The sequence below is a fragment of the Alicyclobacillus hesperidum subsp. aegles genome, assembly GCF_027923525.1.
GTDB lineage: Bacteria > Bacillota > Bacilli > Alicyclobacillales > Alicyclobacillaceae > Alicyclobacillus > Alicyclobacillus aegles.
The window spans coordinates 288358-342812 of record NZ_BSBJ01000049.1 but is presented as its reverse complement, the minus strand read 5'-3'; the positions used below and the strand labels follow the sequence as shown (position 1 = coordinate 342812).

Genomic DNA, 54455 nt, shown 5'->3' with positions numbered 1-54455 from the left:
TCCGCCGCTGACATCCGAAGATGTCCGCACGACTTGCATGTATTAGGCACGCCGCCAGCGTTCGTCCTGAGCCAGGATCAAACTCTCAATGAAATCTCACTATCCCGCATACGCGAGACAGATGAACTGGCGTGATGTGTGTTTAGTTTTCAAGGAGCGACGCTGCCGTTCGAGGCAGCCCAATCAATATATCACATCTCACACTTCATCGTCAACCGGTAAGTTTTGCATCACTCACTCACTGGCGAGCTCAGCATCTTCACCGACTGGCCACCGGGCGTTGCCGTAGGGCGCCGTCCCAAGCGGCATCGACTACTATACTACGCAGGACGTTGGTTGTCCACTAGAAGATGTTGGTGACCCAACTCATCTTTGAGGAACCCCACAACGCGTAGTTTGGCAAGATGAGCGCCGCCATCACAGCGGCGAAAAGCATAGTAACACCCTTCGCCGCCTGTGTCAAGCTAAAAGGACGTCATGCATGACATGAACGAGAAATTCAGAGTTGAGAAGAACTTGTTCTCGTCTTCCACCTTAACGAATATCTATACTCGATACATAAAAGAGAACCGTCCCAAACGCATTTTTACCCCTTATGAGACAGCCCTTTGTACCTGTTCCTTACCGGTCGATCCACTCAAGAAACTCCAAGCGATTGCCGAATGGATCATCTACATAGAAACGGTTTGCGCCCTCGAGCGGCTCATCTTCCTTAACTTGAACTCCGTGTTTGACGAGCCGTTCGCGGAGGGCCTCAAGGTTTTTGACGTGGAAGGCCGGATGCGCCTTTTTTGCCGGAACAAAGTCGTCTTGAATACCAATGTGCAACTGATGAATGCCAGCTTGGAACCAAACGCCTCCGCGCGTCGCAAGGTTGGCTGGTTTGGGGATCTCCGCCATACCCAAAATGTCGCCAAAAAACTTGCGGGCTTCATTTTCTGATCCCTTTGGTGCAGCCAGTTGCACATGATCAATGCCCGAGAACGAATAGGACATGTATGAAACACCTTGCTTTCCATTGATTTGTCCCGACCCGACTTTCATCAGCCTTTGCAGATTCACGAGGCCTTGTGCTACAAAAGTCTTCGAACATGAAAAAGGATTTGAGCCCAGGTCGTCTCATAAACAGTTATGTAATGTCGAAGGTGCTTACCGTGGGCTATCTACGGTCTCACCTTATTATAGCGTTTACGAAAGCATTCACTTTGACGATGGTATTCCGATTGCACAGGGTTGAAGGTATCTCCGATTTCATAAGGTGATTCACAAGCCTGGAATTCCTTATGCCTATCCGGAATAACAAATAAATCTCTCGATTTCGAATTTAGCATTGTTTTGTTTCCGAAGTGAAGCGGCTTAATGTCGCCATCGGTTCATCGGTCAGTGGCTCATGCAACGAGGATACCTCGCAACAACGCAACGCATAGGGTCATGACGTCACCTTGTCCGACCGAGCCACTGTTCCCGCCTGAACCTCCCTGTAGATGACGACGCGGTTTAGGAAAACGTCCGCTTGCCGGAACAAACCTACAACGACTCGCCCTTGCGCCCAACCGCTTCACTGACCACGATACCCCCAAGAATCATTACTACTCCAAACCAGCGTAACGGGCCGACGACATCCCCATTAATTAACCAGGCCCCGAAAACAGCAACTGGCAGTTCCATCGTACCTAAGACGCCAGCCATGCGTCCACCTATGTGCGGAATAGCGATAAGGCTCAATAAAGTCGGTAGGATTTGACTCAACAGCGCAATCCAAAACCCCCAGTACAGCGTCGGCAAAGGATGCAATCGAAAGCTGTGCCATAACAGGCTTGGTGGGAACGGGATAGAAACAGCGATCCATGCGGCGGTAATGACCAGGGCTGCACGAAGCTGGGGCGAGACATCCGGATCGTTATACCCACTGATATATAAACTTATGGCATAGGCCAAAGCAGAAACCAGTCCGAGTCCTACGGCCCACAGTGGCATGGCGCGCCAAGCACCTGGTGATGCTCCGACTGCCAAGTAGGTACCAAGTAAGATCAGTACGAGGCCAATCCACTTCCAACGTCCAGGTAAGCGGCGCTTGACGAGAATATCGATGAACATCGTCATCCAAACAAACTGAAACATAAAAACGACGCCAAGCGAGGCTGGGAGAACGGTCAGCGCCCGATAGTAGGCGTACGAAAACAACGCATTCATGAGTCCGATCGCGACGATAAGCAGCCACTGGACGCGGTTAATGCGCTTACCCTTGTGGCGAAACAGCGCGAATATCCACAGCACAACCGCTGCAACGGCATATTGCCCGTCGGTCGTCGCGGCGGCACTCAGTCCCGCACCATAGGCAAGACGCAGAATGGGCGATACGAGGCCATACGCCGAGGCGGCCAACAACATGAAAACAGCATACACGCGAACCATACCTCCCTGCGAAAAAACCGGGGCATCCCCCGGTTTCTCGCCTGAACGTATGATAGCGTAACGTGGTTAGCGCTGCCAATTATGTGCGATGTCGCGGCGATACTGCGCTCCAGCAAAGTGAATGCCCGCGATCGCGCTATAGACGCGATCAATTGCCGCAGGTACGTCGCGATCGACGGCGCTCACCGTCAGTACACGGCCCCCAGCCGTCTCAACGCCGCCAGACTGCCCGCGCCGCGTGCCCGCATGAAAGGCGGTCACTTCTTTCGGCAACTCTCCTGGCAACGAAATTGGCGTACCCACGTCAGACTTTGCTGGATATTCCGCGCCGGCCAGCACGACGCAAACCGACGCCGCATCGCGCCAAGCGACAAGCTCAGGTCGCAGCTCGTCGTGCGCAACTGCCCACATGATGTCAAACAGATCACTTGCTAACAAAGGCAGGACCACTTCTGTCTCAGGATCGCCAAAACGGGCGTTGAATTCGACGACCTTTGGTCCCTCATCTGTCAACATTAGTCCTGCATAGAGGACACCGCGGTAGGTGATGCCTTGCGCAGCCAATTGTCGCACTGCGGGTGCAACGATGGACTTTGTAACACGCTCGATCACGTCGCTCGTCACGGCTGGTACCGGCGCGAATGCTCCCATGCCGCCTGTGTTCGGCCCCTCGTCGCCATCGCGCAACCGTTTAAAATCGCGTGCCGGAACCATCGGGACCACCGTGTGCGCATCGACCAAGTACATGCACGATACTTCCTCACCCTGCATGTATTCCTCGATCACGACGCGATGCCCAGACGTTCCAAACCGGTTGCCCTCAAGCATGTCGCGCACTGCCGCCTCGGCATCTGCCAACGTCTGTGCGACGACGACGCCTTTGCCAGCGGCAAGCCCATCCGCCTTGACGACAACGGGAACAGGTTGCGTGCGCAAGTAACTCAGCGCTTGTTCGACGTCCGTAAATGTCGCAAACCGCGCTGTCGGCACGCCTGCCTCCTGCATCAACCGCTTTGAGAACGCCTTCGATGCTTCTAACTGTGCGGCGGCTTGCAGCGGCCCGAACGCCGGAATACCCGCGGCGGCGAGTTTGTCCACCAAGCCGTCGGCAAGTGGCTGCTCTGGCCCTACAACGACGAGATCGATCTGTTCGTCACGAGCAAACTGGACTATCGCATCCAAGTCTCCGAGAGTAGTGGCGACACACGCCGCCAGGCCCTCCATGCCTGGATTGCCTGGTAGCGCAAAAAGCTCAGGGCGCCGCGGACTTTGTGCAAGCTTCCAGACAATCGCGTGTTCACGTGCGCCCTGCCCCACGACCGCGATCCGCGGCGGCCGCTGTTGTGACCACATCTTCGTTCCTCCCTCTGTCATCAGTGCAAGAAGTGCCGTTCGCCGGTGAACACCATGGCGATACCGTATTCGTTTGCGGCATCAATGCTCTCTGCGTCGCGGATCGATCCGCCGGGTTGGACGATGGCCGTAACGCCCGCCTTTGCCGCCGCGTCTACCGTGTCGCGCATCGGGAAAAATGCATCAGACGCCAACACGCTGCCGTTGGCTCGCACGCCGGCCTGCGCAATGGCGATCTCCGCCGCCCCTACGCGATTCATCTGACCTGCCCCGACCCCGAGCGTCATGTTGGTCGTGGCGAGTACGATGGCATTGGACTTGACGAATTGCACGGTCTTCCAAGCAAAGCGCAGGGCTTCATATTCCTCGGCGCTTGGTTGACGAGCGGTCACGACTTGCCAATTGGCCGTTTGTACGGGTGCCCCCTGATCGACCGCCTGTATGAGGAAACCGCCCGAAACTCGCTTCCAAGTGAGCGCATCCGGTGTCCACAGGGGTTGCTGCATGTCGACGATGAGAAGGCGCAGGTTTTTTTTCTTTGCAAGAACGGATCGCGCCTCGTCCAAGAACGCGGGAGCGATCACGATTTCGAGAAACAGGTTGGCGAGCTTTTCCGCGAGGGCTCCGTCGACGGGCCGATTCAAAGCCACGATCCCGCCGAAAATCGAAACAGGATCGGCCTCATACGCGCGCCCAAACGCTTCCGCGATGGTTTCGCCGCGTCCGATGCCGCATGGATTCATGTGTTTGACAGCCACCGCAACAGGCTGCTCGAAGTCGTCAAACGCCCGCAAAATGTTAAGTGCCGCGTCGGCATCCTGAATGTTGTTGTACGACAGTTCCTTCCCCTGAAGCTGCTCGGCGCGCGCGATGGTCGCCGCCGTCGCCCCTGGCTCCATATAAAAGTGCGCCACCTGATGCGGATTTTCACCATAGCGCAAAGCCATCTTGGAGACGCCGGTGATGTGCACCATGCCGGGCCACTCGCGCGCGCCATTGACTTGCGCTGGCACCTCGTGCGCCGCCGCTTTCGTCTTCCCCGCCAGGTAATCGGCGACCAACGCGTCGTAACGAGCGGTGACCGCAAACACCTTGGCAGCTAATTCGCGCCGCAGGCCGGGCGTCACTTCATTTTGCTGCAAAGCGGTCAGGACCCGATCATAGTCGGCAGGATCGATAACCGGTAGCACAAACTCGTGATTCTTCGCCGCACTGCGCAACATAGCCGGACCGCCGATATCGATCATCTCGATCGCCAACTCATCCGTCACATCCGGGCGCGCGATGGTTTGCTGAAATGGATAAAGATTGACGACGACGAGATCGATGAGCTCAATCCCGTGAACCTGTACCGCCCGCATGTGCTCCTGGTTGTCGCGACGTGCAAGAAGCCCTCCATGCACTTTGGGATGCAAAGTCTTCACGCGCCCATCGAGCATCTCGGGGAAACCCGTATGTTCATCAATCGGCTTGACGGCAATGCCATGTTCGGCAAGTAGCTTGGCCGTTCCACCTGTCGAGATGATCTGATAGCCCAGTCGGACAAGCCCTTCACAGAATGGAACGATACCTTCCTTGTCGTAAACGCTGACCAGCGCGAGCTTTGTCACGTTTTCCATCTCCCTAGCCGTGTGTAGTCACTTTTCTCTATACGATGTCACCCGCTTGCCGCGCGAGTTCCCTGGTTTACGCCCACAAAACGCCTGCGTCGCCCTGCTCGATCACGCCGATGCGGAACACTGTCTCCCCTGCCGCCGTCAGGCAATCTGCTGCCGCAGCCGCCGCATCGGCTGGCACGACGAGCACATAGCCAATGCCAAGGTTCCAAATGCGAGCGGCTTCCTGAAACGGCACGTCGCCTGCCTGCATAAGCCACGAAAACTCGGCGGGCAACGGCCACGCCGCGCGATCGATCCGCGCCTGTACGCCACCTGGCAGCACGCGTGGCACATTTTCGACGATGCCCCCGCCCGTAATATGCGCCATGGCGTGCACAGGCACGCCTGCCGCGAGCAGCGAGCGGACACTTTGCACGTAGATCCGCGTCGGTTTAAGCAGGACGTCTGCGACGGTTTCGGCCATTCCGGGAAACGTGTCGGAAAGCTTAAGCCCCGCTCGCTCAACCAGCTTGCGCACGAGAGAATAGCCGTTTGAATGAATGCCATTGGACGCAAGCCCCAGCACGACGTCGCCAACATGCACCTTTTCACCGGTGATCATATCCGGGCGGTTGACCACCCCGACCGCGAAGCCAGCCACATCGTAGTCGCCATCCGCATACATGCCTGGCATTTCAGCCGTCTCTCCGCCTACAAGAGCCATACCAGCCGCCTGGCAGCCATCGGCGATGCCTGCAACAATGCGTTCAGCGACATCGACCTCAAGCTTTCCGACCGCAAGATAATCCAGAAAATACAGCGGCTCCGCGCCAACAGTCAGAATGTCGTTGACGCACATCGCCACGCAGTCGATCCCAATCGTGTCGTGCCGATCCGCCGCGATTGCCACCTTCAATTTTGTGCCGACGCCGTCCGTACCGGAGACGAGGATGGGTTCCGGATAGCGCGCGAGATCGAGCGCAAACCCGCTCGCAAACCCACCAATTTGACCGATAACCTCGGATCGCGTGGTGCGTTTGGCTAAACCTTTGTAACGTCGAGCAGCTTCGTTGCCTGCCGCGATGTCGACGCCCGCTTGTTTGTATGCGTCCACCAATTCAACCCCCTATGCGAATCGGCTCGATCTCTTCATTTAACCCCTGATCCACCAGTTCCGTCGGATACCGACGCGTGAAGCAGGCGTTACAGAACGGAACCGGATCGCCCGGTGCAAAGTTGAATCCAGCCATCAATTCGTCGACCGTCAGAAATTCCAAACTGTCCGCTTCGATCAGATTGCGAATTTCCTCGATGGAATGCTGCGCCGCAATCAGTTCGTCTTCTTTGGCGGTATCGATGCCATAGTGGCACGGGCTGACGTACGGCGGACTCGAAATGCGCACATGCACCTGAGTCGCCCCGGCCCCGCGCAACAAGCGGACGATCCGCCGCGAAGTCGTCCCGCGTACAATGGAGTCGTCAATCAGAACGACGCGCTTGCCTTCCACAATGGAGCGAACCGCATTCAATTTCAGACGCACCCCCGTGTCGCGCAAGGCTTGGGAAGGCTGAATGAATGTTCTTGCGATATACTTATTTTTAATCAGTCCCATTTCAAGCGGCAGTCGGCTCGCTTCCGCATAACCCGCGGCCGCCGACACGCTCGAATCCGGCACGCCAATGACAATGTCGCCGTCCGCTGGATGCCGCTCCGCTAAGAGCTTGCCGAGACGCTTGCGGACGCTGTGTACGTTCCATCCGTCGACATCGCTGTCAGGGCGCGCAAAATACACATGTTCAAAGGTGCACATACGACGTTGACGACGTTCTGCAAACCGCGTCGAGGTTAAGCCTTCCCGCGTGATGCGGACGAGTTCCCCCGGCTCAATATCGCGTAGCAACGTCGCGCCCACCGTCTCGAGTGCACACGATTCCGAAGCGACGATGTACGCGTCACCGAGTTTACCAAGCACCATCGGTCGTAGCCCAAGCGGATCGCGCAGGGCAATCAACTCGTCGTCGCTCAAGATGAGAAACGCAAAGCCCCCTTCGATCCGATTGGCCGCCAAGCTGACCGCCTCCGTCAAATCGTCGACGCCCGCCTTCGCGATCAAATGCGCGATGACCTCAGTGTCAGCCGTCGTTTGAAACAAGCTTCCTTCTTGCTCAAGCTGAATCCGCAACCAGCGTGCATTGACCAGATTGCCGTTGTGCGCAATGGCGAAGTTGCGCGCATGTGTCGACAAAGCGATGGGCTGCGCGTTCTGAATCGTGTTCGATCCCGCCGTGGAATAGCGCACATGTCCGATGGCAGCGTGTCCCTTGAGTTGTTCCAACTCGCCCGACTTAAATACGTCCGTTAAGAGCCCAAGCCCCTTGTGGCTGAACATGTGCGATCCGTCGGTCGATGTGATACCAGCCGCCTCTTGGCCGCGGTGCTGCAAGGCCACCAAACCGTAATAGGTCAGTGCGACTGCCTGTTCGTGTCCGTAGATACCAAATACGCCACATTCCTCATGCGGTCTATCGTCCACATCGCTATAGGCCGCTTGCATGTTATGCCACTCGTCCACGCCTTGTCTCCCCTTCCAGCTCTCTCTGTTACGCGCTCGCGCCTGCCGCAGCCGACTGCAACGCCATCGGAATGGCACGCTCGAAGGCGTCCCGCAATGCGGTGAGCGAGATCGTAAAGGCGGTGTCGCCGGCCTGCCGGACGACGACATCATCTGTGGCACCAAGCGAGCCGAGCTTGCGCGCAGGTACCGCATGTGTATCGGCCAACCGCGCCAGTTCTGCTGCACAATCCTTCTCCACGGCGACCAGCGCGCGCCCTTGGGCCTCTGAGAACAGCCAACCCAACAGTTCCATCTCAACCGGCGCGTGAATCTCGCCACCGACATCGCATTGAATCATCATTTCGGCAACGGCAGCCGCAATGCCACCTTCGGTCACGTCATGTGCTGCCACCGCAACCTGCGCGCCAGCAATCGCCTGCAACAACTCGTGCAACCGGCGTTCCTCAGCGAGATCGATATACGGCGCATCTCCCACTGGCTGGCCGCATACCAATTCCCCGTACAGCGTGCCGTCAAGACGGTCGTCTTCGCGGCCAAGCAACCACAGTTCGAGGCCCGCCGCTACTTCGCGCGCTGGCGCACTCGGCAACCGCTTTGCGATGCCGTCGATCACGCCGACCGCGCCGACAACCGGCGTCGGCTGGATGTCGAGGCCGCGCGATTCGTTGTACAGCGAAACATTGCCACTGACCACAGGCGTGTCGAGCACCTTGCAGGCATCGGCCATGCCGTCGATCGCGTCACTCAACTGCCGCATGACTTCGGGCTTTTCGGGATTTCCGAAGTTTAAACAATTCGTAATCGCAAGCGGTTTGGCGCCAGTCGTCGCCAGGTTGCGCACAGCCTCCGCAACGGCAATTTGGCCGCCCCGCCGCGGATTGAGCGCAACATAGCGCGAATTGCCGTCCGTCGCCATCGCGATGGCCTTGTCCATCCCTGGCACCTTGACGAGAGCCGCGTCGCTACCGGGGCCCATGACAGTCTGCGCACGCACCATCGTGTCATATTGCCTGTACACCCAGCGCTTGTCCGCGACGCTCGGGTGGGCAAGTATCGCCAGCCACGCCTCGTGTGCAGACAAGGACGTCGGAATCGACGCGCTCTCCACCGTGATGTCAGGCCCAATTGGCCGCTCATAAACCGGCGCCTCGTCGACGAGCGCAACGACCGGCATATCCCCGACCACTTCGCCGTGCCAAATCAGCCGCAACCGTCCATCGTCTGTCACGCGACCAACATCAGCCACCTCCAGCCCGTAGCGCTGAAAGATATCGAACGCCACCTGTTCGCGTCCACGTTCCAGAACCACGAGCATGCGCTCCTGCGATTCCGACAACATCATTTCGTACGGCGTCATGCCCTCTTCGCGCACAGGCACGCGATCCAACACCAATTCAAGGCCGCCACCTGCGCGGCTAGCCATTTCCGCCGAAGACGACGTCAGTCCTGCTGCACCCATATCCTGAATCCCAACGACAGCACCCGACGCAATGAGTTCGAGACACGCTTCCATCAGCAGTTTCCCAAGGAACGGATCTCCCACCTGAACGGCGGAGCGCTCCTTCTCCTCTGGATCTTCAGCCGATGCAAATGTCGCTCCGTGAATGCCGTCCCGACCCGTGCGGGCACCGACAACAAAAACGGGATTGCCAACGCCTGTAGCCGTACCGCGAACAATGCCGTCCGCGGGCAAAATCCCGACACACATCGCATTGACCAGTGGATTGCCGCGATAGGTCGGACTAAACTGAACCTCTCCGCCAACCGTTGGAATGCCGACACAATTGCCATAACCGCCGATCCCTGCGACCACTTCACTGAACAAGTAGCGCGTGCGCGCATCGTCGAGTGGGCCGAAGCGCAAGCTGTCGAGAAACGCCACAGGGCGCGCACCCATCGTGAAGATATCGCGCAGGATACCACCGACACCGGTGGCCGCTCCCTGGTACGGTTCGACCGCCGAGGGGTGATTATGGCTTTCCATCTTGAATGCCACTGCCATGCCGTCGCCGATATCGACCACACCCGCGTTCTCGCCGGGGCCCTGCAGCACCTGCGGTCCGCTTGTGGGGAACCGCCGCAGGTGAACCTTGGAACTTTTATAGCTGCAATGCTCCGACCAAAGCACGCCGAAGATTCCGGCCTCCACGTAATTTGGCAAGCGTCCGAGTTTTTCCACGACCAAGTCGTATTCCGCATCGGTCAGACCGAGCGAGCGGTATACGCGTTCGTCACGGATCTGTTCAGGCGTTGGCTCGCGCATGTGCTAAGCCCTCCTCGACATATTGGTGCATCGATTGAAACAACCGCCGACCGTCCACAGAACCCATCCAATCGAAAATCGCGCGTTCGGGGTGCGGCATGAGTCCTAGTACGTTGCCGCCTTCACCAAGAATCCCGGCGATATCAGCCACCGATCCATTGGGACTGTCCGCATAGCGAAACGCGATCCGCCCTTCGTTGCGAAGGCCAGCGACCGTTTCCGGATCTGCATGAAACCTGCCTTCTCCGTGTGCGATGGGAATTTGGATGCGTTCCCCAAGTTGGTACGCACGCGTGAAAGGACTTGTATTGTTGTCGACGATGAGTTCCACCATCTCGCAGCGAAACTGCAAATGGTTGTTGCGCAAAAGTGCTCCAGGCAACAGATGTGATTCGGTCAAAACCTGAAATCCATTACAAATCCCGAGCACGAGCTTGCCCTCTGCCACTTCTCGCCGCACCGCCTCCACCGCTGGTGAAAAGCGCGCGATGGCCCCGCTGCGTAAATAATCGCCGTATGAGAAACCTCCCGGCAAAATGATCGCGTCATAAGCAGACAAATCCGTTGCATCGTGCCAAACGAGATCGACCGCATCCCCAGTCGCCTCGCGCACGGCCTGTGCCGCATCTTCGTCGCAATTCGATCCGGGAAAGACTACGACCGCCCACTTCATACGCCCGTCTCCTTCAGCTCATACGCGTACGTCTCCATAACTGGATTCGACAGTACGCGCTCGCACATTTGCTCCACCGACTTGCGCGCCTCTTCTTCGCTTTCGCCCGTTACCGTCAAATGCATATACTTGCCGATGCGCACGTTTTGCGCGCCGTCAAAACCGAGCGTGTGCAGCGCCTGCTCAACCGCGTGGCCCTGCGGATCGAACACAGACGGCTTAAGCCATACTCGAACTTCCACGTCAAACGTCTTCACGCTGATAGGCCTCCTTTAATGCGCCGCCACACTTCCTGGTACGCGTCCTCGACACCGCCAAGATCTTGGCGGAATCTGTCCTTGTCCAATTTTTGATGCGTCTCTTTGTCCCACAAGCGGCATGTGTCCGGCGAGATTTCGTCAGCCAGGACGATCTCGCCTGACGGCAAGCGCCCAAACTCGATTTTGAAATCGACCAGTTCCAGTCCGCACGCCGCAAAACGTTCCCGCAGCAAGCGGTTGATTTCGAGCGCCCGCGTGCGCAGCTCACCCAGGTCTCGTTCGGAAGCCAAATTAAGTACCAGAGCCTGGTCATCCGTGAGCAAAGGATCGCCCAATTCGTCGTTCTTGTAATAGAATTCGACAAGCGGCCGTGGCAATACGGTCCCTTCCGCGATCCCGAGCCGCTTCGCAAAACTGCCGGCGACAATGTTGCGAACGACTACCTCAAGCGGAAGAATGTCGACTTTGCGAACAATGGTTTCTCGCTCCGACACCTGTTCGACGAAATGCGTCGGTACGCCATGTTCGGCGAGATATTGAAACAACAGATTGCTCATCTGATTATTGATGGCTCCCTTGCCCTCTATCTGCCCACGCTTTTGGCCATTAAACGCGGTCGCATCGTCTTTGTAATAAACTTTGACCAACCCTGGTTGATCCGTTGCGAACACTTTTTTTGCTTTGCCCTCATACAGCATCTCTGCCGCCATTGCGAGCACCCTTTCGCATTCAAATAGCTTGGCTGGTGAAATCACCAGCCAAAGCGATGGAAAATCGTATCGACGTGTTTGATGTGCCAAGCGGGATCGAAACAAGCCTCGATGTCATCCTGAGAGAGGACAGCGCGAATCGGTTCTGAAGCAAGTACCAAATCCTTAAACGACCGACTTTCTTCCCAAGCCTGCATCGCGAGCGGCTGCACCGTATCGTAGGCCGCTTCGCGCGACATGCCTTTGTCAATCAACGTCGTCAAAACGCGTTGTGAGAACACAAGACCGTGCGTGCGCTCCATGTTGCGGCGCATGTTTTCGGGATAGACGTGCAAATCGCTCAGGATACGGTTCATGCGATTCAGTAGGTAATCAATGAGAATCGTCGCGTCAGGCAGAACGACGCGCTCAACGGAAGAGTGGCTGATGTCGCGCTCATGCCAGAGCGGCACGTCTTCCAGCGCAGGAATCACATAGCCGCGCAACACGCGGGCGAGACCGGAGATTTGCTCGCAAGAAACTGGGTTGCGTTTGTGCGGCATGGCCGATGAGCCTTTCTGCCCTTTATAAAACGGCTCTTCGACCTCGCGTACCTCTGACTTTTGCAAGCCGCGAATTTCCGTCGCAATCTTGTCCAACGTTGTACCGATGAGTGCAATCGTAAAAAGAAACTCCGCGTGCCGATCCCGCTGCAGGGTCTGCGTGCTGATGGGCGCTGGTTTGAGCCCTAGGCGAGCGCAAACTTTCTCCTCAACCTGCGGATCGACATTCGCATACGTGCCGACGGCCCCCGAGATCTTGCCGTAGCGCAGACGCTCGCACGCAGCGTCAAAACGCTCCAGATCGCGTTCGATCTCGGCATACCAAAGTGCGCATTTCAGCCCAAATGTCGTTGGCTCCGCATGAACACCGTGCGTGCGACCCATCATGACCGTCGTGCGGTGGCGTTTGGCCAATGCCTCCAACGTGCTCAACAGGGCCTCGAGATCCTCGCGAATGATGGCCATCGGCTTGCGTAGCTGCGCAGATAGTGCGGTGTCCACGACATCAGTCGAGGTCAATCCATAATGGACCCACTTGCGTTCCTCGCCGAGCGACTCCGAGACAGCGCGTGTAAAAGCCACGACGTCGTGCCGCGTCTCACGTTCGATTTCGAGCACGCGATCGACATCAAACCGCGCATGCTCACGAATTTTGCGTGCGTCTTCAGCTGGAATGACACCGAGTTCGGACCACGCCTCCACGGCGAGGATCTCCACCTCCAGCCACCACTTCATGCGCGCTTCCAACGTCCACAGTTCCGCCATTTCAGGGCGACTGTACCGATCGATCACGCCATCTTCCCCCTCGTCTTTGCTGTCTCTATCGTAACACGAATCCGCCTGCGTCCGAACGTTAAATTTGAAAACAAATCGAACGTTCGGATCGCAACTTCATTTACTCCCATTCAATGGTCGCTGGCGGCTTCGACGTGATATCGTAGACGACGCGATTCACACCAGGCACTTCATTGACGATGCGCGTCGAAATTCGAGCCAAGACTTCCCACGGTACGCGTGCGAAGTCAGCCGTCATGCCCTCTTGCGAAACCACGGCACGGATGGCCAACGTGTGAGCATATGTGCGCTCATCACCCATCACACCGACCGTGCGGTTGCTCGTCAGAACAGTGAAGTACTGCCAGATCTCACGAGCAAGCCCTGCATTCGCCACCTCGTCACGCAAAATCGCGTCCGATTCACGCACAATGGCAAGCTTGTCCTCCGTCACTTCGCCAATCACGCGGATCGCCAAACCCGGGCCTGGGAACGGTTGGCGCCACACCAGTTCGGAGGGCAATCCAAGTTGTTCGCCGAGACGTCTGACTTCATCTTTAAATAACTCTTTGAGCGGCTCGACGATTTGAAACCGCACATCTTCTGGCAGACCGCCGACATTGTGATGAGACTTGATGGTTGCCGCCGTATGCGTACCACTCTCGACAATGTCGGTATACAGTGTGCCCTGCACAAGAAAATCGAAAGGCCCTAAGCGCTCCGACTCTGCCTCAAACACACGGATAAACTCCTCGCCGATGATCTTGCGCTTGCGCTCCGGGTCCTCAACCCCCGCCAACTTGCCAAGGAAGCGATCACGTGCGTCGACACGCACGACGTCAATGCCCAGCTGCCCGCCGAGCGTCGCCATCACGCTGTCGCTCTCTCCCTTGCGCAGAAGGCCGTGATCGACAAACATCGCTGTCAGTTGATTGCCGATGGCGCGGTGCACGAGGGCGGCTGCGACCGAAGAATCGACACCGCCGGACAGGGCAACGAGTACCCGCTTGTTCCCGACCTGCTCGCGGATTTTGGCCACCGATTCTTCAATCAGATTGTCCATCGTCCAATCGCCATGGCAGCCGCAGATTTCAAATAGGAAATTGCGAAGCATCTCCGTGCCGTACTCACTGTGTTGCACTTCCGGATGGTATTGCACCGCATAAAGCGAACGTTCCGGTGCACTCATCGCCGCAATCGCGCCCGAGTCAGTCTTCGCATCGAGCCTAAACCCGGCTGGCACACCCGTCACGACGTCGCTGTGGCTCATCCACACCTGTTGTCGCTGCGGCAAATTCGCAAACACCGGCGATGCATCCGCTGCAACGTCAATATGCGCTCGCCCGTACTCGCGCACGGCTCCCCGTGCGACGTCCGCGTGAAAGAGCTTTGCTATGAGTTGCATGCCGTAACAAATGCCAAGGATGGGTACACCGAGTTCGAAGATGGCCGGATCGACCGTTGGTGATCCTTCGGCAAACACACTTTTAGGACCGCCTGAAAACACAACACCTTTCAGTGGTTTCTTGCGCAACTCGTCGGCGGGAGTGTTGTATGGCAACAGTTCCGAATAGACTCCCAGTTCGCGAATGCGTCGCGCAATCAGCTGATTGTACTGTCCTCCGAAATCAAGAACGGCTACGACTTCATGCATATCTGTCTGGCACTCCTTTATGGGAAAAGGTCGTCTGAGGAGAGGTAATAAAAAAGACCGCCCTGTCCCACCAACATTGTGGGTACGAGGGTCGGCCCATGTATGACATGGCGAAACACCAACGTCCCCCGCACATTGTCGCAGACGAAAGGTGCACGAAACAAGCGCAGGTGCACAATTCGCACGACATGCGGAAAGACGCAGTGATCCGAATTTACCTCCGACCTCGTAGCCAGGCAATTTACGGTTGCCTCGTAGAGACTGCCAAGCCATATTCTTGGCATTATACGAGTCTGGAATCACGCAATCATTCTATAGATTCACTAGCTTGTCGTCAATTGCTGAAAGTTGTCATTGGAGATGGTGAACATGAGCATGTTGCGAGTAGGAAGGCTAATTGAGAGAAACGTCATATAGCTTAAAGCTTAGTCTTCTTAGCAAAAACCGCAAAACCCACTGGTAGCTGAGGGCACCGCCCATGTTTTCTGGGGTGGCCGTATGGAATTTTGAGGAATCCACGCCACTCCCAGCAGCCAGGCACAAGGCCCGGCCGCCGGCGACTTTAGAGCGCCCCCACCACAGGGTGCGGTACATATGGCTGTTCGAGATACGCAATTTCCTCGTCAGACAATTTCACGCTCAGAGATGCCACTGCGTCGTCAAGATGGCGTTCCTTCGTCGCGCCCACAATCGGGGCCGTGACCGGTTGCTTATGCAACAGCCATGCCAAAGCCAGCTGCGCTCGCGGTACGCCATGCTTGTCTGCCAACTCGGCAACGCGATCGATGATGTTCTGATCCGCATCTGCCATCGGGTCGTATTTCGCCTTTTGGACTTGATCCGTTTGCGATCTCGCCGTTGTTTCGGTTTTATCGCGCGTCAATCGCCCAGAAGCCAAGGGGCTGTACGGAATGACAGCAATCTTCTCCGCGGCACACAACGGCAACATTTCTCGCTCTTCCTCGCGGTAAATCAAGTTGTAGTGATTTTGCATGGACACAAAGCGCGTCCAACCGTGTTTTTCAGCCACAGTAAGCGCCTTCAGAAACTGCCACGCATACATCGCGGACGCACCGATATACCGCGCCTTGCCGGCCTTCACAACATCGTGCAAAGCCTCCATCGTCTCTTCAATGGGGGTGGTATAATCCCAACGGTGAATCTGATATAAGTCCACATAATCTGTGCCCAGTCGCTTTAGACTGTTATCGATTTCCGCCATGATCGCTTTGCGCGATAACCCTTTCCCATTCGGGCCCTCGTGCATGGGGAAAAACACCTTGGTGGCGATCACGACTTCGTCACGCCGCACAGATTCCTTTAGGATCTTCCCGACTATCTCTTCACTCGTACCAGCAGAATAGACATTTGCCGTGTCAAAGAAATTGATGCCATAGTCGAGTGCCTTTCGGATGATGGGACGAGCGTCGTCTTCATCAAGTACCCAAGGATGTTGCCAGAGTCCAGGCTTACCAAAGCTCATGCAGCCGAGGCAAATGCGCGAGACGTCCAAGCCTGTATTACCAAGCTTCACATATTCCATAGCTCCATCCTCCAATTCTAGCCAAACAGCTTCATTCGTCCTTGATTGTACGCTGGATCCTGGCCCGGTCAATGCCCAAAACGACTGCATCTGTCACGTAATCCACAAACGTCGTGGACTTGCCTATCATCCGCCGCCATCGATCCAGTGGCTCGCGCAAGCGCAACTCCGCACCTGTTTCCAACGACGCCCCTCCATACAAAACGGCCTCGGCCTCATTCAGCCAAGCAAAAAATGCCTCTTGGCTCGTACCAGATGCTTGCGCCAACGGCCATAGCTGGCGCAGTGTGGCGGACTTACCGACACGCGGTAGAGAGCGTTGCAAGAGTTCCCTACACGTGCTTGCCAAGGCTAGCTCGGGTGCCGTTCGCCAGAGTCGTTCAAGCCGCCTCGCGCGAACTATGTAGCGCACGACGATGGCACAGAGGCATAGCGCGAAGATAACGCCGAAACTAAGGGCTGCCCATACAGTCCAACGAAAGCGGGTTATTTCACCGGTTTTCGACAAGGTGTCCCGAGTTTGTTGCGTATGCGTCTGTGTGAAAGGATGCCCTTCACCTGTCGGCGATGGCTGTCCGCTCCCATCCCCGGGCGATCCTCCCTGCGACGTGACGCCTGTGCCAAACGGCATGTGGAAAGTCGGCGTCGGATCAAACGGAATCCAGCCGTACTCCGGAAAGTACACCTCAACCCAGGCATGTGCGTCAGCATCCGTCACTACATAGGTGTCGGGTCCTGCCTGATTGGCATGCGAAACGGCAAACCCCGTCACCCAACGCGTGGGTACACCCAACGTGCGCAGCATGACGGCCAAGGCACTCGAAAAGTTGTCACAGTATCCACGATGTGACTGAAACAAAAACTGAGCGACATAATCCTGGCCATCGGTAGGTGTCGGCACATTGGTCGTGGTATACATTTCGTGCGCCTGCAAATACGACATGAGACTCTTGACCATCTCGAATTCGGTCGTGGCATGCGCCCGTTGGACCGTCCGCTGTGCCAGTGCTGCAACCGATTTGGGCAGCGTCGAAGGTAGTTGCAAGTCGTTTTCCTGCACGTCTAATGGGATGGCGCGTTTCATGGCGGCAAACGGTTCGCGAATTCTGGCCAATAGGGGATACGGATTTGTCGGGACGGTCGTTTCCACCTCATAGCTCTGCCCTGGACGTAGGCGCGGCGCTTGAATATTGCCCTGTACCGTGTCCAAGGCAAAGCGGCCATCGTACAACCCTGGCAATCGGATGACGTCCGTCACCTCGTAGCCAGCCAGCAAATCCGAAGTGTCGACTGGGGACAACAGCGTGATCGTCTCGTCGAACGATCGCGCCGGCAAACCGGTGAATCCGTTGTCTGCAATCAGCTGATCGAGTTGCTCCGATTGCATTTGGCTATCCGTCAACGGCGCAGAAATCCAGCCCTGGCCGGTATAGGTCGCCAATGTCTGGCCGCGCAGGTACGTCGGTTCCGGTGCTGTGAGCGTCAACACCGGTCGTGAATTTTGGCTTAGCGACCCACCAAGTTGGGCATCGTTCAGCGTATACCCCGTAACCAAGCCGCTTGTGTCCATGGATTGCCCCCCGCGCCCCGCGTGCGCACCGGCGAAAGTTCGGTGTGGAAAGACAGCAACAAGCCCTCCTGCGACAGCCAGAATAGACGTCACCGTCGCCGCCACACGCGCGAGTGCTCGCGTCTCCCACCTGTAGCCGCCACGGTGCACAGCCAGCGCAAAAAACATAACCGCAAGCAGTGCGACGGCGGCTTGCAAAGACTTGACCGGCGCCATGCTCGACAACGCAATCAGCCCCGCACACGCGATGGCGTTATAAAACAACCACAGCACTGTACGGCGGCTGGCGTACGAAACAAGCCAATAAGCGCCGGTTAGCAGCCAGACAAAGAGCCATGTCTGTAGCGGATCGGCCAGTGTTCCGTGGTGAAACACTTCGCTGAACTCGCGGGCGATGACGATGGCCAGATGCACAGTACTTGGCACAAATCCCACGTGCGTGTCCTGCCAATACCAGGCAACATAAGCGCATGGCGCGAGCAACGACACGCTGACTCGCACACCGCGCCAGGGCGTCGAAGCGCCTGAAGCAAGCACAGCCAGTAGCCAGAGCACGGATCGAAAGCCGTGCAACGCACCCGCGCCCGCAATGGGTAGAACGGCCGCGGCCAACCAGATGGCAGCGAGCCACGCATACACGACACGTGTAGCCAATCGATCACGCCCTGTGACCATGGGCATCCCCCTTTGCGAGTAGCGTCAAATCGCGTGGCTCATGTATCCAACACACTTGTGCCCCGCGCTCGGCAAGCCAAGCCACGGCAGCCTGGACATCCGGGTTGCCTTGCGCTGCACTTGTCACAGCCAGATGGAGTCGCCCAGCAAACGAGCCAAGCAATGCAGCTTGCCTTGTTGCGATGGCGGTGCCAAGCAGAAGAATAGAGGCACTTTCACCTGGCACGTGAGACAACAAGGCCTGCAGATCTACGGCTTCATCCTGTCGCGTGCAACGAGCGAGGGCATCGAGCAACGCGACGGCCGGATCCGCGCCTGCCAAGCCGCTGTCGTAACGGCCAAGTGTCATGACCACCCGATTGGGCAACGCCAAGCTGACGTGCGCTCCAATCCGACCGGCTTCCCGCAAGGCCGTCGCAGTCAGCGTCATGACCAACTCAAATGACGCGTCATCCTCCATCGCCTCCCCACTTGTCCAGTAGGGCACAAACAGCCAGGTTCGATCCGCCGGCGGATCGAACGATTTCGTATACAATGTGCCTTGTCGCAGGGAAGCAGGCCAGTGTACACGTGCCAGTGGATCGCCCTCGCGATAGGGATCAATTCCGCCGACCGCGCCCCATTCAGCGCGGCGCAAGCCGGAACCACGGCTACCTGCCATCACATGCCGCGGCATTGGCAGACACCCGGGCAGATCGAGAGCTTTGGGATGAACGATGACTTCGGCTACCAGAGGCAAGCGCCGCCGTACACTGACAAAGCCAAAAGCATCCGCCATTTCGATGCTGACGCCCGAGACGCGATGCACTCCGCGTGGCACGTTCAGTAGCGTGTACTGCCAAACAGCCGATCGCCGCCAGAGCATCAACGAACGAATGGGTGTTTGTTGGGAATGTAGCGCAAGCGCGCCTTCCCAATCGTCGCGCGGACGCAACCACATGATGGGTAGCCAACCTTGCCGTTGGATAGCGAGGCGCACACAAATGTCGGAACTGGCCATCGTCCGCATCGGCAACGTGCGCTGTACACGCAACGGCTGCAGAGCGGATGCGACCAACAGACATTCGTAAAACCAGAGCGCCCACAGTGCCGCAGCGATAAAGAGCGCCGCACCGTGCCCAAGCAGCCATGCAACGATACTGACGCCTACCGCGATACAGGCCAGTAGAGCAAGCTTAACGGGCCAATCGATGCGCTGCGTCATCGGGTACCATCGAGGCGTGGCACAGACACCTCGGATATCACTTGTTCCATCACATCCGCCACTTGTACGCCGCCAAAACGCGCTTCAGGTGTAAGCCGCAAACGATGCCCAAAAACGTGCGGTGCAACCCATTGCACATCGTCGGGTACGACATACGTGCGCCCACAAAGATAGGCATTCGCTTTAGCAGCCCACAACAAGGCCAGACTCGCGCGCGGACTGGCCCCCAGGTTGAGGTCAGGATGGCGGCGGGTAGCTGCCGAAAGCTCTGCGATGTAGTGAAGAACAGCGGGATCGACATGCACGTTTGCCGCCGTTTGTTGCCACGCATGGATCCGCTCCGGGCTCGCCGATGGGGTGAGTTGCGCGAGCGGGTCTGCCCCGCCGTGGCTCGCCAGCATCAAAACCTCGTCGTCGACACTGGGATATCCTAGAGTGAGACGAAAGAGGAAGCGGTCGAGCTGCGCCTCCGGCAGCGGAAACGTCCCCTCAAATTCAACTGGATTCTCTGTCGCCAACACCATAAACGGTGAAGGCAACTGGTATGTCTGGCCGTCGACGGTCACCACCCGTTCCTCCATGGCTTGCAACAGTGCGGATTGCGTACGGGGCGACGTCCGATTGATCTCGTCGGCGAGAATCATCTGGCCAAACACAGGGCCACGGCGAAATTCGAAGTGACCCTTATGCTTGTCGTAGACGGAAAAGCCGATCACGTCGGATGGCAGCATATCGGGCGTGAACTGTATGCGCTGCAACTGACAGCCAAGTACCATAGACAAGGCGCGCACGAGCGTCGTCTTACCGACTCCTGGCACATCTTCAATCAGGCAATGGCCACCCGCGATCACGGCAACCAGCAGCAAGCGCACGACGGATCTCGGCCCAAAAACCACCGTTCCGATTTGTTCGCGGATATTTTCAAACTCTGTCTGCCATCGATTTGCCATCCATTCCCTGTAAAATTCCACAGGTCTATCTCCTGTCTCCCGAAAATCTCTGTTCCCATACTAGCAAAACTCATTCTGTAAGGCCATGGAAAATACGTGAGGTGCGAATCTTACGTTGTTAAACAGCGATCTCTGGTCAACGTGTCGAATCGAATCATAGGCGGGCGAACAAGGGCCATATACTTTGATGAACGCGCTTTCTGGCGGACCTTCACCCCGTCAGTCCATGGCAAGCTGGTTCGCGAAAACGGCAAGGACGGAAGGAGTAATCTGGTTGAACCTCTTCCTTGGCAACATGGCAGCGTCCCGCTGGTCACTTGCGAACATTGGACCGTTTTACAGGATCATACTTCGCAAATCGGTTGCGAGTTTGTTACGATCAGAGTGGTACCTGCGGCGTCTGTTCAAATCGCCCAATGCCATGCCATTTCGATGCCAGCATGCATTTGTTGCTTTGTTACAACGACCACCGGATGCGATTTGTTCGTAATCCACCGACGGAGGTTTGCAAACTATGAGCTGGGAAGCGGAATGGAAGCAGTTCTATACTTCCGATTCGGGACCTACTCCTCGCTACGGCAAAAATCCGTTTCCGAAGAGTGCAAAGCGCTGTAAACGCTGCAAAATGCCGTCTGAATTGCAGTTTTGTATCGTATGCCAAACTGAATTTGTCACGCAGGCCAGACTCTGTTTCACAACCGTCATGGACGCGATTGCGATTCAGGAGGAACCCAATCGCGCATATGAAGAGAAGCGTGCGGCGTATAAAGCGGCGAAACGTCGCTTGAAAGGCCTTTTAGAGCTGAAGTCATACGGTGTCACCTTCGAGCAGACGCCATACTTTCGAAAAGAGTTGCGCCGTTTGCGCGAGCGGCTGAAAGAGGAAAAGGCGATTGCCGCATCCGTGGCTGCTGACACGGCTGAACAAAAAACGGCTGCCCATCGTCAATGACGTGACGATTGGGCAGCCGTCTTTATTTGCGCCCTGCTGCGACGGCAGCGCGAGCGCGATCGAAAACACTTAATCTTTTCCAACCACCAATTCGGATTCTTGCAAAGCGTCGACGGGGTGGCGATTTGCCCGCTCCTGCCGTTCTTCCAAAAAGTCCGGTTGTGGCGACGTTCTACGCACAAAGAAGGCCATAATGAATGCTGCCACGGACGCTGCAACTGCCACCATGAACGCATCGTTGATCCCCATCACGGTTCCCTGCGCCAGCGCGTGCGCCGCTGCCAGTTTGTCGGTCGGCGCGATGTGTTGCGCAAGCATGATGTTTTGCACGTGCACCTTGGCGCGATCGGTCATCACCGTCACCAACAGCGCCGTACCAACCGCGCCTGCCACCATGCGCAGCGTGTTGAGCATGGCCGTGCCAAACGGATTCAGGCGCAAAGGCAACTCGTTTAACCCTGCAGTCATAAGAGGCATCATCAAAATCGACATACCGAACATGCGCAAGGTATACACCACGGTGCAGTAGAGGAACGTCGTGTCTGTCCCCAAGCGCGTCAGGCAGTACGTGGTTGCGGCCGTAATCGCCAGACCGATGACGGCGAGCCAACGCGCGCCCATAAGATCAAACAGTTTGCCGGTGACGGGCGACATAATGCCCATCAAGATGCCCCCTGGCAAAAGCATGAGTCCCGACAACAGCGGCGAAAAGCCGCGGACGTTCTGCATGTACATCGGCATCAGAATGACGCCTGCAAAGAGCGCAACGGAGACGATCACGTTGATGATGGTCGTCAAGGTGTACATGGGATAGCGGAATATCCGAAATTCGAGAATCGGCTCGCGGGTGGCCAATTGCCAGAATACCAGAGCCACAAGACTCGCGGCGCCTACCGCCAGGCTGACGATGACGTCAACGCCACCCCAGCCGACCGAACCGGCCTCGCTGAAGCCGTATAACAGACCACCAAAGCCAATCGTCGATAAAGCTGCGCCTAGGCCGTCAAACTTAGGCCGACTCGTGGTCGTGACATTGCGCATGAGAAAGATGGCCAGGATCAAATCGACAAACGCGATCGGCATGATAATGTAAAACAACGTACGCCAAGACCCGTTTTGCACAATCCAGCCAGATAGCGTAGGTCCAATGGCAGGTGCAAAGTTGAGCGCAATACCGAAGATGCCCATCGCCATTCCCCGCCGTTCAGGAGGGAACAGCCGGAAGACTGCGTTCATCATGACGGGCATGAGTACCCCCGCCCCCGCGGCCTGCACGACGCGGCCAACGAGCATGATGCCAAAGCTGGGGCTAAGCCCGCAGATGACGGTCCCGATGAAGAACAGGGACATCGCTGTAATGTACAACTGTCTCGTGGTGAAGCGGGCAATGAGATAAGCCGTAATCGGAATGACAATGCCATTGACAAGCAGGTAAATCGTTGTCAACCAGTCACCGGTCGTCGCCGAAATATGCATGCGATCCATAATTTGCGGCAGAGCGACGTTGATCAACGTCTGGTTGAGGAACGCGACGAACGCGCCAGCGAGCATGACGCCAAACACAGGCACGACGCGCACGCCAGTCTGTTCTGATGCAGAACGCATATGTAGTTGTTTCCCCCTTTAAAATGGACGCTCCATTGCAATCGCAGCTTTGGAACTATACGTCGCCAGTTGGAGCTTACGTTGTGATCAAAAGACGAAAAGCAGCTTTAGGCAGTGATATAGAGGAGATTCGTACCTTCTGTGAACGCGAGGATATGCATTCTTCCAGGCACGAAATGATTACTTATAGGCTATCATTTGTGCATCGATCGCGCAAGCATATTTCGTGAACAATTTGTTGCAACTTACAAAAGTGAAGTTAGGAGTAAAAAGGGGAAAGGGCAAGAGTGTTAACCGGACAAACAAGGCTGCTGGTTGCCCACAGAGTGCAACCAGCAGCCTTATCGTTCCGAACGAATCGTTTCGTCGGGAGATTACATCATACCGTCCATGCCGCCCATGCCAGGTGCAGGAGCCTTTTCCTTTTCCGGCTTGTCTGCAACCGCAGCTTCCGTCGTGAGGAACGAAGCCGCGACGCTCGCTGCATTTTGCAAAGCGGAGCGCGTAACCTTCGCCGGGTCGACAATACCAGCTTTCAGCATATCCGTCCACTCGTCGGTAGCTGCGTTGTAACCGAAGCCAACGGCTTCTTTCTTCAGGCGATCGACGATGATGGAACCCTCAACGCCAGCGTTCTCAGCGATTTGGCGAACCGGAGCCTCCAGCGCCTTACGAACCAAGTTGACACCCGTCAGCTCGTCGCCTTCAGCCTTGACACTGTCAAGCGCCTTGATGACGTTGACAAGCGCCGTGCCACCGCCAGGAACAATACCTTCTTCGACAGCTGCACGGGTCGAGTTGAGCGCGTCTTCAATGCGGAGCTTCTTCTCCTTCAACTCCGTCTCCGTCGCTGCACCAACCTTGATCACGGCGACGCCGCCAGACAATTTTGCGAGCCGCTCTTGCAACTTCTCGCGGTCGAAATCAGAGGTCGTCTCTTCGATCTGATTCTTAATTTGGTTGATACGAGCTTGGATGTCGGACTTGTCGCCAGCACCGTCAACAATGATGGTGTTCTCTTTGCTGACGCGAACTTGGCGCGCACGACCGAGTTGCTCGATGCCCGTGTTTTTCAACTCAAGGCCGAGTTCCTCGCTGATGACCTGACCGCCAGTCAGAGCCGCGATGTCCTGCAACATAGCCTTGCGGCGATCGCCAAAACCTGGCGCCTTCACGGCAACAGCGTTGAACGTGCCGCGGATCTTGTTGACGACGAGGGTTGCGAGTGCTTCGCCTTCGACGTCTTCCGCAATCAACAACAACGGACGGCCAGATTGGACGACGCGCTCAAGCACTGGCAAAATCTCTTGGATGTTGCTGACCTTCTTATCGGTGATCAAGATGAATGGCTCGTCCAAGACAGCCTCCATCTTGTCGGTGTCGGTGACCATGTACGGCGAGATGTAGCCACGGTCAAACTGCATACCTTCTACCACTTCGAGTTCAGTGGTAAAGCCTTTCGACTCTTCGACCGTGATCACGCCATCGTTGCCCACTTTCTCCATGGCATCGGCGATGAGTAGACCAATCTCTTCCGCACCAGCCGAAATGGCAGCGACCTGCGCAATGTTCTCGCGACCCTCGACCGGCTTCGAAATCTTCTTGATCTCGTCGACAGCAGCCGCCACAGCCTTTTCGATGCCGCGCCGCAAAACCATCGGATTTGCGCCAGCCGCAACGTTCTTCAGGCCCTCGCGGATCATCGCTTGCGCGAGAACCGTTGCCGTCGTCGTACCATCACCAGCAACGTCGTTCGTCTTCGTCGCAACTTCTTTGACGAGCTGAGCGCCCATGTTCTCATACGCGTCTTCCAACTCAATCTCTTTTGCAATGGTGACACCGTCGTTGGTGATCAGGGGCGATCCGAATTTCTTTTCCAGAACGACGTTACGGCCCTTGGGACCGAGTGTCACTTTCACCGCATCAGCGAGCGCATCGACACCGCGCAGCATCGCACGGCGAGCTTCTTCACCAAAGCGAATTTCCTTTGCCATCCTGTATACCTCCCTGACGTTTTATGTAGGCGACTTACTTCTCGACGATCGCCAAGATGTCGCTTTCGCGCAGAATCAACACTTCTTCGTTGTTCACTTTGATTTCCGTACCAGCATACTTCGAGAAAATCACGCGATCTCCGACTTTGACCTCGAGATCCTGACGCTTCCCATCTTCGAACTTGCCCGGGCCGACAGCGATAACCTCGCCCTCTTGCGGTTTCTCCTTCGCATTGTCCGGAAGGAAAATGCCACTTGCGGTTTTCTCTTCACGTTCAACTGGACGCACCACAACGCGATCAGCGAGCGGCTTCAGCATGTGAACAACCTCCCTGTTGGATTTGAGTGTCTTCTTTTGTTAGCACTCTCGTTCAGTGAGTGCTAACACCAAGGACTATAATAATCTCTCGCTTCAGAGAGTGCAACCGTCTCCATAAAGATTTTCGAGATCCTTGTTAGAAGTCGTCAGCCAGCAGAAAAGCTAGCAATCGAGCCGCATCCTCCGCCGCAAACACAGGCACCGGCAGCCGACACCCCTTAGGCGCAATGGCAGCAACCAGGTTTGCCGCGCCTGCCGCCATGAGCTTGTCCCATTCCGCTTCGGAAGCAACGACAGCCACCTTCGGCAACCAACTGCCCTTGACCCCTTCGACGATCGCGATGTCAGGCGCCTGCTCCCCTGCAACGGCATGCAACCGTGCAAGCCACAATTCGAGGCTCGAACACTGCGCCTGCCAGTCGTGCACGAGCCATCCACGTGCACTGGCTACAAGCGTCCAACGCGCCCCTGCATGGGCTGCACGCACCGTATCGGCATCTGACTTCTCCCAGTCTGGCCAATCCACTTGATCCGCATGCCCATCGTGCTTAATATAGGCAACCTCGAGTCCACGCCGCTTCGCCTCGCGAATCAAGCTCTCGGCAGCCACCGTTTTCCCCGCGTCCTGAAAGCCAACGATGCCAATCATCTGCGGGCGCTTTTCGCGACTAAAGGCGGCGGATGGCGGCGACTTAGGCATTGAGCCACCCGCCGATCCCGAGTACGGCAATGTCGCGTCGACGCACCCGCAAACCGGCCAAGACGCGGGGAAGCAACTTATCGAATGCGGTTATCGGATCGTGAATGACGGCGCCAGGGAGCCCAAAGATGGCCGCGTGTCCGCGATATGCAAGCATCATCATAGAGCCCGGAATCATCGGTGTACCGTGCGTCACCACCTCCGTGGCAGCACGGCGAATGGCTGCCGGCGAACGGTCATCTGGGTCGACCGACATGCCCCCCGTGACGAGCACGAGCGTGGCTCCATCTGCGACCACGCGCGCAATCTCACCGGCAATGGCGTCCGGATCGTCCCCGACCAGCGTCTGCTCGACGTCGCGAATGCCGTATGCGGCCAACTTTTCGCGCAGCACCGGGCCAAATCGGTCTTCGATCCGGCCGCTTAAAATCTCGCTCCCGGTGGTGACCAGATGCACCTTCTGCGGGCGATACGGCAGCACATCGACGATGCTACGTCGGTGTGCCCCACGCGCGATCACTTCGACCGCGCGCACCTTTTCCTCCGCGATGACGAGCGGGATGGGCCGTACGCTGGCCAGGCTTGTCCCTGCTGTGACATGTTGAAAGGGCAAGCGTGTTGCGATGGCAATCTCGTCAATGCTGTTCATCGCCGTTACTCGCCTGGCATCGACCCACAACATGCCCTCTCGGTCTGCCTTGAGTACGACCTTGCCCTCTTCGACGTCGGAAAGGCGCACGCCCCTTCCTGCGATCGCCCTAGCCATGCGGATAGCGGCGTCGTCCTCGTGCAACTCCCCGTCATCTAGTTCCAGAATGTAAATGTGTCGCTTCCCCATGTCGAGCAGGACCGGGATGTCCTCTTCCCGAATGATATGCCCACGCCGAAATTGACGTCCTTTAAACTCCCCAGGGACGATTCTCGTCATGTCGTGCGCCAATTGCATGCCAACTGCATTCTCCACAGGCACCTCGCGCCGTTTCATGTGCATCCCCCTTCCGCCAACCAGGCTTTGTAATCGTCCGGCGTGTGAACCGGACGTACGGCCCAGGGTTGATGAGAAAATTCGAGTCCCGCGAGCGATAGTCCAACAAGCCCTGGCAACAGCCGACGCTCGCCGCGCCGCGCCGCCTCTATGAACGCGGTCGCAACATGTTGCCGATAAGCTGCACACAGTGGCTGCAGCCGCCCCTCGCGCATCGCGGCGACGCCGTCAGCATCCGAATGCCGTAAGCGCTCGAGCAGCGTTGCCAGAACCTGCGGGGTGATGCCCGGCAAATCGCCCGCGATCAAATGAAACGTAGCCATCGGATGGGGCCACGTGGAAAAAATCGCTCCCAACGCCTGCAACGGTCCCTGCCAAGGCACCGGATCAGGCCGCCACTCCACCCGTCTTGGCAACCACGGCGCGATGGTTGCGCACAAGTCAGTCTCGTTATGGCTGACGATCACGGTGTCCGACACGGCGAGCGCAGAGCGGATCACGTGTGCCAAGACTGGCAATCCGGAACTGTCACGGGCGAGCAGCAGCTTGTTCCCGTATTCAGCCATGCGCCTGCTCTGCCCACCGGCCAAGACGATTACAGCGTGCTCCTCCCGCAGTCGAACACACCTCCGTCCGTCAAGACTGCGTGCATGCGGACATCGTGCGGATCAAAAGGCAAACAATCGACGAATTGTTCGGAAAAACAAACGCCGACGCGCACAGGAAATCGCTGTTCCGCGTCCGCGAAATACCGATCATAATAGCCACCGCCGTAGCCGAGACGAACGCCATCTTTGGCAAACGCGAGACCCGGCACAAAGGCTAGGATAATTTCCTCGCGCGGCACCATCGGCGCGTCGTCCCGCGGAGCGAGAATGCCATAGCGGCCAGGCACGAGATCGTCCAGCGTACGTACAACAGAAAATGCCATGTCACCATCTTCGCGGACGCGCGGATAGACCAAGCAGTAGCCTTTAGCCGATAGGCGTGTATGTGCATCCGCTAAATTAAGCTCACCGGATGTCGCTGCATACATGGCAATCACGCGTCCTCGCCCTTCTGCTTCGCGCTCAGCCAAGGCCACGGCGAACAACGCTGCCTCGCGCTCTTTGCGCGTTCGTTCCTCCCCGGCAATGGCGAGGCGCGCACGGCGAAATGATTTTCGTAAAGCTGTCTTATCACCTGACAATGTCGCGAGCGTCCTCCTGCCGATACAAGTCGAGCTTCCAAAACAACCACGGCGCACCAAGCGTTGTCCAGACGGCGACCAGCACGACGCGCACGTACTGCCAAAGCGGTTGCTCCAAATGTGCTTGTACTGCCCATTGTATCGCAACAATACCCGCCAACGCGATGATTGCAACACAAATTCGCTTCCACAACTCCGATTGTATATCGGTGTGTAAAAACTGGCGCTCAATGGCAGCTCCCGCGCCGATAGCCATAAGAAATGCCGCATAGACACCGGCATCGCCATGGTGATCGACAGCCAACAGCAACGCAGGAAATAGGATGGCAAACGCGAGTGCAATGGGAAATGGAACTTGCCGATACGTCCACCAGCGCCCAAATTGCCAACCACAAATCCCGATAAGAAGTCCAATACCCCAACCGACAACGACGTCAAGTGGCCAATGAAGTCCTAAGTAGATGCGTGAAATGCCGATGGCCGCGACCAAAATGATGCCGATCCACATGATGTAGCGACGGCGAAACCACTTGGCGATCCCGGCAAAGAACGTCATCGTACCTTGCGCGTGTCCGCTCGGCATCGACAAACCGGTGGCCGAACTGATATAACCGGAACGAATACCTGGTACACCAAGTGGCCGAGCAATGTGGAACACCGATTTAAGCCAAGCGTTGGTATACATACTGGTAAGAAACACATAGGCCAAGCGCATGCCCAATGTGCGATTGACGGCTAGAAATAAGATTGGAAGTATGAGTAGATATACCGATTCGGTGCCGAGGAACGACAGCCCAACAGCCAGTTTGTCCAGCCACGGCGTATGAAATGATTGAATCCACCGGATCAGGTGGTACTGCCACCCGAATCCCTCTGGCAGCGGAAACGTCGGAGTAGGCATGAAGAGTCCTCCTTGCGCAATATGTCAGGGACGTTGCTAGAGTGTATGGACAAAGGAGAACACATATGATTGTTTTACAGGCAAGCCATCTGAAAAAGAGCTATGACGGCGTTGAAGTGTTAATCGACGCTTCCGTCATCATTCGCGCTGGCGATAAAGTGGGATTGGTCGGGGGCAACGGAGCTGGCAAAACGACGTTGCTTAAGCTCATCACCGGTGAAGAACAACCAGATGGGGGCACCATCGCGAAACGCGATGGCCTGCAAATGGGGTATGTATCGCAGTACGTGCAACCCGATGCAGCCACGACAGTTTACCAGTTTGTGGCCGAAGCGCAGAAACCTTTGCAGCTAATGGAGGCCAAACTGCGAGAACTCGAGACAAAGATGGCGGATCCCAACGTTTACACGAATGAGCAGCGATTTGCCGACATCACGCAAACCTACGAGCGGGCGGCCCATCAATTCGAACAAGCCGGCGGCTATGCTTGGCAAACCAATGTGCGCCGCGTGCTCGCGGGCCTACAGTTTACTGCCGAGATGCAACCCTTGCCCATATCGACACTAAGCGGTGGTCAGCGCACCCGGTTGGCGCTTGCGCGCCTACTCGTACAGCAACCGGATTTGCTCGTCCTCGACGAACCAACCAACTATCTCGACACGGACACGCTCGCCTGGTTGGAAGGCTATCTTAAACACGACGAGGGTAGTCTGCTCGTCGTCTCGCATGATAGGTACTTTCTCGATGAGGTTACGACCCAGACAATCGCGCTCGAAGGTGGCATCACCCGCCACTACCCAGGCAACTATGCTGCCTATGTCCTGCAGTCACAACAGGAGCGGGAACAGCAGGCGAAGCTGTACGAACAACAGCAAGAGGAAATTGCCAGGCTCGAATCGTTTGTCCAAAAGAACATCGCGCGCGCCTCGACGACCAAACGGGCCCAAAGTCGACGTAAGATGCTCGAGCGCATGGAGCGGGTGGAACGCCCCCGTGGCGACAGTCCAAGCGTACGAGTTGAATTCGAACCGCGCCGCCCGTCTGGCCGTGACGTGCTGCAAGTGTCCGATCTCACCATTGGCTACCCGCATCACGTGGTGGCCCGAAACATCTCATTTCACCTGGAACGCGGTATGCGCCTGGCGATCCTAGGGCCAAATGGCGCCGGGAAATCGACGCTACTCAAGACGGTCGTTGGGCTTTTGCCAGCGGAAACCGGGCGGATCGAATGGGGGCAACACGTCGAAGTTGGCTATTACGACCAAGAACAATCTGACCTGGACGACACGAAGAGCGTGATCGACCAAGTCTGGGACGAGCGCTTGGATTTGGACGAAACGTCCATCCGCAAGGCCCTTGCACAATTTCTGTTTCGTGGCGAAGATGTCGTGAAGCCCGTCTCGGGACTGAGCGGTGGCGAACGCAGCCGTTTAAATCTATGTCGCCTCATGCTACGGCAGGCGAATGTGTTGGTGATGGACGAGCCTACCAATCACCTGGACATTCCGAGCAAGGAGGCATTGGAGCAAGCTCTCACCGATTATAGCGGCACGCTGCTTTTCGTGTCACATGACCGTTATTTTATTGACGCGATTGCAACCCACATCGCCGTTCTAAAGCCGGATGGCTTGGTCAAATACCTCGGCAACTACACCGACTACCGTGAAAAGGTTGCTGAAAACGAGCGTATAGCAAGTATCGAACAAAGTGTGCAGAATGCGAAAGAGCACACTCGTCATCCTGTAACTGTCGATGCGACAACGAGTCAATCCACGCGGCGCCGCATTCGCTCCAGTGACGTGCGCAAGCTACAGGACGAAATTGAAAAATGGGAGCGCACAACTGCCGAACTGGAAGCAAGATTGACCGCCATTGGTATGGAGCAAAGCGAAGCGGCCGCAAAGCAGGACATCGACCGAATTCGAGCCCTGGAAGAGGAACGCGAACATGTCGAACAAGCTTGTCATCAAGCCCTGGAGAAATGGGAGCAAGCCTCATTGCAACTAGAGATGCTGCAATCTGAATCCGATTGATCTTATCGAGCATACGAGGGCTGTCCCAAAACCAATTGTAAGATGGGGGTGGGACAGCCCCTCTTTTTTCGGCTCCAATAAGCGCATGAACTTTCAGGATTTCAAAGCGAAGTTACCGAGTTCAGACGAGGACTGTTCTACGAGTAACCGTAGATTCTCGCCAATCGCGTCAAGATGCTTTTCTATGCTATTGACCTCATTGTGCATGTCCGTAATGTGGTGCTCAAGCCGTGTCACCCTGATGCCGAGACTGCGAATCTCGACAGCCAGCTTGTGTATATCCGTATCCAGCCATGCGGGCAATTCGTCGATGCGCGCGCCAAGCACCTCTATGCGCTCATCCAGCCGCGTCGACAACTCGTCGATGCACCAGCGAAGCCCCTATGTGCGCTCATCCAACCGTGTGAACAATTCATCGATGCGTGCACCAAGCACATCCGTACGTTCGTCCAGCCGTGTGGACAATTCGTCGATGTGCGCCGACATCTCATTGATACGAGTCTCTAACATCCTCGAGAACGAGATGGTTTGAAGCTCTAGCTTTTCGTCCAAAACCGCGGTAAATATTTTAACCCACGTATCCTCGTGCATCGGTGCCCCTCCCCGCGACCACCATTCCCAGGAATGACTGCTCGAATGAACATCAAGGTGTGGTTCCCCGACGTTTGGACTCAAATTACCATAGCTCCGATGACTCGTCTATGAAGTATGGCATATAAGATGATCCTTTCCGTTATGCTGCTCCTTCAGAAAGTGAAACACGGGAATTTTCAGTTTATCCACATTGTCCACCGACTTATCCACAGGCCTAACAACCTGTATTTCGAGCCTTTTCGACACTTTTCCACATGTTCCACAAGAATGAGACATAGGGTTATTCACAGGTTAGGGACAATCTGTACGACATCTGGCCAGTTTCCATCCTGCCAATCCACAAGTGACAGTTGGGCGTACGCGTTAAGCGACAATGGACTCCAACGCCCTTGTTTTGCTCGCGGGTAAGCCGCCGCCGCAATCATCGCCGCGTTGTCGGTACACAGTTCAATCGGTGGAAACATTGCGCTTATTGAGAGCTCTTTCGCCAACTGAGACATCGCTTCGCGCAGGCCCCGATTGGCCGCCACACCGCCAGCCACCACAATCGTACGTGCCCCTGTGTGCACGGCGGCGCGCTTCGTCTTTTCGACCAAGACCTCGATCACAGCAGCTTGGAAACTCGCACATACGTCTTCGACCAACACAGCCTGCCCCCGATTCCTGCGCTTGACGATCTCGTTATTGACCGCAGACTTCAGCCCGCTGAACGAAAAATCAAAGCTATCGTCTTCCAGCAGAGCTCGTGGAAACAGAAACGCATCCGGACGCCCGCGATGGGCGAGATCGTCGACCTTAGGACCGCCAGGGTACGCCAGCCCAAGTAGCCTTGCCACCTTGTCATAGGCCTCTCCGGCCGCGTCGTCACGCGTCCCGCCAAGACGGGTAAAGCGAAATTCGGCATCGACGCTCAACAGCTCGGTATGCCCGCCAGAAACAACAAGGCACAAAAACGGCGGCGTCGCCCCAGTGCCCCCATCTGAAGCCAGCATAGCTGCCGCCACGTGACCGGCGATATGATGAACCCCAACAAGCGGCTTGCCAGTTGCCAAGGCGTACCCCTTTGCCGCCGATACGCCGACCAGCAGTGACCCAAGCAGGCCAGGGCCACACGTCACCGCAATCGCGTCAATATTCGACCACGTCATGTTCGCATCGAGAAACACTTGTTCCACGACCCTCGTGATATCCACAACATGCTGTCGCGATGCTACCTCAGGTACGACACCGCCAAAGCGCGCATGCAAGTCGATCTGGCTGGCAGTCACCTGGGCCAGCAGGTGTGTGCCATCTTGTACGATCGCGGCAGACGTCTCGTCGCAACTCGTCTCAATTCCCAAGATGTTCATCCCTGCACCTCCCCGTCCCCTGTCACGCGTGGTGGCAAATCGGCCCACATGATGATGGCATCCTCGTTGTTGTCGGTGTAGTACCCTTTGCGTATGCCTACCCGCTCAAAGCCATACTTGCGATATAGATTTTTGGCGATCTCGTTACTCACGCGCACCTCGAGTGTCATCTTGCGGCCCCCAGCCGCCATGCAGATGGACATCAGGGTCTTTAACAACGTCTCGCCCAACTTCAGACCGCGAAAATCAGGATCGACCGCAATGTTGGTAATGTGACCTTCGTCCATAATCATCCAAAAGCCGGCGTAGCCGGCGATCCGTTGGTCGTACTCGGCGACGACATAGCGCGCCAGCCGATTCTCCACCAATTCGCCGATGAACGCCTGCCGCGACCAAGGCGCGGTGAACGAGCGATGCTCCACGCGCAATACCTGATCGAGATCGCGCAAGAGCATGCGTCGGATCACCAGTCGCTCGGGATGCCAATCCTGTCGCTCCATCATGTCGAACCTCCCTCGGACGCGGCTTGCCACTTCGCTTCAGCTTCCACAAGAAGAGCATAAACCGGCGCCAATGCATGTAGACCATCGCCGGTGTAAACGGCGTATTCGGGGCACTTGCCAAGTTCGAGCAGCGCCTGTGGCATCAGCCCTGAGAGCGCTCCCCATGTGAGCGATCTCGCCACATGCGTCGGCATGGGCCAATCTCTTTGCAAGTCGTGGACGATAAGCGCATCCTCGCCATCGCCCACCACCTGCAACCATGACGCAATGGGCAGAACTTGAATGTCGCAGTCACGCACAAAGCGCTCGTCGACAGAACGTGTATAACAAGCGCCAAACGCGCGGCCACGACGCGCATTCAACATCACCACGATGCGGTGCGGCAAGCCGTTGGCAGTCTCCGCGAGCACTGCCGCGCGTGCCATGGCGTCGACGGTGGGCACGGCAACCACTGGCACCCGAAGGGCGTGCCCCATCGCCTTCGCCGTCGCCACCGCCATGCGCACACCTGTGTAACTGCCAGGTCCGACGCCCGTCACGATGCGCTCCACGTCCCTCATCGCGAGGCCGGCGCTCGCCAAGGCAAACTGCACGGAGGGCTGCAGCAACCGCGAGTGCCCCCGCGGTACGCGCTGGATGACGCCGCTCAACAGCCTGCCATCGCTTGTACCTGCGCCGACAGCCAGCGTATCGGTCGCGGTATCCATTGCGATCACGCCCATCAGCCAACCCACTCCTTCATTCGTGCACAAGCGCTCGCGCCGACCGCCTGCGCGCGAAACACCCGCTCACCGCCTGCCAATGGCGCGATAACGATGTCCAAGTATGTATCCAAGCACCTTCGCACGCCCTGCGGCCACTCAATCAGCACGATGCGCGAACCATCGAAATAATCGTCAAAGCCAATGCCAACAAGCATGTCCTCGCTTAGTTGCGCCAGCGGATCGTCCGGATCGTCGTACAGTCGATATAAGTCCATATGAACGAACGGCTCTCTGCCTTCGTATTCGCCGACAATGGTGAATGTTGGGCTCGTCACCTCGCTGCGGACGCCGACGCCGCGCGCGACAGCCTTCGCAAAGCGCGTCTTGCCTGCACCGACGGGGCCGCTTAACAGCACGACGTCCCCGGGCTTGAGTACCTGTCCCAGACGCTCGCCCAATTGATCGGTCGCGCTGGGGGTGTGAGCGACCTGTTCCCACTGTTCCTGCATGCCAAATCTCCATTTCTATCGCGATGTAAAGTGGTTGTATCCCTTTGCTTCGACGACCTCCAGCCCACTCGCTGTCCGCATGACAACGCCATCTCCGTCTTCACAGCGCCCGATAGCTGTCACCGGCACATTGTACAGATTTGCGGCTGCGAGCAAGCGCGCAAACGCCTCGCGCGGGGCGGCGCCGACGAGTTCGTAATCCTCGCCGCCGTACAACGCATAGTCGACGGCCGGCCGGCCTGCAAAGCGTGCATACTCCTTGACCTCTGGTCGAATGGGCAGCTGATTCTCGGCAATCACACAGCGAACGCCGCTCGCCGTTGCGATTTCGTTCAACTCGCTCGCCAGACCATCGCTTACGTCGTTTAAGGCGGAAACACCTGCCCGCGCCGCTGCAAGGCCCAAACCGACACGCGGAGTCGGCCGCTGATGACAGCGTGCTAATGCCGCCTGTGTCACCGGTGACGCACTGTACTTCCCTTGTAACACGTCCAATCCAGCCGCTGATCCACCGAGCCATCCGGTGACAAACAGGATGTCTCCAGGTCTCGCGCCGCTGCGCAGGATGGGGCGCTCTGCCTTGCCGACAAGCGCGATGGAAACGGTGAAAGGTCCTGACGTCGAAACGACGTCACCGCCGACGACGCTACAACCAAACTCGGAACAAGCCTCTGCCAGCCCATCGTAAAGCTCCGCCAACTCCGCTTCACGCCAGCTCGGCGACACCGCCAGCGTCACCGTCGCCCACAGCGGTTCGCCGCCCATCGCAGCAATATCACTGATGGAGACGGCGAGTGATTTGTAGCCCAGATTGTGTCGAGTTATGGTCGACTCCAAAAAGTGAACACCTTCAACCAGTGCATCGGTCGTCAGCACGAGTTGACCTCTTGGCGGCGTCACCACCGCGGCGTCGTCGCCAGCCGCGACAACGACATCGGGGCGTGGTACAGGCAAGCGCTCTAGCAACGCGCGAATGAGCGCAAATTCGTCCATCTTCGATGCCTCCAACGGAGCCCCCGCCTTAAGCAGGAGGCGTGATCGCATCCATTCACATTGGCTTCATGATAGCAATTTTGTGGACGAATTGCTTGTGACGGCGCATGTGTCGGTGCACTTGTCCATAGACATGAAAAAGGATTGGCAAGCGAGGTGGGCGTATGGAGTGGATTCCGCAAATACTTCAATATGTTACCGCCGGCCTGGTATATCTCGGATATCCCGGCGTGTTTGTGGCGATGGTGATGGAAGGGCTCGGACTGCCTTTCCCGGGCGACGTGTTCCTCGCATTTTACGGATACTCGGTGGCTGAACACAGCATGCATGGCATCACCGTGTTTTGCTTTGGCACGCTCGGTTATTTCACCGGCGTATCCATCGTGTTCTTACTCACGCGCCGATTCGAGAAGGTGTTGTTGCGGCCCCTGTACCAGATGCGGCTACTCAACGAAGCGCGCTTGCAGAACACCGGCGGACTCATGGATCGCTATGCGGCCCTCGTCCTTATTCCTGGCCGCTTTCTCCCGGGTATCCGTTCTCTAAGCACCTATGCGGCCGCACTGAGCACGATGCCATACGCTTCATTTGCACTGTATTCCATCGTCGGCTCCATCGTTTGGTGTGGTGCCTGGCTAGGCCTAGGGTACTGGTTTGGCGAAAATGTCGACGCCATGATGAAGCATGTGCAAACGACACTGATGTGGGTTACCATCGTTCTCGTTGCAGGTGCTATCGCATACTGGCTACTGCGCAAATGGCAGGCCGCATTGGATGTGAGGAACAAAAAGTGAGTGAGCGTGTATTTTGCATCGAATGGTGTGTGAAAAATGAACGGTTTGGCACGCGCGACGCTGTGGAAAGTATCGTCGACAAACCTGTCAGCCACCGCCGTTACGCCTGTCTTGACCTGTGTGAAATCTGTATGCGGCAACCATTTGCCGTGATGGACGATCGCGTTGTCACAGCCGATGATGCGCGGACACTTCGTGAAATGCTCCTTCACCCAAGCCTTGGATGAGATGCAAAAGGCCGACGCGGGCCGTTTCCCCGGCTCCCGTCGGCCTTTTTGCCAAGCACCTAACACGTCAGGATACGCTCGATGTGTCGGTCTGTGTCTGCTCGGCTGGCAAGGCGCTGACAATCTTCCCCTGTGGCATCGCAAAGATCCCCTTACTGACAATCATCTGCGCCGCAGCGTCGACTAACGAGGCCTCCACTGGCTGTTTGGGGCTCGGGATGCTAATGCGAACCTTCTTATTCTGATCTGTCATAAACGCCAAGTGCAATGCGAATTTCGTAGCCATCGATAATCCCCCTCTACGTCACCCACGCGATTGCTTTACGCCGTCGTGCCTGTATTTGTACCTGTCGTGCCACCGGTTTGCCCGGCTCCGCCAGCATCCGACAAAGCGGTGACATCGACGCGCGAAATCTGCATCAGCGGTTCGTCAATCAACGCCGCCAAAGCCTGTCCCACCGCCAAAATGTCGTCGTTTGCCGCGCCAGGCGAGACATACGCGAACTTGTGCACCTTCACCTGTGCCTGTCCGTTTGCCTTTGTACCTGACTGCGTCTGCAACTGAAGCGTCGTTCCCACTGCCGTGGTCTGTGCCATCGTCGTGGCCTCCTTTCTGCACCTGCCATGAAACGGCGGATGCACTCCAGGAAATGCACCACAAACATCGAGATGGGGACAGCCTTTTGTGTATAGTAAAGCCTCCCGAGGGAATTTTATCCCAGAGAGGTATCTGGAGGTGAATACGGTGCGATCGAAGCGAGTCATCCGTCGAATTGGCGATTGGACGCCGCACCATCGGCGAATGCATCTCGACCGTCTAAACGAACCCGTGCTTGCTGACACGATGGCTGTCACTCCGTCCGATCCACCGCCGGCACCGCCAGCTGATTTACTGAAACCCGATCTCGACGCCAACATCGCCCTGCTTCGCGACAAGTTGCAAAACGCGGCTGACGTCGTGTTTCGGCCACTCATCGGCAGCTTTGGCAAACGCGGTTGGATTGTGTACGTCGATGGTCTCTCCGACATGGAACTTATCGACGCTCACGTGCTCAAGTCACTGATTCAAGCAGAGCCCAAAGCGACAGATCCGTCGCGCCCACTCGCCATAACGCTGCCCGAAGAAGCGGCAGAGCAGGTGACAACGGCGAGCGTTAAACCTGTACGTACGCTGTCTGAAGCCGTGGAAGCTATCATCGTCGAGTTGCAGGTGGTTTTGTTCCTTGAAGGCACCGCCACAGCACTCGCGCTGAACGCCGGTGGCGGCGAGAACCGGGCCATCTCAGAGCCCGATGCCGAAGCGGTCGTGCGTGGACCGCGCGAAGGCTTTAACGAAAGCCTGCGCACGTCCATCACACTCTTGCGCCGGCGCGTCCGCACGCCCGATCTCGCCATCGAGACCATGCAACTTGGCACCTATACACAAACCAAGGTCGCGCTCTGCTACATCCGCGGCATTGCCGATGCCGAAATCGTCAGTGAAGTGCGTACCAGACTGAAACGCATCGATACGGACAGCATCATCGACACAGGCTATATTGAGGAATTCATTGAAGACAATCCGTTTTCGCCGTTTCCGCAGATCCAAAACACAGAACGCCCGGATGTCGTCGCGTCGATGCTCGTCGAGGGGCGCGTCGCCATCCTCGCCGATGGATCGCCCTTTGCCTTAATTGCCCCCATCAACTTCTGGGGTGCACTGCAAGCGGCCGAAGACTATTACGAACGGTTCCCAATCGTCAATCTCATTCGCTGGTTGCGTTATTTATTCATGTTCATTGCGCTTTATTTGCCATCCTTGTACGTGGCGATCACGACGTTCCATCAAGAGATGCTGCCAACCAAACTCTTATTGTCGATTGCGGCGGCACGCGAAGTCACCCCGTTGCCCGCGATTGCGGAGTGCCTGTTGATGGAAATCACGTTCGAAGCCTTGCGCGAAGCGGGTATCCGCTTACCGAAGGCTGTCGGTTCTGCTATCAGCATCGTCGGGGCGCTCGTGATTGGCCAAGCCGCCGTGGAAGCTGGCATTGTATCGGCGCCGATGGTCATCGTCGTCGCCATCACCGGTATTGCGTCGTTTGTCATCCCGCGCTATAGCTTCGCGATTGCCATTCGCATCTTGCGTTTTGGCATGATCCTACTCGGCGGCACCATCGGCCTGTTCGGCATCATCGCTTTTACGATTGTGATCATCATTCATTTATCGAGTTTGCGATCCATTGGTGTGCCCTACCTCATGCCCGTATCTCCATTGACGAGAAAGAACATGCGCGACATCGTCTCGCGCCCACCGCACTGGGCCATGCGCTGGCGCCCCATTGAGACGAGCAAACCCAACAGCCAGCGCCAGAGTCAGGCAATGGCACCTGCACAGCGCATGCCGCGCGGCAAACGTCGGATTTAGGGGGAAGTGCCTATGTGGAGGCGATTGGCAACCTGTTTGTCGCTTGTGGCCAGCTCCCTTGTATGCACAGGTTGCTGGGACTCGACCGAGATCGACCGCCTGTCGATTGTCACGATGACAGGTATCGATCTCGCCGAAGACGGCCAGTCTGTGCGCACATCCGTACAAATTGCGCGCGCCAGTGAACTGGGGACCACTGGCGGCGGATCGCCCGCCACGTCGACCGGCAGTGCCAAGGCTTATCTCGTGGAAAGTGGCGAAGGTCCGACAGAGGTCGATGCCGTCTCGAAGGTGATTAGCAAATTGCCTCGCAAGTTGTTTATGGGACATCGGCGCGTCATCGTGATTGGCGAGGATTACGCGCGTCACGGCGTGGGTCAGCTGATGGACGAAGTCGTCCGCAATCCGCAGAGCCGCCTGCGCACCTATGTCGTGGTCGCCTTCCACGAGCAGGCAACCAAGGTGCTGCAAGTGCCGTCAGATCTTAATCGCTTGCCTTCCGATGCCATCGTCGAGCTCGAGCAATCTGGATCTGTGGCCGCCGTGGATGCGCGCAAGTTCACCAAACAACTGACCAGCAAGAGTGATCCATATGCCATGGGCATTCGCATTTTTACCAATGAGATGTCAGAAGCATCAAAAGAAGGGCTGACACTGGACAACATCGCCGTCTTTCAGCGCGAAAAGCTCGTCGATTGGCTCGAGGGACCTGCCGCCAAAGGCTTCTTATGGATTTCAAAAGATCTGCGCCAGGACAACGAGACGGTCATCCTACCTGATGACATTGGCAAAGTCAGCGTACGCCTCGGCAGTGTGCGCACGTCTCACCATGTGACCGTCGTCGGCGGACAACCTGAGCTGAACATCAACCTACACACCATTTTTGACATCAATCAGAACGCTTCACGGCTCAGCCTGTTGCGCTCGTCCGAAATGAGCGTCGTCCGCAGCGCGTTGCGCAATGAAATCAGGTCGCAAGTGGAAATGGCGATGCAGCAACTGCAACGGGATCGCGCAGATCCGCTTGGTGTCAGCAATGAGCTATTCAAATACTACCCTGGCTTATGGCACAAAATCGAACCCGAATGGCGGGAAGTGTACGCCCATATGCCTATCCACTACAACATCGACGTCAACATTCGCAACGCGGGTCTCATGAGCAGTAGTTTGTAGTGCGAAATTCGCGCAGAAGTCGTGCAGAAAGAGTGAAGCCTGTGGCCAACATCGGTAGCATCGTCTTCTTCATTTTCATTTTGGCTCTGATTTACGTGGCCGACTACCGCCCGCATCTGCAATCGGCAAACACGTCCGTGAAAGTGCTGTACACATCGCTATTGTCCATCGGTTTTTTGGCTTGTTTGCTCTATATGTTACACGTTCCTGGCTTTGCCCTACGACTGACCTGATCACAAGGAGGAGCGGCAATGGGAATGCATATGGCGGCACGGGTGACAGGTACGGCACAGGCGAGCGGATCGAACACAACAGGTAATCAGGGCGGAAGCGAAGGAAAATCGCAAGCACAGTCGCAGACGACCATCTCTCTGTTTCAATACTTCATCGTGGTGGTTTCCTCGATCACGGCGTTTGGCCATTTTGTCTACATCCACCTCGCGATGATGTATGCTGGTCGGGATACGTGGATATCGCTCAGCGTGGGCTGTCTCGTCGGCCTTGTCGTGACGTACCTGAGCCTTAAACAGGTAGCTAATCAACCTAAGCTTTCACTCGCTGGGCAAATGAAGGCTGCCTTTGGACGATGGCTCGGCGGTGCCATCACTTCGTTGTACGTCGCGTATTTCCTGTTTATCGTCGCATTGACACTCAAACTGGTGGCCGGCTTTATGACCGTCATTTATCCAACGACCCCATCCGTGACGTTTATCTTCGCCGTACTTGGCATAGGCGCCTGGGCTTGCACGAAGGGCATCGAGGTACTCACGCGAACCATGCAAATCATCCTGCCTTTTCTTGTCGCGATGGGCATTGCCGCCAGCTTGCTGTCGATGAAAGACAAGGATTTTACCGACTTTCTCCCGGTTTTGTACCATGGTTGGCCGCCAGTTCTAGCAGGGAGCATGATTTTTATCGCCATGTTCGCCGAAATGATTGTCTTTCGCACCTTCACACCCCATGTGCAAAGCCCAGCGAAACTGCCTCGCTATGGCATTCTGTTGACCGGTATCATCTGGGTGATGTTTGTCATGCCATCTATTGGCCCGATTGTATTGTTTGGCGAGACGATTGCAAAAAGCCTGGCGTTCCCAACATACACCGAGATCCAATACATTCAAATCCAAAATATCATCGAGCGATTTGACATTTTTGGCGTGTTGCTCTGGACCAACGGCAGCTTCTTTCGCATTGCAACGTATCTGTATGGAGCAACGAGCAGCCTTGGTGAACTGGTGGGCGAAAATGCGACCACATTTGCTGTACCGGCAGCCGTGCTTGCCGCTGGCGGCGCGTTGTACCTGTTGCCGACGACGCGCGAAGAGATTTACCAGTTCCTGAGTACGGCCTACATTTGGATAGCCGTGTTCGCAGGCATTGTCCTGCCCTTCGCCGCTGGATGCATGATGGGCATCCGCAAACTGTTGGCCAAGTCAGGAACTGGTGGTGGGCAAAAAGGCGGATCGGGCGGACGTAAGAAGGGCAAACTTGCCCCTGCCAATAGGTGAGCAGGCCGGCAGGAGTCCGTACAGGGGTGTGGAATAACAAACGTAACGGGCGAGTTTGACATGATTCGGCACACATACCAACCTGTTAAACGTCACCCCGCCAAGGACGGAGGATGTCTGTGCGCAGGAAGCATATGGATAACGGATACCTGCTATTGGTCCGCCAGCTTATCTGCAATTACCTGCTCGGTTCGTTCATCGCGGTCGTTGGCGTCGGCGGTTCCTTGATCTTCTCCACGCTGCACATGACGACAAGCGAGATTCAGGCTATCGCAGAAATCTTGGTTTGGTCACTGGTTTTGACTGTAATCGTGGACACCATCGTCTTTCGCCGACACATGCGGCCTATCCGTGTGGCTCTGGCCACACCTTGCCCTTCCCCGGAACAGTTTGAACGAGCCTATAAGCAGACACTGCGCTTGCCGGTATTGGCCGTCGCACGCGTGATGGGTCCGCATTGGTTGAGCTTTACCGTGCCAGGACTTGTCTGGTCGATATACGACATTCATCAGGGCATCCTGGCACTGCCAATCACCTATGTTGGACTTGCGGCACTTGGCACCTTATTGGTTGCGAGCATGCACGCGGTCACGGAATTCTTCTTGACTTCGCGCAGCACGAGTTCTGCACTCGTCGCACTTCGCCGGCGCTGCCGCAGCCTCTATGGAAAAGACGTGGCCTTAAGTGGCGAAGTCATCGTGCCACTGCGCTCCAAGTTCGCCATGAGTGCCGTTGTCTTTGGCACGCTTCCGATGTTGTTGTTCGGTTTGGCAAACGGCATCCGCTTGCTCGATGCCACAAGCAGTTCGGCGCCATATTGGTCGTGGGCCACAAGCGTTCTGGTGCTGGGTTCCTCATTTTCTGCACTAGGTGGTTGGCTGTTGGCTGCCGACGTGCGCCGCCCCATCAGCCAATTGGAACATTTAATGAGGCGCGTGCGTGAGGGCGATTTGAAGGTGCGTGCGGAAGATACCTACATGGACGAGTTTTCGAATTTGATTCAGGGATTTAATCACATGGTTCAGGGGCTTGCCGAACGCGATATGTTGAATCAACAGCTTGTCGACAGCTATTTCGCAACACTCGCCGCCGCGCTTGACGCGCGCGATCCGTACACCGCAGGACACTCGATTCGCGTGGCTGCATATGCCGAAGCGATTGGCCGCCAGGTCGGTCTTGCCGCAGATGTCATCACGCAGCTTCGCCAGTCGGCCTTGCTCCATGACATCGGAAAGATTGGCATTCGCGATGAGGTGCTCTTAAAAGACGGCAGGCTGACCGACGAAGAATTTGCCGTCATCCAGCAACATCCGGTCATCGGCGAGTCGATTGTGCGTCAAATCCAGCCGGATACGGCAATGAAGCCCTTGCTGCCGGGCATTCGTTCGCACCATGAGCGGTATGACGGCAAGGGATACCCGGACGGTCTTTCCGGTTCGGACATCCCCTTATTCGGTCGAATTCTCGCAGTTGCCGACGCATACGATGCCATGACTTCGGATCGTCCGTACCGCGCAGGCATGGCACCGGAACGCGCCATCGCCATCTTGCTCGACGGTCGTGGAACGCAGTGGGATCCCGTCTTCGTCGACGCATTTGTCGCTGCACAAGAGCATCCAACAGCCGCGTTCGCTGACGCAAACCTGCAAATGACGCGTCAGGTCGCCGCCTCGACCAAGGCCTGAAACAGCCCCAGGGCACCCGCATCTGTGCGCCACATGTTCTCCGGGTGCCACTGCACGGCCATAACCAGCGAGTCGGCAACTGTCCCCTCTATCGCTTCGACAAGTCCATCCGCATCCCAACCGACCGCCTGCAGTCCGGGCGCGACGCTTTTCACGGCCTGATGATGAAAGCTGTTGACGCGCACCACCGTTTCGCCTTGGTAACAAGCCGATATGCGCGATCCCGCCTGCAATCTGACGCTGTGTGTAGCTTCGCCCCGCCCCGCCTTTTGACTGTGTTGCAACTTGCCCTTCCATTGGCGCGGCAGATCCTGATAAAGCGTCCCGCCAAGGGCGACATTCAACACTTGCATGCCGCGGCAAATACCCAAAATTGGTTTATTCTGCGCCCGCATCATGTTAATGAGCGCCAACTCGATGCGATCGCGCGCGGGCTCCAAAGCCCCTAGCCCGATTTGCGGTTCCTCCCCGTAAAGGTTCGGATCGACATCGTCGCCGCCCGTCAACAACAGACCGTCGAGCCGTTCGGCGAGCGCGCCAAGTACCGCTCCATCGCTGACATACGGAATCACAACAGGCACGCCTCCAGCCGCCTCGACGCCCTGAGCATAGTCATCCGACACGGTCACAGCCATTAAAGGCAACCCAGGCAACTGGCTCGGACGCACATGGCGCGATCCCGTCATGCCGATGAGTGGTCGTTGTCCCATCCGTCATCTCTCCTTTTGCCGACGCCAGCCGTTACAACCAACTGTCTAGATACTGCTTCTGCTCCAGCGTGAGTTGGTCAATTTCGATGCCCCAACTGCGCAATCGCATCTGGGCAACTTCGCGATCAATATGTTCTGGGATCCTATGCAGTCCAGGTGCGTAGTTGTTCGTCAGCACTTCGCGCAGACCGAGAGCTTGTAGCGCAAATGTCATGTCCATGACCTCGGCCGGATGCCCGTCCCCCGCAGCAAGGTTGACCAAGCGTCCCTCCGCAATCAAGTACAGGCGACGCCCATCCTGCAAACGATACTCATCGATGTTGGGACGAGCCTGGTGCACAGACACCGAGAGGCCTTCCAGATCTGGTTTGCTGACTTCCACGTCAAAGTGACCGGCATTCCCCAGGATGGCGCCATCCTTCATCCGTTTCATCGCTTCGCCGTGAATCACGTATTTGTTGCCCGTCACCGTGATAAAGATATCCCCATGCGCCGCCGCTTCGAGGAGTGGCATCACGGCATAGCCCTCCATCGCAGCTTCGACGGCACGGATGGGATCCACTTCGCAGACGATGACCTGTGCCCCGAGTCCACGAGCCCGTGCAGCCACGCCTCGGCCGCACCAGCCATAGCCAACGACGACAACGATCTTCCCTGCGATCACGAGGTTGGTCGTCCGCATAAAACCGTCCCACACAGACTGCCCTGTTCCATAGCGGTTGTCGAACAGGTGTTTACAAAGCGCGTCGTTGACACCGAGCATGGGATACTGCAGGATGCCCTCATTGGCCATCGCACGCAAGCGAACAATCCCCGTTGTCGTCTCCTCGCAACCGCCGGCGATACGCTTGGCTTGCTCAGGGCGATCGCGATGGAGAATCGTCGCCAAATCGGCGCCATCGTCGATTAAGCCAACCGGATCGCTATCGAGCACCGCCTGCAAATGCATGTTGTACTCGTTTGCAGTCGCTTTGTGCCACGCGTAAGTATGCACGCCGCGCACCGCCAGTGCGGCCGCCACATCGTCCTGCGTCGATAGCGGATTGCTGCCGGCAATCGCGACTTCTGCACCACCAGCCTGGATGACCAGCGCCAAATAGGCCGTTTTGGCCTCGAGATGAAGGCACATGCCAATACGCTTCCCGGCAAACGGCTGCTCCTTTTGAAACGTCTCTTCTAATTGCCGCAATAGCGGCATATGAGCCTTGACCCAGGCAATCTTCTGTTCACCACTTGCATGTAAACCTATGTCGCGCACCATGGACCGTTGACTCGCCGTCATCTTCTTGTCTCCTTTTGGAACGTAAAAAAGACGGATTGTCATCCGCCCTTTCTCCACAATTTCTATCATTCACTTGGTATCCCTGGCGACACCATTAAAAATCCACAAGGCCAAGGCTGATGAGCAGCCCTTCGTTGACCATTTTCATCATTTCGTCGTCCAGGTGTGTGATTTTGTCTGTCAAACGCTGCTTATCCAGTGTCCGCAACTGCTCGAGCAAAATGACGGAATCCCGATCCAAGCCGTACTTCTCAGCCTTAATTTCGACGTGCGTCGGGAGTTTCGCCTTCTGAATCTGAGCTGTGATGGCTGCGACAATGACTGTGGGACTGAAACGATTCCCGATGTCATTCTGGATGATCAGTACGGGGCGAAATCCTCCTTGCTCCGATCCGACCACAGGTGAAAGGTCGGCGAAGAAGATGTCCCCTCGTTTGACATTCAATCGTTCACACCCCGCTCACTAAACGCTCCACCGTGCCCCCTGCTTCCTGTTCCAAAAAGAACGACTCCGAAGCAATGCGCAGGTTCAAACGCGCCATCTCCTGATACCCTTGCTGCATCTGTTCGCGGATATCGTTGCGGCGATGCGTCAATACATACATACGCAACGCCTCTCGTACAATTTGACTCCGATTGGCGCTGTCTGTACGCGCGAAACCATCCACCTGCTCCAGCAACTGCTCCGGAACATACACTACCATGCGTTTTTTACCGGACACGCGCGGCACCTCCACTGCAATGGCGACACTTTTTCCATCGAGTATTATAGCGATCCGCCATGTGCGAATCAAAATAACTTGGCTGATCCGCGCTACGCTTCAACGTACAATTTCGGCACTCGACGATTGATTTGACAGAGGATCTCATACGGAATTGTCTCGGCAAGCGGCGCAACTGTTGACAATGATAACACATTTCGCCCTTCTTCATTCGCCGCAAGTGCGAACGTTTCCTGCAACCAGTTTGCGCGATGCTCCGGGGGCACGGACCGCCAAGCAGAAGCAGTCCAGGTCGACGGCGGATCGATCCCAAACACGGTGACAAAATCCCCGACCTGTGCTTCCGGAACATGTGACACATCAACCATCGCCTGGTCCATGCACACGCGCCCGACAATCGGTACATCGCGTCCGCGCACGCGGACCATGCCGCGATTCGAGAGAATGCGCAGAAATCCATCGGCGTACCCGACGGCGATCGTCGCTACGCGCATAGGGCGCTGTGCGGTGTAGGTGGCGCCATAACCAATCGTCTCCCCCGGGCGGACATCGGCCACGCGCGTGATCGACGTGTACATGTGCATGACCGGGCGCAACTCTGGTTGCGGCAAAACCTCTGGATCTGGGGAGTAACCATAAGCGGCGATGCCGACGCGCACCATGTCGAACTGCCACGCTTCGCCGCGCAAGAGCCCGGCGCTATTCGCTGCATGCACGAGCGGCGGTGCAGAGCCTTTCTCGCGCAACGTCTGAACGGCCTCTAAGAGCCGCTCCACTTGGCCGAGGGCATGGCTCACATCCGCCGCGTCCGCACAGGCCAGGTGTGTACACACCCCAGCAAACCGGATATCCGCGCGATTGGCCATCGCCTCGATCACGCGGAGCGCGGCCTCGATGGACTTAAAGCCAAGGCGGTTCATGCCCGTGTCGATGGCGATGTGCATCGCAAGCGGCCTTGGCAAGCGAGGAATGTCCGGGATCGGACACAAATCGGTGTAGAGGACGTCGAGCTTGGCTTCGGCTGCGACGACACACTCGTCAACCCCGAGGGCGCCGAGGATGAGGATGGGAATCTCCTTGTCAAAGGCGCGAATTTGCAAAGCCTCTTCCAGCGAGGCCACCGCCACTTGGTACACGCCCTCGCGGCGCAGCACTTCGACGACCGGGCGCACACCATGCCCGTAAGCATCGGCCTTGACGGCGACGAGCAGGCGCACACCGGGCGCCAACCTGCCTTTGAGCAGGCGAATATTATGGGCGAGCGCGGATAAATCCACCATCGCAAATGTCGTTCGATACATGGCGTTCACCTCGCTTGTGCCAGTGTAGCACAAAACAAAGGGCCATCCCGCAGGCGTAACGCCCGCTGCGGATGGCCCGTGCCGTATGCGCACAGCCATATCGTCTACTTCCCGACTTGGCCGAAGGTCGAGATCGCAATGTCTTGCAATTGGTCGAGGTTCATGTCGTTACTGGTCAACGAGAATTCGATCCCGTTGTTAATCCACGTGATATTCGAGACGTTTGTGCCCGTTGCATGGTTGTACATGGCAGGCACCCCGAACATGTTGAGCAATTGTGCGCTCGGAATACCTTCCGCACCTGGCGTCGGCTCTGACTCCGTCAGCACGTAATGATGATTGCCGCCACTATAGCGCATGATCACGCTCGTGTCCGTCGGTTGTGCGAGATCCGTCAACTTGGTGCCAAATTCAGCGGGCGGCTCGACATAATCGAACGACTGATCGCTGGCGAGCGTCGGCTTCGCAACTTGCCCAGACTGCGCCAAGGCCTGCGGATCGAACGCATCCTTCGGGAACGTGACACCTGTCGTAAACGACTGGTACGTCAACGTCACTGCGGCAGCCCCGTTCTTGTCGAGCAGTTTCACCGTCTGTGGATTTAAGTCTTTGGACAAGACGATTTGTTCGCGACTGATGACATCGCTTGCCGGTGTGACCGGGACATCAAACGAATAGACGCCGCCGTTTTTCTGAACCTTCACCGACTTTTGTGCCGTGATTTGGTTCAGCAGTTGATTGTATAGATAGATTTGGCCCTGATTCTGCGCCCAGTTGCCGTTGAATCGAAAGACCTTGCCAAGTGCCGGGCTGACAATGAACATGCCGCTTGGGTTGCGCACGATGATCTGGTTAATCTGCTTTTCCGCGTTGCCTAGTTCGATTTTGTATGTGTCCTGTGATTCGTACGAGACGCGGACGAAGTACTTTTGGACATTGTTGTCCATCTGTACCGTCATCATGGCTTCGCTCTGGTAGTTCTTACTGTCGAGCGTCTCGGCATGCTCCTGAATTTTATGCGTGACCGACTTATTGCTGCCCGGAACGCCACAGCCGACGACAACGCCGCCGGCGATGCCGAGTGCTAACAGGACTGCCGTAACCTTTCGCATAGCCACCTCGCCTTTCTCCGACACACACCATGTCAACCACCGAGGTTACCGGAGAGATTGCAGGTACGCTTTCAGCGCATTGGGCAACTCATGGACGACATCGGAGGCGGTCGCACTCACCCTGGTCAGTGCCTGCCCCGCCAGCTCCCCTGCGCGACCATGGAGCCATGCGCCAAGGCTCGCGGCGGCAAACGCATCCAGTCCCTGTGCGAGCAGGCTGCCGACAACGCCTGCAAGCACGTCGCCTGTGCCCGCGACGGCAAGCGACGCGTCACCTGTCGGATTGACCCGCAGTCGCCCGTCTGGCGTCGCGATGATGGTCCGATAGCCTTTAAGCAAGGCAACTGCCCCTGAGCGCATCGCGATCTCGCGAGCCGCCTCAATCCGCCTGGCCTGCACCGTGGACACATCCCAGCCGAGCATGCGCGCCGCCTCTTTCGGATGTGGCGTCAGCACGTACTCGCCCGCTACCGGCATGAACCGCCCGCCCTGCGCCACAAAGGCCAAGGCATCCGCGTCGATCGCGCCGCGTTGCACGCCGCACTCGGCCAGTTGGCGGAGCCATGCCTCTGCGCTGTGAGCGCGATCGCCAAGGCCGGGGCCAATCACCACCGCCTGACAATCCGCAAACGCCGCAGGTACCTCCGTTTGCGACCGCACGACGATGTCCGGCGCCCACTCGCCACCCTTAGCTCCTTCGCCGCCGACGACGACCATGCCGACGCCCACTTTGGCCGCCGCCAATGCGGCAAGGCGCGCCGCCCCGGTCATGGTCCCTACTGCGATGCCGACCCGGCCAAAGCTGCCCTTATGCGTAAGCACAGCGCGATCGCCATACTGGCCGCGAAACAAAGCGGGGTGTGTATACATCGCGATCGCATCGTCGATCCGCATTTCGATCCCGATGTCTGCCACGCGAACCTGCCCTGCATAAAGCGCTCCCGGCGTGACAGCCGTCCCCAATTTTTCTGCAGCCATGGCAACGGTCGTTGTCGCCTGCACGGCTCCGCCAAGGACCTCTCCAGTGGATGCGTTGACGCCGGTTGGCACGTCAATGGCCACCACGTCCGCCTGCGCCTGGTTGATCTCGTCGACCACAAGCGCAATGTCACCAGTCAAAGGTCGGGATACACCCGTGCCGAGAATGGCGTCGACAATTGCCACTTTCCCGGTCGCTTGCGCGAGTGCCACCGCTTCGCGGACAACGCCCGGCTCGTACAGTTGCCAGCGAACCCCTGCCGCATCGGCAATCGAGTGTGCGAGCCGCGCGTCCGATTGTAAGGTGGCGGGATCGACAAGCGTCACGACGGAAACCGCAATGCCTGCTCGCTTCAACCAGCGAGCGCAAAGCCAGCCATCCGCGCCGTTGTTACCCTTTCCGCAGACGACGACGGCCGCCTTTGGCAAATGCGACAACACGGCATCGGCGACGGCCCGTCCGGCATGATCCATGAGCACGATGGCCGGAACCCGGTATGTTTCGATGGTGTCGTGATCGAAACTCCGCATTTGTTCACTCGTGACGAGATACACAAAGTACCCTCCCCGAGGATTGGTATATGGATATTCGCGCTGTCCCAACAATATGTACAATCATGACAAGCGGGGAGCTTGTGCCAAGCGCTCCAGAATGGCGACAGCGTAAGCGACGCCGGCTGCATGGGAGAGCGAAACGTGGAGCTGGGCAGAAGGCTTTTGCACGTGCCCGGCAACTTCGACGAGCCCGGACGCGTCCGACCACTCCGTGACAAGGCCGGTTTCGCCGACGCGAATGCTGACCGTCGACATGCCTAGCCTGCCGAGCCCGAGCCCTGTGGCTTTTGCGATGGCCTCCTTCGCCGCAAAGCGCCCGGCGACAAACTCGGCCAGTCGCGCTTCGTCGGTGAACTGTGCGCTGATTTGCAATTCCGCTGCGGATAGCACGCGTTGTAAAAACGGTTCGCGGTTGCGCCGAAGCGCCTGGCGAACGCGGTGGATTTCAACTAAATCGGTGCCAAGACCGATAATCACAGGAAAATCACCCCTGTGCCATTATACACCCGGCGTCGTGCTCTGGGCTTGCTTGTCATACCAGGTGAAATCGGCCGCGTTTTGTGGCACAATAATCGGGATATGTCGACAGAGAGGGCGGAAGTTCGGTGCATCACGCAATCGAAGCAGTATTTGTCCTGTTCATTGGGTGCTTATTCGTCTACTTGATGAAAATTCGCCCCGGTGCAAAGCCGATGACGAAGCCCAAAATGATCGGTTACTTCGTCCTTGGTATCGTGATTGGTGTTATCTTCATCTCGACCGATGGGATTTACGCCCCGACAACGGGGTTATAACGTCCTTTGCTTACGCGAAACCTGCAAGGTAGCGTCGATGGACAACGGAGATAGGAGATGCAAGGCGTGATCGTGCTTAAAAGCAGACATGAAATTGCGTTGATGAAAGAGGCGGGGAAAGTCGTCGCCGCGTGCCATGAGGCTCTTCGCGCAAAAGTCAAACCGGGAGTCACGACGCTGGAAATCGACGCCTTTGTGGAATCATTCATTCGGAAATACAACATGGAGCCCGCCCAAAAGGGCTATCGCGGTTATCCGTTTGCCGCCTGTACATCGGTCAACGACGTCGTTTGCCATGGCTTCCCGAGTGACTATGTACTTCAAGAGGGCGATATCGTCACCGTCGATATGGTTGCCCTCCACAAAGGGTTGCACGCCGACTCGGCATGGAGTTATGCGGTGGGTGAAATTAGTGAGGAAGCTCGCCGCTTGCTCGATGTGACGAAACAGGCTTTATATGTCGGGATCGAAGCGGCGCAGATCGACAACCACATTTCGGACATTGGCCACGCGATTCAGACCTACGTGGAAGCTCAAGGGTTTTCTGTCGTTCGCGACTACATCGGACATGGTATCGGCCGCCAGATGCACGAGAGCCCAGAGGTGCTACATTTCGGGCCACCGCACAGAGGCGCGCGCATTCGTAAAGGGATGGCATTTACCATTGAACCGATGGTCAACGTCGGCACATATGCCTGCAAACTGGATGACGACGGTTGGACATCGCGCACCGAAGATGGCAAATGGAGCGCACAATACGAGCACACCCTGGTCATGAGTGAACACGGTCCCGAAATCATCACTGAACAGGCACAGTGACAGACTCTACGTTCTTGAAAGCGCGGCGGGACAGCCTCGGCAAGGGCTGTCCCGGCGTTGCGGTGAAAACTGGGTTATCACCTTGCGATGTGTTCCCCTTTCCAAGGGCCTGTCTGTAAAAGGCTTTCGTCAATGGCAAAATGGGCATCGGACAAAATCTTTGCCAAATGCTCAAGCGGCGTGCGCGCAACCTCACGGTAAGACTTGCGCGTATACAGATCCACGGCATTTGGCAATTCGCGTTTAAGCTGTTTGCGCAAGCGGTTTCCAGCCGAGTCGGCATCTACCAAAATATAGACCTCGTCCTGCTGCAGCGGCACAATCTCGTTTTCAACCTGCTCGTAACTGAGTGTGCCCTTCGTGCATACCACCTCGACTTCTTCTCGAAGGACCTTGAGAATCCTTGATCTATCCGTCTTGCCTTCCACAATGATCACTTTGCGCGAAGTCGCCGGTGTACGCATCTTGTTCAACTTCCTTCCATCTGCAAACACTCAAGCCAACTGCAAACGGTGGTGCCACCCTCATCATAGCACGTTCGGAATCTCTCGACAGCCGGCCATTCATGGAGAATCGTCCAGCCGTATTCGCACGTGCGGCATACGATGTACAAAAAGGAGGACTTTTTGATGGCCCATCGGAGCGCTGTTGATGCAGAACACTGCTTTCTTCCGTTGTTTCTCATCTTTGGCGGTCTGGGCGCGGCACGGGGTTTTTCGCGCAATGGCGGCTGGGCGGGACAACCAGGGCGAGCAGGCGTTGTCGATCCGCCTATGGGCGGCCGCATGACGCCCGGTTACGGTTATCCCGGCTACATGTCGCCCTATGCACAGAACCCAGGCTATATGCAGCAAGCCCCAAATGGAGCTATGCCGGCAACCAGATGGCCGTTCATGTTTTAACGGAGACTTGGCTGCAGAGCAGGAATGATCGTCCTGCCTGCAGCCATTCGTCTGTCGCCGCTAGACATTGGCAGAAGCCGAAGGTTTCAGATCCGCGTCGTTGATGGCACCATCGATCAGCTCGAAATTATCAAAGTTAACGTTCACCTGAACCGGATGCCAGTTAAAAAATCCGTATAAACCACCGTGGCCTTGACAGAGCTTCATGTTGGCGTCCCAGCCACCTACGTTATATTCCCCAAAAAAACTACCGGCGTTCTGCTGAGGCGTATTCGTGTTAAACACGCCAACCAAAATGACCGATGGCATTCCTTAGGCCTCCTAACGACTATGCGTTCGCGGACAGTTCCGGCTTTACATCGGGATCGTTAATCACCCCGTCAATCCCTTCAAAGTTGTCAAACAGCACATTTAACTGAATTGGGAACGCATTGAATGCCCCGTAGGTGCCGCCATGCCCTTGTGCCAGCTTCATGTTGGCGTCCCAGCCACCGATATTCCCTTCACCGACAAAGATTCCGGCATTTTGCTGCGGCGTGTTTTGATTGATCATGCCAAACGCGATAAACGAAGGCATAGGCGACCTCCTATCGATGCACATCTTACGCCAGTGTATGCGCTGCACGCCTGTACCCATGCGGACAGTTGTGTGTCATCACTTGACAGGAGTGTATCACATGTTATGATACACCCATATCACGTGATACACTTCGCGTTCCAGGGAGTGATGACGTTTTGGAAGAACGACGAGTGGGCTCCCTGCGCTTTCGCATCGACTTCAGTCAGCCGATTTACGAGCAGATTGTTCAACAGTTTCAAAGTTCCGTCGTCAAAGGCGAAATTGAACGCGGCACCAAGATACCGTCGGTTCGGGAATTGGCACAGGCCTTGCATGTCACGCCAAACACGGTCATGCACGCGTATCAAGAGATGGAACGCAGCGGTCTTACCGAAACCAGAAGAGGTCAAGGCACGTTTATCACATCGTCGCAAGAACAGATTGAACAGTTGCGCAGCAAACTCGCCGCTGTTGCCGTCCGAGAATTCCTACAGAAAATGAATGATTTAGGGTATTCAGGACAGGCCATCTTTCGGCTCATACAAGACGAAGAAAGGGATGAGACCCCTTGACACCAGCCCTGCAGCACAAACCCACCTTTGCAGTGGAATGCCGCCAGGTCAGCAAACGGTACGGACAGTCACAAGCCCTGCACAACCTCTCGCTATCCCTGCCACAAGGGTGTTCCATCGGGATTCTTGGGCCCAACGGTTCCGGTAAATCGACGTTGTTTCGCCTGCTGATGGGCCTCACCCAACCAGATAGTGGACACCTCGCGGTCCTGGGAAGAAAGCCGAGTTGGCAAACAAACCGCGACATCGCGTACCTGCCGGATCG

58 protein-coding genes, 1 rRNA gene and 1 riboswitch (1 of these 60 running past the window's edge) are annotated in these 54455 nt (G+C 56.8%); of the genes, 14 read left to right on the top strand and 45 right to left on the bottom strand.

The window, feature by feature from the left end; genetic code table 11:
• From QMF38_RS11320 to QMF38_RS11240, 17 genes are all read right to left on the bottom strand, one after another.
• Positions 1-93, bottom strand: a 16S ribosomal RNA gene (locus QMF38_RS11320); the annotation flags it as partial.
• Positions 94-621: 528 nt separating this feature from the next.
• Positions 622-996, bottom strand: a complete 375-nt coding sequence (locus QMF38_RS11315) for a VOC family protein (RefSeq protein ID WP_281759472.1) — start codon at positions 994-996, stop codon at positions 622-624.
• A 531-nt stretch (positions 997-1527) separates the two neighbouring features.
• On the bottom strand, positions 1528-2415 hold the full coding sequence (locus QMF38_RS11310; protein ID WP_281759471.1) for an EamA family transporter: 888 nt from the start codon (positions 2413-2415) through the stop codon (positions 1528-1530).
• A gap of 66 nt (positions 2416-2481) precedes the next feature.
• Complete coding sequence (purD, locus tag QMF38_RS11305; protein WP_058094244.1) at positions 2482-3768, bottom strand: phosphoribosylamine--glycine ligase; 1287 nt, start codon at positions 3766-3768, stop codon at positions 2482-2484.
• Between the two features lie 20 nt (positions 3769-3788).
• Complete coding sequence (gene purH, locus QMF38_RS11300; protein ID WP_058094245.1) at positions 3789-5387, bottom strand: bifunctional phosphoribosylaminoimidazolecarboxamide formyltransferase/IMP cyclohydrolase; 1599 nt, start codon at positions 5385-5387, stop codon at positions 3789-3791.
• A 67-nt stretch (positions 5388-5454) separates the two neighbouring features.
• Entirely contained in the window at positions 5455-6483 is a 1029-nt protein-coding gene (purM, locus tag QMF38_RS11295; protein WP_281759470.1) for a phosphoribosylformylglycinamidine cyclo-ligase, read from the bottom strand.
• 1 nt (position 6484) lies between these two features.
• Positions 6485-7921, bottom strand: a complete 1437-nt coding sequence (gene purF, locus QMF38_RS11290; RefSeq protein ID WP_058094366.1) for an amidophosphoribosyltransferase — start codon at positions 7919-7921, stop codon at positions 6485-6487.
• A gap of 46 nt (positions 7922-7967) precedes the next feature.
• Positions 7968-10205, bottom strand: a complete 2238-nt coding sequence (purL, locus tag QMF38_RS11285; RefSeq protein WP_058094247.1) for a phosphoribosylformylglycinamidine synthase subunit PurL — start codon at positions 10203-10205, stop codon at positions 7968-7970.
• On the bottom strand, positions 10186-10878 hold the full coding sequence (purQ, locus tag QMF38_RS11280) for a phosphoribosylformylglycinamidine synthase subunit PurQ (protein ID WP_058094248.1): 693 nt from the start codon (positions 10876-10878) through the stop codon (positions 10186-10188). Before purQ ends, purL begins: the two co-directional genes overlap by 20 nt.
• A complete protein-coding gene (gene purS, locus QMF38_RS11275) occupies positions 10875-11135 on the bottom strand; it encodes a phosphoribosylformylglycinamidine synthase subunit PurS (RefSeq protein ID WP_058094249.1) in 261 nt (86 codons plus the stop codon). Before purS ends, purQ begins: the two co-directional genes overlap by 4 nt.
• Positions 11132-11848: a phosphoribosylaminoimidazolesuccinocarboxamide synthase gene (purC, locus tag QMF38_RS11270; RefSeq protein ID WP_058094250.1), complete on the bottom strand. Its 717-nt coding sequence runs from the start codon at positions 11846-11848 to the stop codon at positions 11132-11134. Before purC ends, purS begins: the two co-directional genes overlap by 4 nt.
• Positions 11849-11889: 41 nt before the next feature.
• Complete coding sequence (purB, locus tag QMF38_RS11265; protein WP_281759469.1) at positions 11890-13182, bottom strand: adenylosuccinate lyase; 1293 nt, start codon at positions 13180-13182, stop codon at positions 11890-11892.
• Positions 13183-13285: 103 nt separating this feature from the next.
• Entirely contained in the window at positions 13286-14818 is a 1533-nt protein-coding gene (gene guaA, locus QMF38_RS11260; RefSeq protein WP_058094252.1) for a glutamine-hydrolyzing GMP synthase, read from the bottom strand.
• A 209-nt stretch (positions 14819-15027) separates the two neighbouring features.
• A riboswitch (purine riboswitch) is annotated at positions 15028-15129 on the bottom strand.
• A 251-nt stretch (positions 15130-15380) separates the two neighbouring features.
• A complete protein-coding gene (locus tag QMF38_RS11255) occupies positions 15381-16361 on the bottom strand; it encodes an aldo/keto reductase (protein ID WP_058094253.1) in 981 nt (326 codons plus the stop codon).
• Between the two features lie 31 nt (positions 16362-16392).
• Positions 16393-18606 carry a transglutaminase family protein gene (locus QMF38_RS11250; protein ID WP_058094254.1) on the bottom strand — a complete coding sequence of 738 codons (2214 nt, stop codon included), beginning with the start codon at positions 18604-18606 and terminating at the stop codon, positions 16393-16395.
• A complete protein-coding gene (locus tag QMF38_RS11245) occupies positions 18590-19810 on the bottom strand; it encodes a DUF58 domain-containing protein (protein ID WP_058094255.1) in 1221 nt (406 codons plus the stop codon). The genes QMF38_RS11250 and QMF38_RS11245 overlap by 17 nt, the downstream gene beginning before the upstream one ends.
• Positions 19807-20760 (bottom strand): AAA family ATPase, encoded by a 954-nt coding sequence (locus tag QMF38_RS11240; protein WP_390854531.1) that lies wholly within the window; start codon positions 20758-20760, stop codon positions 19807-19809. The genes QMF38_RS11245 and QMF38_RS11240 overlap by 4 nt, the downstream gene beginning before the upstream one ends.
• Before the next feature lie 514 nt (positions 20761-21274).
• On the opposite strand from QMF38_RS11240, the gene QMF38_RS11235 reads away from it, so the two are divergent.
• The gene (locus tag QMF38_RS11235; protein ID WP_058094257.1) at positions 21275-21712 is read left to right on the top strand and encodes a hypothetical protein; all 438 of its coding nucleotides are present in this window, start codon (positions 21275-21277) and stop codon (positions 21710-21712) included.
• A 69-nt stretch (positions 21713-21781) separates the two neighbouring features.
• On the opposite strand, the gene QMF38_RS11230 is transcribed toward QMF38_RS11235, so the two are convergent.
• From QMF38_RS11230 to QMF38_RS11195, 8 genes are all read right to left on the bottom strand, one after another.
• A complete protein-coding gene (locus QMF38_RS11230) occupies positions 21782-23317 on the bottom strand; it encodes a DHA2 family efflux MFS transporter permease subunit (RefSeq protein WP_281759467.1) in 1536 nt (511 codons plus the stop codon).
• A 374-nt stretch (positions 23318-23691) separates the two neighbouring features.
• A complete protein-coding gene (gene groL / locus QMF38_RS11225; RefSeq protein WP_006447862.1) occupies positions 23692-25311 on the bottom strand; it encodes a chaperonin GroEL in 1620 nt (539 codons plus the stop codon).
• A gap of 34 nt (positions 25312-25345) precedes the next feature.
• Positions 25346-25630: a co-chaperone GroES gene (groES, locus tag QMF38_RS11220; RefSeq protein WP_058094260.1), complete on the bottom strand. Its 285-nt coding sequence runs from the start codon at positions 25628-25630 to the stop codon at positions 25346-25348.
• A gap of 136 nt (positions 25631-25766) precedes the next feature.
• Complete coding sequence (gene mobB / locus QMF38_RS11215; RefSeq protein WP_058094261.1) at positions 25767-26330, bottom strand: molybdopterin-guanine dinucleotide biosynthesis protein B; 564 nt, start codon at positions 26328-26330, stop codon at positions 25767-25769.
• Positions 26323-27315, bottom strand: coding sequence for a molybdopterin-binding protein (locus QMF38_RS11210; protein WP_058094262.1), 993 nt, complete (start codon positions 27313-27315; stop codon positions 26323-26325). Before QMF38_RS11210 ends, mobB begins: the two co-directional genes overlap by 8 nt.
• Positions 27312-27881: a molybdenum cofactor guanylyltransferase gene (mobA, locus tag QMF38_RS11205; protein WP_157057188.1), complete on the bottom strand. Its 570-nt coding sequence runs from the start codon at positions 27879-27881 to the stop codon at positions 27312-27314. The genes QMF38_RS11210 and mobA overlap by 4 nt, the downstream gene beginning before the upstream one ends.
• A 29-nt stretch (positions 27882-27910) precedes the next feature.
• On the bottom strand, positions 27911-28504 hold the full coding sequence (locus QMF38_RS11200) for a 5-formyltetrahydrofolate cyclo-ligase (protein WP_058094264.1): 594 nt from the start codon (positions 28502-28504) through the stop codon (positions 27911-27913).
• Positions 28494-29405 carry a phosphatase PAP2 family protein gene (locus QMF38_RS11195; protein WP_058094265.1) on the bottom strand — a complete coding sequence of 304 codons (912 nt, stop codon included), beginning with the start codon at positions 29403-29405 and terminating at the stop codon, positions 28494-28496. The genes QMF38_RS11200 and QMF38_RS11195 overlap by 11 nt, the downstream gene beginning before the upstream one ends.
• A gap of 65 nt (positions 29406-29470) precedes the next feature.
• Here QMF38_RS11195 and QMF38_RS11190 point away from each other — a divergent pair, with 65 nt between their 5' ends.
• Positions 29471-31438 carry an ABC-F family ATP-binding cassette domain-containing protein gene (locus QMF38_RS11190; protein ID WP_281759466.1) on the top strand — a complete coding sequence of 656 codons (1968 nt, stop codon included), beginning with the start codon at positions 29471-29473 and terminating at the stop codon, positions 31436-31438.
• A 93-nt stretch (positions 31439-31531) separates the two neighbouring features.
• Here QMF38_RS11190 and QMF38_RS11185 read toward each other — a convergent pair whose 3' ends face one another.
• The 7 genes from QMF38_RS11185 to thiL all read right to left on the bottom strand — a co-directional run bounded on the left by QMF38_RS11185 (position 31532) and on the right by thiL (position 36090).
• Entirely contained in the window at positions 31532-31795 is a 264-nt protein-coding gene (locus QMF38_RS11185; RefSeq protein WP_157057189.1) for a hypothetical protein, read from the bottom strand.
• A gap of 24 nt (positions 31796-31819) precedes the next feature.
• Entirely contained in the window at positions 31820-32029 is a 210-nt protein-coding gene (locus tag QMF38_RS11180) for a hypothetical protein (protein WP_058094267.1), read from the bottom strand.
• Positions 32030-32316: 287 nt separating this feature from the next.
• The gene (tsaD, locus tag QMF38_RS11175; RefSeq protein ID WP_058094268.1) at positions 32317-33381 is read right to left on the bottom strand and encodes a tRNA (adenosine(37)-N6)-threonylcarbamoyltransferase complex transferase subunit TsaD; all 1065 of its coding nucleotides are present in this window, start codon (positions 33379-33381) and stop codon (positions 32317-32319) included.
• Positions 33378-33884: a ribosomal protein S18-alanine N-acetyltransferase gene (rimI, locus tag QMF38_RS11170; RefSeq protein WP_006447852.1), complete on the bottom strand. Its 507-nt coding sequence runs from the start codon at positions 33882-33884 to the stop codon at positions 33378-33380. Before rimI ends, tsaD begins: the two co-directional genes overlap by 4 nt.
• Positions 33881-34606: a tRNA (adenosine(37)-N6)-threonylcarbamoyltransferase complex dimerization subunit type 1 TsaB gene (gene tsaB, locus QMF38_RS11165; RefSeq protein WP_058094269.1), complete on the bottom strand. Its 726-nt coding sequence runs from the start codon at positions 34604-34606 to the stop codon at positions 33881-33883. The genes rimI and tsaB overlap by 4 nt, the downstream gene beginning before the upstream one ends.
• Positions 34606-35097, bottom strand: coding sequence for a tRNA (adenosine(37)-N6)-threonylcarbamoyltransferase complex ATPase subunit type 1 TsaE (tsaE, locus tag QMF38_RS11160; RefSeq protein WP_058094270.1), 492 nt, complete (start codon positions 35095-35097; stop codon positions 34606-34608). The genes tsaB and tsaE overlap by 1 nt, the downstream gene beginning before the upstream one ends.
• Before the next feature lie 15 nt (positions 35098-35112).
• Positions 35113-36090, bottom strand: a complete 978-nt coding sequence (gene thiL / locus QMF38_RS11155) for a thiamine-phosphate kinase (RefSeq protein WP_058094271.1) — start codon at positions 36088-36090, stop codon at positions 35113-35115.
• A gap of 164 nt (positions 36091-36254) precedes the next feature.
• Between thiL and QMF38_RS11150 the strand changes: the two genes are divergently transcribed.
• Positions 36255-36884: a DedA family protein gene (locus tag QMF38_RS11150; protein WP_058094272.1), complete on the top strand. Its 630-nt coding sequence runs from the start codon at positions 36255-36257 to the stop codon at positions 36882-36884.
• Positions 36881-37111, top strand: a complete 231-nt coding sequence (locus QMF38_RS11145; protein ID WP_198146625.1) for a DUF1450 domain-containing protein — start codon at positions 36881-36883, stop codon at positions 37109-37111. The genes QMF38_RS11150 and QMF38_RS11145 overlap by 4 nt, the downstream gene beginning before the upstream one ends.
• Positions 37112-37178: 67 nt before the next feature.
• Here QMF38_RS11145 and QMF38_RS11140 read toward each other — a convergent pair whose 3' ends face one another.
• Positions 37179-37397 (bottom strand): DUF2922 domain-containing protein, encoded by a 219-nt coding sequence (locus QMF38_RS11140; protein WP_058094274.1) that lies wholly within the window; start codon positions 37395-37397, stop codon positions 37179-37181.
• 35 nt (positions 37398-37432) lie between these two features.
• The gene (locus QMF38_RS11135) at positions 37433-37708 is read right to left on the bottom strand and encodes a DUF1659 domain-containing protein (protein WP_058094275.1); all 276 of its coding nucleotides are present in this window, start codon (positions 37706-37708) and stop codon (positions 37433-37435) included.
• 148 nt (positions 37709-37856) lie between these two features.
• Between QMF38_RS11135 and QMF38_RS11130 the strand changes: the two genes are divergently transcribed.
• From QMF38_RS11130 to QMF38_RS11110, 5 genes are all read left to right on the top strand, one after another.
• Entirely contained in the window at positions 37857-39518 is a 1662-nt protein-coding gene (locus QMF38_RS11130) for a spore germination protein (protein ID WP_232302188.1), read from the top strand.
• 12 nt (positions 39519-39530) lie between these two features.
• Positions 39531-40691 (top strand): Ger(x)C family spore germination protein, encoded by a 1161-nt coding sequence (locus tag QMF38_RS11125; RefSeq protein WP_281759465.1) that lies wholly within the window; start codon positions 39531-39533, stop codon positions 40689-40691.
• A gap of 41 nt (positions 40692-40732) precedes the next feature.
• Complete coding sequence (locus QMF38_RS11120) at positions 40733-40924, top strand: hypothetical protein (RefSeq protein WP_058094277.1); 192 nt, start codon at positions 40733-40735, stop codon at positions 40922-40924.
• 18 nt (positions 40925-40942) lie between these two features.
• The gene (locus QMF38_RS11115; protein WP_281759464.1) at positions 40943-42199 is read left to right on the top strand and encodes a GerAB/ArcD/ProY family transporter; all 1257 of its coding nucleotides are present in this window, start codon (positions 40943-40945) and stop codon (positions 42197-42199) included.
• 113 nt (positions 42200-42312) lie between these two features.
• Entirely contained in the window at positions 42313-43884 is a 1572-nt protein-coding gene (locus QMF38_RS11110) for an HD-GYP domain-containing protein (protein ID WP_281759463.1), read from the top strand.
• Here QMF38_RS11110 and QMF38_RS11105 read toward each other — a convergent pair.
• The 8 genes from QMF38_RS11105 to acpS form a co-directional block, all read right to left on the bottom strand.
• On the bottom strand, positions 43857-44594 hold the full coding sequence (locus QMF38_RS11105; protein WP_058094280.1) for a gamma-glutamyl-gamma-aminobutyrate hydrolase family protein: 738 nt from the start codon (positions 44592-44594) through the stop codon (positions 43857-43859). The two genes, QMF38_RS11110 and QMF38_RS11105, sit on opposite strands and share 28 nt — an antisense overlap.
• Positions 44595-44625: 31 nt before the next feature.
• Positions 44626-45876, bottom strand: coding sequence for an adenosylhomocysteinase (locus QMF38_RS11100; RefSeq protein WP_058094369.1), 1251 nt, complete (start codon positions 45874-45876; stop codon positions 44626-44628).
• A gap of 94 nt (positions 45877-45970) precedes the next feature.
• On the bottom strand, positions 45971-46321 hold the full coding sequence (locus QMF38_RS11095; RefSeq protein ID WP_040290409.1) for a type II toxin-antitoxin system PemK/MazF family toxin: 351 nt from the start codon (positions 46319-46321) through the stop codon (positions 45971-45973).
• 4 nt (positions 46322-46325) lie between these two features.
• Entirely contained in the window at positions 46326-46598 is a 273-nt protein-coding gene (locus tag QMF38_RS11090; RefSeq protein ID WP_232302189.1) for a CopG family ribbon-helix-helix protein, read from the bottom strand.
• 92 nt (positions 46599-46690) lie between these two features.
• Positions 46691-47998: an alanine racemase gene (alr, locus tag QMF38_RS11085; RefSeq protein ID WP_232302190.1), complete on the bottom strand. Its 1308-nt coding sequence runs from the start codon at positions 47996-47998 to the stop codon at positions 46691-46693.
• A gap of 5 nt (positions 47999-48003) precedes the next feature.
• The gene (locus QMF38_RS11080; RefSeq protein WP_281759484.1) at positions 48004-49011 is read right to left on the bottom strand and encodes a LolA family protein; all 1008 of its coding nucleotides are present in this window, start codon (positions 49009-49011) and stop codon (positions 48004-48006) included.
• A gap of 45 nt (positions 49012-49056) precedes the next feature.
• The gene (locus QMF38_RS11075; RefSeq protein WP_040290406.1) at positions 49057-50544 is read right to left on the bottom strand and encodes a bifunctional ADP-dependent NAD(P)H-hydrate dehydratase/NAD(P)H-hydrate epimerase; all 1488 of its coding nucleotides are present in this window, start codon (positions 50542-50544) and stop codon (positions 49057-49059) included.
• Between the two features lie 60 nt (positions 50545-50604).
• Positions 50605-51021: a holo-ACP synthase gene (gene acpS, locus QMF38_RS11070; protein WP_040290404.1), complete on the bottom strand. Its 417-nt coding sequence runs from the start codon at positions 51019-51021 to the stop codon at positions 50605-50607.
• 128 nt (positions 51022-51149) lie between these two features.
• On the opposite strand from acpS, the gene QMF38_RS11065 reads away from it, so the two are divergent.
• Together QMF38_RS11065 and map are read left to right on the top strand one after the other, a co-directional pair.
• Entirely contained in the window at positions 51150-51338 is a 189-nt protein-coding gene (locus tag QMF38_RS11065) for a hypothetical protein (RefSeq protein ID WP_040290403.1), read from the top strand.
• A 57-nt stretch (positions 51339-51395) separates the two neighbouring features.
• Complete coding sequence (gene map / locus QMF38_RS11060) at positions 51396-52157, top strand: type I methionyl aminopeptidase (protein ID WP_006447829.1); 762 nt, start codon at positions 51396-51398, stop codon at positions 52155-52157.
• Positions 52158-52234: 77 nt separating this feature from the next.
• Here the strand turns inward: map and QMF38_RS11055 are convergent, their stop codons facing one another.
• Positions 52235-52621, bottom strand: coding sequence for a toprim domain-containing protein (locus QMF38_RS11055; protein WP_040290400.1), 387 nt, complete (start codon positions 52619-52621; stop codon positions 52235-52237).
• A gap of 165 nt (positions 52622-52786) precedes the next feature.
• Here QMF38_RS11055 and QMF38_RS11050 point away from each other — a divergent pair, with 165 nt between their 5' ends.
• Entirely contained in the window at positions 52787-53059 is a 273-nt protein-coding gene (locus tag QMF38_RS11050) for a hypothetical protein (protein ID WP_040290397.1), read from the top strand.
• A gap of 60 nt (positions 53060-53119) precedes the next feature.
• Here the strand turns inward: QMF38_RS11050 and QMF38_RS11045 are convergent, their stop codons facing one another.
• Both QMF38_RS11045 and QMF38_RS11040 read right to left on the bottom strand, forming a co-directional pair.
• Positions 53120-53368, bottom strand: a complete 249-nt coding sequence (locus QMF38_RS11045) for a hypothetical protein (RefSeq protein WP_006447826.1) — start codon at positions 53366-53368, stop codon at positions 53120-53122.
• A 19-nt stretch (positions 53369-53387) separates the two neighbouring features.
• Positions 53388-53636, bottom strand: a complete 249-nt coding sequence (locus QMF38_RS11040; protein ID WP_006447825.1) for a hypothetical protein — start codon at positions 53634-53636, stop codon at positions 53388-53390.
• Positions 53637-53794: 158 nt separating this feature from the next.
• On the opposite strand from QMF38_RS11040, the gene QMF38_RS11035 reads away from it, so the two are divergent.
• Complete coding sequence (locus tag QMF38_RS11035; protein WP_040290395.1) at positions 53795-54190, top strand: GntR family transcriptional regulator; 396 nt, start codon at positions 53795-53797, stop codon at positions 54188-54190.
• Positions 54187-54455, top strand: partial view of an ABC transporter ATP-binding protein gene (locus QMF38_RS11030; RefSeq protein WP_232302191.1) — the 5' portion only. It continues 451 nt past the right edge of the window; the window shows 269 of its 720 coding nt (coding positions 1-269); it begins with the start codon at positions 54187-54189; the stop codon falls past the right edge of the window. The genes QMF38_RS11035 and QMF38_RS11030 overlap by 4 nt, the downstream gene beginning before the upstream one ends.

Bases quoted from the DNA above. Each gene is read 5' to 3' on its own strand.
- QMF38_RS11110 (WP_281759463.1), top strand. From the start codon at position 42,313: ATGTCTGTGCGCAGGAAGCATATGGATAACGGATACCTGCTATTGGTC.
- tsaE (WP_058094270.1), bottom strand. From the start codon at position 35,097: ATGCAGGAACAGTGGGAACAGGTCGCTCACACCCCCAGCGCGACCGAT.
- QMF38_RS11255 (WP_058094253.1), bottom strand. From the start codon at position 16,361: ATGGAATATGTGAAGCTTGGTAATACAGGCTTGGACGTCTCGCGCATT.
- QMF38_RS11180 (WP_058094267.1), bottom strand. From the start codon at position 32,029: ATGCACGAGGATACGTGGGTTAAAATATTTACCGCGGTTTTGGACGAA.
- purQ (WP_058094248.1), bottom strand. From the start codon at position 10,878: ATGAAGTGGGCGGTCGTAGTCTTTCCCGGATCGAATTGCGACGAAGAT.
- QMF38_RS11140 (WP_058094274.1), bottom strand. From the start codon at position 37,397: ATGGCTACGAAATTCGCATTGCACTTGGCGTTTATGACAGATCAGAAT.
- QMF38_RS11240 (WP_390854531.1), bottom strand. From the start codon at position 20,760: ATGGCAAATCGATGGCAGACAGAGTTTGAAAATATCCGCGAACAAATC.
- QMF38_RS11100 (WP_058094369.1), bottom strand. From the start codon at position 45,876: ATGACGGCGAGTCAACGGTCCATGGTGCGCGACATAGGTTTACATGCA.
- QMF38_RS11210 (WP_058094262.1), bottom strand. From the start codon at position 27,315: ATGAAACGGCGCGAGGTGCCTGTGGAGAATGCAGTTGGCATGCAATTG.
- mobB (WP_058094261.1), bottom strand. From the start codon at position 26,330: ATGCCTAAGTCGCCGCCATCCGCCGCCTTTAGTCGCGAAAAGCGCCCG.
- QMF38_RS11045 (WP_006447826.1), bottom strand. From the start codon at position 53,368: ATGCCATCGGTCATTTTGGTTGGCGTGTTTAACACGAATACGCCTCAG.
- groL (WP_006447862.1), bottom strand. From the start codon at position 25,311: ATGGCAAAGGAAATTCGCTTTGGTGAAGAAGCTCGCCGTGCGATGCTG.
- purC (WP_058094250.1), bottom strand. From the start codon at position 11,848: ATGGCGGCAGAGATGCTGTATGAGGGCAAAGCAAAAAAAGTGTTCGCA.
- QMF38_RS11250 (WP_058094254.1), bottom strand. From the start codon at position 18,606: ATGGTCACAGGGCGTGATCGATTGGCTACACGTGTCGTGTATGCGTGG.
- QMF38_RS11040 (WP_006447825.1), bottom strand. From the start codon at position 53,636: ATGCCTTCGTTTATCGCGTTTGGCATGATCAATCAAAACACGCCGCAG.
- QMF38_RS11135 (WP_058094275.1), bottom strand. From the start codon at position 37,708: ATGGCACAGACCACGGCAGTGGGAACGACGCTTCAGTTGCAGACGCAG.
- QMF38_RS11245 (WP_058094255.1), bottom strand. From the start codon at position 19,810: ATGACGCAGCGCATCGATTGGCCCGTTAAGCTTGCTCTACTGGCCTGT.
- map (WP_006447829.1), top strand. From the start codon at position 51,396: ATGCAAGGCGTGATCGTGCTTAAAAGCAGACATGAAATTGCGTTGATG.
- rimI (WP_006447852.1), bottom strand. From the start codon at position 33,884: ATGATGGAGCGACAGGATTGGCATCCCGAGCGACTGGTGATCCGACGC.
- QMF38_RS11195 (WP_058094265.1), bottom strand. From the start codon at position 29,405: ATGCCTACTCCGACGTTTCCGCTGCCAGAGGGATTCGGGTGGCAGTAC.
- purL (WP_058094247.1), bottom strand. From the start codon at position 10,205: ATGCGCGAGCCAACGCCTGAACAGATCCGTGACGAACGCGTATACCGC.
- tsaD (WP_058094268.1), bottom strand. From the start codon at position 33,381: ATGAACATCTTGGGAATTGAGACGAGTTGCGACGAGACGTCTGCCGCG.
- QMF38_RS11310 (WP_281759471.1), bottom strand. From the start codon at position 2,415: ATGGTTCGCGTGTATGCTGTTTTCATGTTGTTGGCCGCCTCGGCGTAT.
- QMF38_RS11050 (WP_040290397.1), top strand. From the start codon at position 52,787: ATGGCCCATCGGAGCGCTGTTGATGCAGAACACTGCTTTCTTCCGTTG.
- QMF38_RS11125 (WP_281759465.1), top strand. From the start codon at position 39,531: ATGTGGAGGCGATTGGCAACCTGTTTGTCGCTTGTGGCCAGCTCCCTT.
- QMF38_RS11190 (WP_281759466.1), top strand. From the start codon at position 29,471: ATGATTGTTTTACAGGCAAGCCATCTGAAAAAGAGCTATGACGGCGTT.
- QMF38_RS11150 (WP_058094272.1), top strand. From the start codon at position 36,255: ATGGAGTGGATTCCGCAAATACTTCAATATGTTACCGCCGGCCTGGTA.
- QMF38_RS11105 (WP_058094280.1), bottom strand. From the start codon at position 44,594: ATGGGACAACGACCACTCATCGGCATGACGGGATCGCGCCATGTGCGT.
- purH (WP_058094245.1), bottom strand. From the start codon at position 5,387: ATGGAAAACGTGACAAAGCTCGCGCTGGTCAGCGTTTACGACAAGGAA.
- QMF38_RS11115 (WP_281759464.1), top strand. From the start codon at position 40,943: ATGGGAATGCATATGGCGGCACGGGTGACAGGTACGGCACAGGCGAGC.
- tsaB (WP_058094269.1), bottom strand. From the start codon at position 34,606: ATGGGCGTGATCGCAATGGATACCGCGACCGATACGCTGGCTGTCGGC.
- thiL (WP_058094271.1), bottom strand. From the start codon at position 36,090: ATGGACGAATTTGCGCTCATTCGCGCGTTGCTAGAGCGCTTGCCTGTA.
- mobA (WP_157057188.1), bottom strand. From the start codon at position 27,881: ATGGCTGAATACGGGAACAAGCTGCTGCTCGCCCGTGACAGTTCCGGA.
- QMF38_RS11235 (WP_058094257.1), top strand. From the start codon at position 21,275: ATGAGCTGGGAAGCGGAATGGAAGCAGTTCTATACTTCCGATTCGGGA.
- alr (WP_232302190.1), bottom strand. From the start codon at position 47,998: ATGGCTGTGCGCATACGGCACGGGCCATCCGCAGCGGGCGTTACGCCT.
- purD (WP_058094244.1), bottom strand. From the start codon at position 3,768: ATGTGGTCACAACAGCGGCCGCCGCGGATCGCGGTCGTGGGGCAGGGC.
- groES (WP_058094260.1), bottom strand. From the start codon at position 25,630: ATGCTGAAGCCGCTCGCTGATCGCGTTGTGGTGCGTCCAGTTGAACGT.
- QMF38_RS11055 (WP_040290400.1), bottom strand. From the start codon at position 52,621: ATGCGTACACCGGCGACTTCGCGCAAAGTGATCATTGTGGAAGGCAAG.
- QMF38_RS11315 (WP_281759472.1), bottom strand. From the start codon at position 996: ATGTCCTATTCGTTCTCGGGCATTGATCATGTGCAACTGGCTGCACCA.
- QMF38_RS11080 (WP_281759484.1), bottom strand. From the start codon at position 49,011: ATGCGAAAGGTTACGGCAGTCCTGTTAGCACTCGGCATCGCCGGCGGC.
- purF (WP_058094366.1), bottom strand. From the start codon at position 7,921: ATGCAAGCGGCCTATAGCGATGTGGACGATAGACCGCATGAGGAATGT.
- guaA (WP_058094252.1), bottom strand. From the start codon at position 14,818: ATGCATGAAGTCGTAGCCGTTCTTGATTTCGGAGGACAGTACAATCAG.
- QMF38_RS11230 (WP_281759467.1), bottom strand. From the start codon at position 23,317: ATGCGTTCTGCATCAGAACAGACTGGCGTGCGCGTCGTGCCTGTGTTT.